We start from the raw sequence: 55,954 nt of genomic DNA, 5'->3' as shown, positions 1-55,954 counted from the left end.
GGCGAAGGAGGAGGGCAAAGGGACGCTCACGGTGGTGTCTCCGATGGGTGCGAGGGGTGGACGCGACGGGTTGCGCGACGGGTGTGCGGGATCGGCCGGCCGCCTCGCGGCCCCCGGCCTGTCTCGGTCTGTCCATGCCTGGATACCGGAACCCGGCGGCGCCTGTCGTCAGGGACACGGTCGCGGCCGTCGTCGCGGGTTGTCCCTGACCTCTTCCCCGCCCGATCCCCGGACCTCGGACCCGTGAAAGTAGTTGTTTCGTGCTATAAAACGGCGCACGACGGGCCGCTGTTCGCGGGCCGGTGCCCACTTCGGAAGGCAGGGGATGAAGGCGATCGTTTACCGGCGCTACGGCGGGCCGGAGGTCCTGGGGATGGAGGATGTTCCCGAGCCGAAGCTCGGCCCGGAGTCCGTTCTCATCGACGTGAGGGCGGTGTCGGTCAACCCGGTCGACTGGCAGACGGCCTCCGGGGACCTGGACGGCCGTTTCGACGTCCACTTTCCCGTCATCCCCGGCTGGGACGTCGCCGGGGTGGTCGCGGAGGTCGGCCCGACGGTCACCGGCTTCGCGGTGGGGGACGAGGTGATCGGGTACGTGCGCGAGGACTCCATCGGGAGGGGAACCTACGCCGAGAGGGTGGCCGCGCCGGTGCGCACCATCGCCCGCAAGCCGGTCAACCTGAGCTGGGAGCAGGCGGCCACCGTCCCGATCGCCGGTCTCACCGCCTACCAGTCACTCGTCCACGCGCTGCGGGTGGAGGCCGGTGACACCGTGCTGGTGCAGGCCGCGGCGGGCGGCGTCGGATCGTTCGCCGTGCGGATCGCCGTCGCCCTGGGAGCGCGCGTCATCGGCACCGCCTCGGCCCGCAACCACGACTACCTGCGAAGCCTCGGCGCCGAGCCCGTCACCTACGGCCCCGGGCTCGCCGAGCGGGTGCGCCCGCTCGCGCCGGCCGGGGTCACCGCGGTCATGGACATGTACGGCGGCGAGGAGCTGGTGTCGTCCCTCGGCCTGCTGCGCGAGGACGCGCGGGGACGGGTCGTCTCGCTCACCAACGACGGCGTGCTGGAGCACGGAGGCACCTTCGTGTTCGCCCGGCCGAGCACGGAGGACCTCGACGAGCTGCGACGGATGATCGAGAGCGGCCTGGCCGTCCCCGAGATCACGACCGTCCTGGACCTGTCCGAGGCGGCCGAGGCCTTCCGGCTGAGCCGGACCGGCCACGTACGAGGAAAGATCGTCCTCAGGGTCTCGGCGGGCTGAGCGGGGCGCCGCCGCACCGGGGACGACACCGCGTGGCGCTCCCCGGGGTGCTCACGCGGTCCACTCCGCCGGGGCGTCGCCCATCGGGGTGCGCGTGCGGAGCACCGGCCTCCCGTGGACTCGGGCTCGCCTCCTCTCGGCCGGTTCCCGGATGCGCGCCGTCCCAGGCGCGTGCACCCCTCGCGGTAGGCGGCTACCGCCACGGGTGGATGTCCCGATCCACCGGGCGGATTACTGTGTGGGGGTGAGCAGGTTCGCGCTGGTGGCCGCCATGGCCGTGGTCGTCGGGTCCTCCTCGGTGATGGCCTACGGCAACCAGCCCAACGCCCGGCCGCTCGACGCCCTCGGCTACGCGCTGCTGGCCCTGACCGTGCTCGGCCTGGCCTGGATGGGCGAGCGGCCCGAGCTCAGCCTGGCCGTCTGCGCGGCCGCGGCGGCGGCCGTCTTCGCTTTCGGCTACGCCTACGCGCTGTGGCCGATTCCCGCGCTGATCGCGGTGTTCGCGACGATCTCCTCGGGACGCCGGGCACTGGGCTGGGCGGGTACGGGTTTCCTCGTGGCGGTCCCCTCGGGCGCCGTGCTCGTCGACAGGAGCCTCGACAACCTCACCGGCCTGCTGCTGTGGACGCTCATCGCGGTGGTGGTCGGCCAGCTCGCCGAGGTCTCCAGGTCCCGCCGCGCGCACGCCGCCGAGGTGGAGCGGCGGATGGTCGAGGCCGAGCGGACCCGCGAGGAGATGGCGCGCGGGCGGGGGCGGGAGGAGCGGCTCAAGGTCGCCAGGGAACTGCACGACGTCACCTCCCACACCGTGTCGCTGATCGCGCTGCAGGCCGCCGTGGCCGCGGAGGCGATCGACCGCTCCGGCGGCCCCGAGGAGGCAAGGGAGGCGCTGTCGGTGATCCGTACGGCCAGCCGTGAGGCCCTCGCCGAGATGAAGGGCGTCCTCGGAGTCCTGCGCGAGGACGGCCCCGAGGGAAGGCGGCCGATGCCGGGTGCCGGGCAGCTGGAGGAGCTGGTCGTGGCCGCGGGCCTGCCGGTGGAGTTCGAGGTCGTGGGGGAGCGCCGGGCACTGGCCCCCGCCGTGGACCTGACCGCGTACCGGATCGTGCAGGAGGCTCTCACCAACACCATGCGTCACGCGAAGGCGAGCAGGGCGCGGGTCCGGTTGAGTTTCGAGACCGGCGGCGTGACCATCCAGGTGGACGACGACGGCCAGGGCAGCGGCACGCCCCCGCGGGGCGGCCCGCGCGCGACGGGCGCGGGGCCTGCGGGCGGCGACGGGAGCCGCGCCCGGTACGAGGCCGGGCACGGGCCTGCCTGCGGCGACGGGAGCCGGGCCGGGTACGAGCCGGTCGGCGATGACGGGATCGGCGGGGGGCACGGGCTGACGGGGATGGCGGAGCGGGTGGCCGCGGTCGGCGGGCGGCTCGTCGTCGGCGACCGGCCGGAGGGCGGGTTCCAGGTCGCCGCGTGGCTCCCGGCATGATCACCGTCCTGCTGGCCGACGACCAGCCCCTGGTCCGCGCGGGCCTGCGCGCCCTGCTCGACGCGGCGGAGGATCTTACCGTGCTCGGTGAGGCCGCCAACGGCCGCGAAGCCGTGCGGCTGGCCGCCGAACTCCGCCCCGACGTCGTGCTGATGGACATCCGCATGCCGGAGATCGACGGCCTGGAGGCCACCCGCAGGATCGTGGCGGCGGGCGGCGCCAAGGTGGTCGTGGTCACCACCTTCGACCTCGACGAGTACGTCTACGAGGCGCTCCGCTCGGGGGCCAGCGGCTTCCTGGTCAAGGACGCGGAACCGGCCGAGCTGCGCCACGCCGTACGCGTCGCCGCAAGGGGAGACGCGCTGCTGTCGCCGGGCGTCACCCGGCGGCTCATCGAGGAGTTCTCCGCCAGGCCCGATCCCGCGCCCGGCCGGGCCAGGCTGGCGCCACTGACCGATCGCGAGCGCGAGGTGCTGGCCAGGGTCGCCGAGGGGCTGAGCAACCTCCAGATCGCCGAGCGCCTGCACATGAGTCCCGCCACGGTGAAGACGCACGTCAACCGCATGATGGCGAAGCTGGCCGTGCACGACAGGGCGCAGCTCGTCGTCCTGGGCTACGAGAGCGGGCTGGTCCGTCCCGGCCTACCGCCGGCGAGGTAGGGCATCGCCCGCGCGGGGTGGACGACCGCGGGCGGTGCCCGTTCCTAGCGTCGGGATCCATGACACTCCTCAACTCCCCGGCCCGTTTCTGTGCCCGCCACGGATGGCCGGTGCTGCTCGCCTGGCTGGCCCTGGCCGCCGCCCTCGTCGTGGGCGCCACCCACGCGCCCGGCGCCACGACCGACGACTTCACGCTGCCCGGCTCGGAGAGCCGGCGGGCCGCGGACCTGCTCGGCGACCGCCCCGCCGAGCCCCAGGGCAGGCTCGTGCTGTCCGCGCCGTCGGGCGTGCGCGCCCCCGAGGTACGGCGGGCGGTGACCGCCCTGATCGCCCGCATGAACACCGTCCCCGGCGTGACGGTCGCCGTTCGGGCGCCGGCCGAGGGCTCGCGATCCCAGCCGACGGCCCCCTACGAGCAGGTGTCCGCGGACGGTACCGTCGCCACCGTCTCGATCCGACACACCGGCCAGGAGAGCGCCGCGAAACTCAAGGAGATGCGCGACGCCTTCCGTGCCCCCGAGGACCCCGAGGCCCCCACGGCCCCCGCCGCTTCCGGCGCCCCCGGCCCTCCCATCCTCATGGCCGAGCTGTCCGGTGACGACTTCGCCGACTCCACCCCCGGCGGCCTCACCGAGGGCATCGGGCTGCTGGCCGCCGCGGTGATCCTTCTCGTCGCGTTCAGGTCGCTGATCGCGACGGTGCTGCCGCTGCTGATGGGCGTGACCGGGGTGGTCTGCGCCGTCTCCCTGCTCTCGCTGCTGGGGAACGTCGTCCCGACGCCGGGATTCGCCGTGTACGTGACCATCATGCTCGGCCTCGGTGTGGGCATCGACTACGCGCTGCTCGTCGTCACCCGCTTCCGCGTCTCGCTGGGGGAGGGCCGTACCGTCGAGGACACCGTGGTGCGGGCGATGACCACCGCGGGCAGGTCGGTGCTGTTCGCCGGTATCACGGTGATCATCACCGGTGCGGGCATCCTGTTCCTCGGTCCCTCGCTGGGCGGCGGCATCGCGCTGGCCGCCGGGTGCGGCGTGCTCATGGTGATGCTCACCGCCCTCACCCTGCTGCCCGCGCTGCTGGGTCTCCTCGGCACCCGCGTCGACCGCCTTTCCCTGCCGCACCGCGGCGGGCCGACCGGCACGCTGGCCCGCCGGTGGAGCAGGGCCGTGCAGCGCCGTCCCCTGGTGGCCGGCGTTCTCGCGCTCGGGCTGCTCCTCGGGCTCGCGCTGCCCGCGGCGAGCCTGCGCTTCGGCTGGTCGGACGCGGGCAACCGGCCCGTCTCCGACACCACCCGCCGTGCCCACGAGCTGCTCGCCGACAGCTTCGGCCCCGGCGCGGCGGGCCCGCTCGTACTGGTCTCCGCCGAGCCCCTGGGCCGGGCGATCGCCCAGGCCGCGAGCACGCCGGGCGTGGCCGGGGTGACCGCGCTGAACGAGCGGACCGCCCTGGTCGTGCCGGAGACGGGCCCGCAGGAGGAGGCCACCACCGGCCTGGTCCACGCGCTGCGCGCCGGGTTGCCCGCCCCCGTCCTGGTCACCGGTGGGACGGCGGCGGGCATCGACTTCGCCGAGCACTCCTTCGACCGGCTGCCCTGGATGGTCGGCGCGGTACTGCTCGCCTCGTTCGCGCTGCTCGTGCCGGTCTTCCGCAGCCTGGTCGTGCCGCTGAAGGCCATCGCGGTGAACCTGCTGTCGATCGGCGCCTCCTACGGCGCGATCGTCGCGATCTTCCAGTGGGACGTGCTCGGCCTCGGCACCGGCGGGCCGGTCGACGCGTGGGTGCCGATGATGCTGTTCGTGGTGACGTACGGGCTGACCATGGACTACGAGGTGTTCCTGCTCTCCAGGATCCAGGAGGAGTACGCCCGCACCCGTGACAACAGCCGCGCGGTCACCGAGGGCCTGGCGGCGACGGCACGCGTGATCACCGCGGCCGCCGCGATCATGTTCTGCGTGTTCGCCGCGTTCGGCACGTTCGACGACAGGCCGCTCCAGATCCTGGGCGTCGGCCTGGCGGCCGGCGTTCTCATCGACGCCACCCTGGTCCGCCTGGTCCTGGTGCCGTCGGCGATGGAGTTGCTCGGCGACCGCAACTGGTGGTTCCCGGGGACCGGTGGCCGGCGTGCCGACGAGCCGGGCGGAAGGGCGGCGGCGGCCACCGGTGAGCCGGTCGGGTGAGCGAGGGCCGGGGGACCGGTGAGCCGGTCGGGGGAGCGAGCGGTGGGCTGCCGGCGAGCCGGTCTGGTGAACGAGCCGGCGGGGGGGGCTACCAGTGAGCCGGGCGGATGAGTGACGGCGGCAGCGTGGTCCGGGCGTCACCTTTCGCCGCGTCCAGCTGGGACTGGATCAGGAAGATGCTCCCGGTGAGATCGGCGCCCGACAGGTCGGCACCCCTGAGGTCGGCCCCGATGAGGTCGGCCGTCCTCAGGTCGGCGCCCCTGAGATCGGCCCCGATGAGATAGGCCCCCCTCAGGTTGGCGCCCCTCAGGTCCGCGCCCTTGAGCTTGGCCCCGATGAGGTCGGCGCCCCTGCGGTCCTTCTTCCCGCGCCCGGCCCCGGCGCGCACGAGCTCGCTCGCGCGCAGCAGCAGGGCGTTGACCTCCCGCCGGTGCGCCGCCACGTCCAGCCGTACGAGAGCGTCGGGGGTGTCGCGGGTGAGGCGGTCGGTCTCCTCCAGGGCGAGGGCGAGCTCACCGCGGATGGGGAGGGCGGGCGGCAGGGTGAGCGCCTCGGTCAGGTACCAGAGCAGCTCGTGGAGGTCCCGCATGACCGGGAACACCTCGAACATCTGCTTCGCGGTCCGTGGCGCCCGCCGCCAGTCCTGCCCGCCGAAGGTGACCTGGGAGACCTTCTGCCCGGCACCGAAGCAGTCATAGACGGTGCAGCCCCGAAAACCCTTGTCCCTGAGGCGCGTGTGGATGCCGCAGCGGAAGTCCGCCCGCAGGTTGGGGCAGGCCTGCCCGGCCTTCTTGTCGATCGCGAAGTCCGACGAGGCCGAGAACGCGGGCACGACACAGCACAGCGCGAAGCAGCTCTCGCAGTCGGCTCGCAGACCGGCGCGATCTCCCTCGGAGGGGAGGGCTGCGTGTTCGCGGCTCTCGGACAATGTGCGGGATCTCCTGTACAGGGGGTGGCCGTGCCGTTCACAGCCATCGGAACATGGCTGTGAACAGCATTTTCACCAATGAACCCTACCCGACCCCGCCCATGTCGTCATCGCGGGCGGGACCGCGCGGCGGATGGAGGGCGGGCATGGTCCCGACGACGACGGTGGCGTCCAGCTCCTCGGAACCGACCACCCGCGGGATCAGCCCGCTGCGGGCGAAGACCTCGGCGGTCCGCGGGGCCTGGCGCTCGCTCGTCTCGATCAGCAGGTGGCCGCCCGGCGCCAGCCACAGTGCCGCCGCCGCGGTCACCCGCCGCTGGATCTCGAGCCCGTCCGCGCCACCGTCGAGCGCCACCCGCGGTTCGTGCACGCGGGCCTCAGGGGGCAGCAGCCCGATCGCCCCCGTCGGCACGTAGGGCGCGTTGGCGGTCAGGATGTCGACGCGGCCCCGCAGCGTGGCGGGCAGCGGCTCGTAGAGATCGCCCTCGTACACCCGGCCGTCGGCGGCGGCGACGTTGCGCCGGGCGCAGCGCACCGCGGCGGGGTCGATGTCGACGGAGTGCAGCTCGACCCGGTCCAGGGCCGCGACCAGCGCGGCGCCCACCGCGCCGGAACCGCAGCACAGATCGACGACGATCCGTGGCCGGTCAGGGGTCCGGCCGGTGGGGACGGTGATTTCTCCAAAAGGACCGGAAGGGCCGGAAGGACCAGCGAGAACGGCGGCCGTGCGGGGGAGAGGGGCGGGCCGGTCGACGGGCCCGGCGGCCCGGCGGGCGAGGGCGACGGCCTGGTGGACGAGGAACTCGGTGCGGCGGCGGGGAACGAAGACCCCGGTGTCCACGGCGATCCGCAGCCCGCAGAACTCCGCCCAGCCGAGAACGTGTTCGAGGGGAAGCCCGGCGATCCGCCGGTCCACCATGGCGGCGAGGCCCGAGGGCGTCCGCGCCGTGGAGATGAGCAACCGCGCCTCGTCCTCGGCGAAGACACAACCGGCGGCCCGAAGCCTGGTGACGATGACGGATTGGGGGAGAAATGACGGTAAAGCCGACATTGGAACCTTTCGGGATGCCGATGGGGCTCCCTCGGTCACCTACGTCGGAAGGACCGCGCGGCCGTGAGATGGGAGCACCCGACCTGACACAGCGGTAATGGGTCTCACCTCCTCGATCACGTCAATTGCTGGAGGGCAACACTACCCGAGCCGCCCCCCGGGACAAACACATTATGGCGAGGTGGGTTTCCGGGGACTTGCCGAAGCGGAAGGGCGGGGCGAGCCCCTCCTTCATGAAGCCGGGGAGACTTCACGGAGCCATGGAGACGAACTTCACGGAGCCGCGGAGACGAGGCGAAGGCGTCCGCCCTGGTCCGTGACGACCAGCGCGGACCCCTTCGCGACGCGTGAAAGCCGACGACGCGTTCAGGCACCGCACGCGCGGCTCCGGGAGGATCGGCGAGGCCGCCGCCCGCGGGCGGGCGGCGCTCGACCTGGCTGGCGTGACTTTCGCCGCGGCTCCTGCCCGCCGCCGCACCGCGAGCTTCCGGTCAGGAGGGAGACCCGGGGCGCTTCGCGCGGGGAACCCGCCTCAGCAGGTAGGTGTCCATGATCCAGCCCTTGCGCTCCCGGGCTTCGGCGCGGACGTCGCGAATCCGGCCGGCGACCTCCGCCACCGGCCCCGCCACCAGGATCTCGTCGGGGGTGCCGAGGTAGGCACCCCAGTAGATCTCGAAGTCGGCGGTGTCGGGCAGGGAGGCGAAGGCGTGGCGGGCGTCGAGCATGACGACGATGTCGTCGGATTCGCCGGGCCCCTCCTCGGACAGGCGGCGGCCCGTGGTGATGTGCAGGGGCCGCGCGACCTGGGTCAGGCTGGTGCGGTGCCGGGCGGCCAGCGCGGACACACTGCTGATGCCGGGGACGACGTCGTACTCGAACCGGACCGTGCCCCGGTCGAGGACCTCCTCGACGATGGCCAGCGTGCTGTCGTAGAGGGAGGGGTCGCCCCAGACGAGGAACGCGCCGGTCTCGTCGTCGCCGAGCTCGTCGCGGACGAGCCGCTCGTAGATGTCGGCCCGGCGCGATCGCCAGTCCTCCACCGCGCCTGCGTACGCGGGGGTGGTCCGGTCCCGGTCGGGGTCGCGGGCCTCGACCAGCCGGTGCGGGGTGCGGGCGTGCGCGTCGACGATGTCCTGCCGGAGCTGGACGAGGTCGTGCTTGGCCTCTCCCTTGTCGAGGATGAAGAACACGTCGGCCGCCGCGATGGCTTTGACCGCCTGGAGGGTGAGGTGGTCGGGGTTTCCCGCGCCGATGCCGATGATGAGGATTCGCTTCACGCGGGAAAGTCTGCCCTCCACGCGAAGCGGACGCCGCGCCGGGCGGCGCCTGACGCCCATCCCCGGCAGGCCGGTGTGACGCCTACCCCGGCAGGGCGGCGCCTTGCCACCCATTCCCGGCAGGCGGGTGTGACGCCTACCCCCGGCAAGGTGGGCCTTGACGCCTACTTCCGGCAGGCCGGCGTGACGCCCATCCCGGCCGGGCGGTGGAGACGCGGGTCGCCGTCTCGCCCGGTCCGGTCTCATGGCGGATTCCCGGCCAGGGGGAGAACGTGGGCCAATACCTCGTTCTGGTCTAATCTCGCGATCGTGACGATCAGGAACTCGCACTGCTCCTTCTGCGGCGGAGCCTTCGCCCCCGGCCAGGCGTGGCCGCGCACCTGCTCCGGCTGCGGGAACACCTCCTACCTCAACCCGCTGCCGGTCGCGGTGATGGTACTGCCGGTGGACGACGGTCTGCTGGTGGTCCGTCGTGACGTCGAACCGCACCGGGGCGGGCTCGCCCTGCCCGGCGGCTTCGTCGACATGGGCGAGTCCTGGCAGCAGGCGGCGGTCCGGGAGCTTCGTGAGGAGACGGGCGTCGTCGTCGACGCGGACGGCGTGCGGCTCCTCGACGTGCTCAGCGCTCCCGACGGCACCGTGCTGGTCTTCGCCCTGGGCCCGCGGACCGGCGCGGCGGATCTGCCGCCGGTCGTGCCGACGGCCGAGACGACGGAGTGGCTGCTGATCGACGGGCCGCGAGAGCTGGCGTTCCCACTGCACACCCGGATCGTGGCGGAGTACTTCGCCGCCAAATGATTACGGCGATCGTCCGCGGCCGTGGATTCGGTCTTCGACCTCGGCGGGGAGGACGGCGTGACCGCCGGGGGCCTCCCCGGGACGGCTCCGGATCGCCCACGGCCCGTTTAGCGCGGGCGCGGCGGGTAGAAGGCGGTTGTCCTACCTACGCTGATGAGGAGAAACGCCATGACGGAGAACGTGTGGAGTTACCGCCCCGAGGCCTACAGCGGCGAGCAGACGCTGGACCTGGTGGGGTTCGACGTGGAGGCCACCGACGGCAAGATCGGTTCGGTGGACGAGGAGAGCAACGCGGTGGGTGACAGCTACATCGTCGTCGACACCGGTTTCTGGATTTTCGGCAAGAAGGTGGTGCTGCCGGCCGGCACCGTGCACCAGATCGACCCGCAGGAGCGCAAGATCTACGTCTCGCGCACCAAGCAGGAGATCAAGGATGCGCCGGAGTACGACGAGGCGACCTACAAGGAGCCCGACTACCGCGAGAAGCTGGGCGGCTACTACGGTCCCGGCACGCTGTAATCGTTGATCGTCGACGAGCCCCTCCCCGCCTAGGGAGGGGCTCGTTTTCCGTGTCCGCCTATTTCGTACCCCCGGCGGGGGCAGGTGGTCAGGCGCGCCCCCGCCTCGCGGACGGGTCTCGCCGGGAGCCGCGACCGGCCGCCGCGAGACGGCCCCGGCCCGCGGTCCCCCTCAGGCGGGCACCGGACCCGGCGCCGGTCCCTCCGCTCCCTGACCGCCGCCAGCAGGACGGCGAGGACGCCCAGCAGGGCGACGGTCGCGTTCGCGGTGGTGAGGAGAACGGCCTCGCCGGTCGTCGTCCCTTCGAGGTGGTGGAGGTGGTAGAGGAAGTGGGGGATCGAGAACATGCTGTACGCCAGCGCGGCGGGGATCACGAACACGGCGCGCGGCATCACGAGCGCTATGCCGAGGAGGAGGGCGATCCCGAGCGTCGCGCCCCCGAAATCCCGCGCGTAGTGCTCGCTGAACGGCGGTGTGAGATCAACCGTGGGAAAGTCGGTGTAGAAGCTCTCGGGGAAGAACTGGTTCCAGAATCCGACGACGAGTTCGTCGACGAAGAGGACGGCCAGGATGACACGGATCGAGACGCTCACCTCGCCTCCCCGTCCCGAGCATCCCGAGTGTCACAAGTGTCCCGCACGTCACGTGTGACGGTCTTTCTTGACGGGCGGAGCCGGGCGGAGACCGGAGCGCTGCGCACCCCGCGACGGCGGTGTTCTTCCTGATGACGTGTGACGCGTGAGGGTGCGCCGGTCCTGCCGCGCTGTATGTGTCGTAACGGACATGGTCATCCTTTCTGGTTCGCTACCCGTTATGACCGGGCAGCCATCCCGAACGTGACAACCGGTCCGGACACCGCGTCGGGCGATCCGGGACCTCCGGTCAGCTCTGGCCGAGCCAGAGATCGGGGCCGAACACCTCGTAGTGGATGTCGGAGGCGGGCACTCCGCGCCGGAGCAGTTCGGTGCGCACCCCGCGCATGAACGGCAGCGGCCCGCAGAGGTAGGCGACCAGGGGGTCGGGGAGGTCGATCCGGGTCAGGTCGACCTGGCCGACGTTCGGCGCCGGGCGGCAGGAGCAGTCGCCCACCTCCTCGTACCACCGGTGCAGGGTGGCGCCCGGCAGGGCGGCGACCAGTTGCCCGAGCTCGTCCCGGTGGGCGTGGTCGGCGGGGCTGCGGTCGGCGTGGACGACGGTGACCCGGCGGGTGGAACCGGTCGCCGCGAGGTGCTCGACCATCGACAGGATGGGGGTGGCGCCGATTCCGGCCGAGGCCAGGAGCAGCGGGGGGCCGTCGGCGGGCAGGGTCAGGTCGCCGAACGGCGCGGAGACCGTCAGCTCGTCCCCGGCCTGGACGTCGGCGTGCAGCCAGTTGGAGACCTCCCCCTCCGGGGTGTCGCCGCCGCGCACCCGTTTGACGGTGATCCGCCAGTCGTCTCGCCCGGGGGCGCACGACAGGCTGTACTGCCGGATCTGCCGCGCGCCGTCGGGCAGGGTGACCGCGACGCTGACGTACTGGCCGGGCTTGAAGGACAGGGGGATCTGTGGCCGCAGGGTGAAGGAGACCACGTCCGGGGTCTCGCGCCGCCGTTCGAGCACCGTGGCCCGCAGCCAGCCCTCGACGGGGGAGTCGCGGTGGAGATCCGCCTCCAGGGTGATGAGCGCGTTCGCCATCAGCCAGTAGACCTCGTCCCAGGCCGCCGCCACCTCGGGGGTGACACCGTCGCCGAGCACCTCGGCGATGGCGGCGAAGAGGTATTTGTGGACCACCTCGTACTGGTCGGGGGTGATGCCGAGGGAGGCGTGCTTGTTGGCGATCCTGGAGAGCATCGCGTCCGGCCGTTCGTCGGGACGCTGCACCAGGATGGTGGCGAAGGCGGCGATCGACCCGGCGAGCGCGCTGCGCTGTTCGCCGTTGGCCTGGTTGCCGCGGTTGAACAGGTCGCGCAGCAGGTCGGGATGGTCGGCGAACATCATCTCGTAGAAGCGCGCGGAGATGTCCTGGATGGAGCCGCCGACCACCGGCAGGGTGGCACGGACGATCGCGGCCGAATCTGGGGAAAGCACAGGTCCTCCAACTACTAGATGATCTTCATGCTTGAGTGGAGACGCACGTCAAGCTCCTGGTCAGGCATGGTTTTCTCTCTGCCCTCTATTTATACAAGTACTTTTTGTATAAACTCAAATCGTGGCCTACGGGATCGAGCGGGATCGGGTGTTCGCGAAGGAGTGTCCGGGCCGTCGCGTCTACGATGGCGGCCGGAGCCTTCGGGGCCATCTGGACGAGTGCGTCGCGGCGCTGCCGCAGGGGAGGTGAGCCGGCCATGGCCGAGCCGAGGAAACCGCGTGGGACCGGTGGAGACCCGGGCGGTGTGACGTCCGCACGGGCCGCCGAACACCTCTCGACGCCGCCGACCGGCCGCCGGCGGCTCATCCTGACGATGCTCCGCGAGTCCGGGGTGCCACTCGGCGTGGTCGACATCGCCGAGCGGCTCGACGTCCATCCCAACACGGTGCGGTTCCATCTCGACGCCCTGGCCGACGCCGGTCAGATCGAACGGGTTCACGCGGCGCCGACCGGTCCCGGCCGGCCGCCGCTGGTGTTCCGGGCACGGCCTGGAATGGATCTCGCCGGGCCGCGCAACTATCGCCTGCTGGCCGAGATCCTGGCCGGAAACCTGGCCGGCGGCCCGGAGCCCGTCGCCAGGGCGACCGAGGCCGGGCGGGCGTGGGGGGGCCTTTTGGCCGACCGGACGGCTTCACCGGCCGCTCCCACACGGGAGCAGGCGGTGGGCGAGCTGGTACGCCTGCTCGACGATCTCGGGTTCGCCCCCGAGGAGCGAGCGGGGGAACGCTCAGGGGAACGGGCGGCGGGCGACGGAGGGCAGATCGGGTTGCGGCACTGCCCGTTCCTCGAACTCGTCAGCACCCAGGCCAAGGTGATCTGCCCGCTGCACCTCGGACTCATGCAGGGGGCGATGGCGGCACTCGGCTCCCCGGTGACCGTGGACCGGCTCGAACCGTTCGCCGAGCCCGACCTGTGCCTCGCGCACCTCGCGGCGGCCCGTGACACACCGTGAGCGGCCAGGTCGTGCGGCCCTTTCACCGTGAGCGGCCAGGTCACGCGGTTCTTTGGCTGTGAGCGGCCAGGTCGCGCGGTCCTTTCACCGTGAGCGGCCGGATCGCGCGGTTCTTTGGCTGTGAGTGACCGGGCCGCGTGGTTCTTTCACCGTGAGCAGCCGGGAGGCGGGCGCCCCGCCGTCTCTACGGGAGCGCCCGCCTCCTGACCCGGAGCGGCTCTCATCCATGACCGCCCCGGCTGATCTCCCGGCCGTCCCTACGCCGCCGCGAGGTTCTCCCGGCCGTCCTTACGCCGTCGCGCGGCCCCCCGCGCGAAGCCCGGGAGCGGATCGGTGGAATCCGCCCTCCCGAACCCCGCGGAGGGTTTCCGGCCGCGGGCCGGACACCGCGTTCCAGGACCTCGAAGCGGTCCTGGAACGCGGCGGGAGATTCGATCAGGGGTAGTTGATCAGGTTGGCCACGTTGGTGCTGGAGTTGGACGGGCCGCCCGTCGTGTTGATGATGTTGCGGATCGTGCCGACGCCACCGAGCGAGACCGTCACCATGTTGTGGAAGCGGACCCCCGGAGTGTTCGGCACTTCGAACGCGCGGGCCGCGACGACGCCCGGGTTGACGTTGAAGTAGCAGTAGCTGCCCAGGCCCCACGCCTCGTGCGTGGTGACCGAGTTGGCCACCTTGTACGCGGTGTAGCCCTGCGTGCTCCCGTTCATCCAGGCGGCCTGGTTGGGCGGGTCGTAGGGCATCTCGTTCTGGTAGAAGTACGTCCGGCCGCCGTTGCCGTTCCAGACGGTCTGGTGCTGCTGGTAGTGCTCGACGAACAGGCCGTACATCGTGACGTCGTCACCGTTGACGGTCAGCCCGTTGGCGGCGGTGTTGGTGTTCCAGCCGATGCCGCTGCCGTGGTCGCCGCGCCAGATCCACAGGTGGTCGCCGATCACGTTGTCGCTGTTGACGACCAGGCTCTGGGTGGCCTTGCCGACGGCCGCGCCGCCGACCCGGAAGTACACGTCGTGCAGCGACGTCGGGTTGGCGGCGTGGCTCGCCGACGATCCCGTGGGGCCGACCTGCATCAGCATGGCCGAGTTGGTCGTGCCCGCGTCGATCAGCACCCCGGCGACCTTGACGCCGTCCACGTCGGCGACGGTCATGGCGGTCACGCCGTTGTCGGGGATCAGCGTGGCCAGGCCCAGGCCGAGCACCACGGTGTTGGCCCGGGTCACCCTGATCGTGTCGTTGAGGTGGTAGACGGCGGGGGTGAACAGCAGGTTCAGCCCCTGCGCGAGTGCCGCGTTGATGTCCGCCGCGGTGTGGCCGGGCTTGACGATGAAGAACTGGTTGATCGGGATCGAGGTGCCCGCAGGGTTGCCGCCGGCCCACGTGGTGCCGGTGGAGTTCGTCCGCAGCGCCGGCACGAACACCTGGTAGGCGCCGGCCTGGTCGACGTACAGGAACGGCTTCTCGCGCACGACCGGTGTGGTCGCCACCCTGGTGTACGGCGGGTTCGGGAAGTTGCCCGCGGGCGGGTTGTTGACGCCCACGAACACCATGTTCCAGTTGGAGCCCGTCCAACTGCCCCACTCGGCGTTGCGCGACAGCCACTGCTGCTGCGAGCCCGACCTGACCTGGCCGTCGATCTTCGAGTCGGCGATGAAGCCGCCGCTCGACCAGCCGCCGTCGTCGAGCTGCAGGTTGCCGCGCAGGTGCATCCGCCGGTACGAGGCGGCCTGCGAGACCGCCCAGCGGTCGGTGCCCGACGGCGGGGTGACCGACAGGTTCTCGGCGCCGCGCCAGAAGTTGTGGGTCGCGTTGCCCTGGAACCAGTCGGCCTCGGCGTGCACGGTGCCGTTGATGGTGACGTTGTCCGGCGACAGGCCAAGACCGGCGATCTGCGTGTAGAAGCCGATGTTGGCGTCCACCGAGTACGAGCCGGGCTTGAACAGCAGGGCGAAGCGGTTGCCGCCGAACTGGTTGGTCTGCTGCTGGCCGAAGACCGTGTTGAGCCTGGCCTGGATGGTCGCCGTGGGCGTCGACGGGTCGAAGATGCTCACGTTCGGGCCGAGGTCGGGGTTGTTCCCGGTCGGCGGCGGGTTGCCCAGGCTGAAGGACTGGGCGGTCGTGCCGTTGCACGTGTACTGCTGGAACTGCACGCTGTCCCCGATCGAGGCACCCGGCATGTCGAGGCACTTGCCGCTGTGCCGGTTGACGAAGTGGTAGAAGCCGCCGGGTTCCTCCACGGCCTGCCACTGCTGGTTGTTGCCGCCGGAGTAGGACCAGAGCTGGACCAGGGCGCTGTCGGCGGTGGAGACGTTCACGACGTCCCACGCCTGGGCGCCGTTGTTGCCGTTGTTGACCCGGTAGAACCCGCCGCTGGTCGGCTGGAACTGCCAGAGCTGGGCGGTGGAACCGTTGCACGCGTACTGCTGGACGACGGTGCCGTTGGCGGTCGCGGCGGCCCGCGCGTCCACGCACTTGCCGCTGTTGCGGTTGATCACGGTGGTGAGCCCGGCCGGCGGGGCGGCCTGCGCCGTGCCGGGCAGCGCGACGAGGAACGCCGCGACCACGGTGAGCGCCATGAGGATGTGCCTCATCCGAGCCTCCTTGAATCCTGCCGTGACACGGGTGAGGTGGGCGCCGGACCGGCCGATGCCTCGGTCGGCCCGGTGGTGGCGGGGGCCGTGCTCGGGAGCGGCGGTGGGGGGTGCTGCGGGGTCACGGTGGCTCTTCTCTCCGGTGGTCTCTTCGGGTGCCGCGGTGCGTGCTCCTGACGCGGCGGACCGCTGGTTCGTACGGCGAGGTGACGGTCCCGGAGAGCCGTTCCATCCATTCGGGGGAGCGTCCCGGTAACTTCACCTCTTAAAATTAACTCGGATCAAACACGCGGCCGGAAGGCTTGTCAATAGGAAAGTTTACAAATAGTAGTTACGCCGACGCCGCGGTGCGGGCTCGCACCGCCGGCCTCCGGCGATGTGAGCCCGGCGGGGGATCCCGGTCTCCGCGGTCACTCCACGCTCACTTCGCGGCGTCGACCCTGTTCGGTGCCGGTGCCGGTGCCGGGGCTTAAGCCTGGGCCTGTGTCGTCCCGTCTCGATCCCGCCACGCGGCCCGTTGCAGGCGGGCGGTCAGCGTCCGGAGGTGCTCCACCAGCTCGGGCGGCTCCTGGACCTCGAACTCGAAGCCGAACGCGGCCACCCAGACCGCGAGATGGTCGAGGCTGTCGGAGCCGATGCGCAGGACACAGGTGTCCTCGTCGACGGGTTCCACCACGCCGATGGTGGGGGGAACCTCCTCGGCCACCGCGTCGGCCGGGCCGTACATGGTGAGCACCGCCCGGTAGCGGTGGCGGTCCGTGGTCATGCTCAGGGCGAAGTATCCGGCCAGGTCGTCGGAGGGAAGCGGCCGGGGGACGAACCGGGGTCCGGTGGGAACGCGCGGGGACAGCCTGTCGGCGCGGAACCTCCGCCAGTCCGACCTCCCGGTGTCCCAGGCGAAGAGGTACCACCGCCGGTCGGCGACGACCAGCCGGTAGGGCTCCACGTCCCGAACGCTCTCCGAGCCGTCGTGCGAGACGTAGTCGAACCGCAGCCGCTGGTGGTCGCGGACCGCCGAGGCGATCGCGGTCAGCGTCGCGGGATCGACCGTGGGACCGGGCATCGGCATGGTCACCAGCGCCGAGCCGAGCGTGTCGATCTGGTGGCGCAGCCGCGAGGGCAGCACCTGGTCCAGCTTGGCCAGCGCTCGCACGGAGGTCTCGGCGATGCCGGTGACGGCGCCCGCGGTCGCCGTCCGCAGCCCGACCGCCACCGCGACCGCCTCCTCGTCGTCGAGCAGCAGCGGGGGCAGTGAGGCGCCCGCGGCCAGTTGGTAGCCACCGCCGACACCGCCGGTCGCGTTGATCGGATACCCCAGGAGCCGCAGCTTGTCGACGTCGCGGCGCACGGTTCGCGGGCTCACCCTCAGCCGTCCGGCCAGCTCCGTACCCGACCAGTCGCGATGAGCCTGCAGCAACGCCAGCAGGCGGAGCAGCCGGGCCGAGGTTTCCAACATAAGACGATTTTTCCATCTATCGCGGACAGAAGCTGACCGCGAATACTTCTAGCGTCTGCGTCATGACAACAGAAAACCCCACGACGGTTCTCGTGTCCGGTGCCACCGGCAACGTCGGCCGGCCCCTCGTCGAGCAGCTGCTGGCCGCGGGACACCGGGTCCGCGCCCTCACCCGGAACCCGCTCAGGGCGAACCTCCCCGCGGGCGCCGAGGTGGTGGCGGGCAACCTGGCCGAGACCGCGAGCCTGTCCGCGGCCTTCTCCGGCGTCGACGCCGCACACCTGATCAGCTTCGGCGGGGATGACTTCGCACCGCTGACCAATGGCGCGGAGATCGTGGACCTGGCGAGAAAGGCCGGCGTCCGCAAGGTGACGGTGCTCAAGGGAGACGTGACGAAGAGCCCGCTGGAGGAGGCCGTCGAGGCCGGTGGCCTGGAGTGGACCCACCTGGCGCCGGTGGAGTTCATGTCCAACACCCTGGAGTGGGCGGAGTCCGTGCGGAACGAGGGCGTCGTCCGCGAGGCGTTCGCCGACGCCAGGAGCGCCATGATCCACGAGGCGGACATCGCCGCGGTCGCCGCGACCGCGCTGACCACCGACGGCCACGCCGGTCAGGAGTACTGGCTGACCGGGCCGCAGGCGCTGACCCCGCCGGAGAAGGTACGCACGATCGGCACCGTCCTCGGCCGCGATGTGCGCTACATCGAACTCACCAGGGACGAGGTCGTCGCGGGGTGGCGCCAGAGCGGTTACTCCGACGAGGACATCGAGTTCTTCCTGACCATGCGGACCAACCCGCCCGAGGCGGGCTACACCGTACTCCCCACCGTGGAGAAGGTGACCGGAAAACCGGCCAGGACCTTCGCGGAGTGGGTACGGGAGAACGCCGCCGCCTTCGGCGCCTGACGGCGGCCCGGATCGCCTGACGGCGGCACCGGGCCGGTTGAAAATGGCGCCGGGCCGGAGAACCGGGGGCCGGATGGCGGTGCCGGGCTGAATGACCGAGGTGAAACCGGGGCGGACGTCGTGTGCGTCGCCAGGACGCGCACGACGGCCGGCCGGCCCGGCCGCGCCCGTGGGCACGGCCCGCCCGTCGGCGTCCGCGCCGTGCCCGCGGGCGCCGGCGGGCACCCCGTGAACGGCCGATCGTGAGCAGGTGGAAGGACAGCGTGGAAACCCTCACCCGACGAGACCTCAACCGGGCGACCCTGGAGCGGCAACTGCTGCTGCGCCGGACGGACGTGCCCGCGCTCACCGTGATCGAGCGCCTCGTCGGCCTGCAGGCCCAGGATCCCGACCCGCCGTACATCGGGCTGTGGAACCGGATCGACGCCTTCCGGCTGGAGGATCTGACCCGGCTGCTGTACCGGCGGGAGGTGGTGCGCGCGACGCTGTTCCGGGGAACCCAGCATCTGGTCGCCGCCGAGGACTACCTGTGGCTCAGGCCGCTGTTGCAGCCGATGCTGGACCGCTGGCAGAAGGGCGGGTTCGGCAGGTTCACCGCCGGGCTGGACCTCGCGGAGCTGGCCGCCGCCGCGCGGACGATCCTCGGCGAGGGCACGCTGACCAGGCCCGAACTCGGCAGGGCGCTGGCCGAACGGTGGCCGGGACGCGCCCCCGTCGCGCTGGCCAGGTCGGTGCAGGGCCTGTTGCCGGTGGTGCACCCGCCGCCCGACGGCACCTGGGGACGGCGAGGCGCGACTCCCTTCACGCTCGCCGAGCCCTCGGCCCGGGAACTGATCATGCGATACCTCGCCGCCTTCGGCCCGGCCACCGTCAAGGACATCCAGGCGTGGAGCGGCATGACCCGGATGGGCGAGGTGATCGAACCGCTCAGGCCCCGGTTGCGCGTGTTCGGGAACGAGGACGGGCGGGAACTGTTCGACCTCCCCGAGGCGCCGCGCCCGGACCCCGACGTCCCGGCTCCCGTCCGCTTCCTCGCCGCACTCGACAACGTGGTGCTCGCCCACGCCGATCGGACCCGCGTGGTCTCCGACGACCGGCGCGGGCACGTCATCGTCGAGGCGGCGGTGACCGTCGACGGTTTCGTCCACGGCCTCTGGAGCGTCAAACGGGACAGGGGCACGGCGACGCTGGTGGTCAGGCTCTTCGAACCCCTGTCGGGAGAGGACGAGGCCGCCGTGACCGAGGAGGGCGCCCGCCTGCTGCGCTTCGCGGCCCCGGACGCCGACGGCCACGACATCCGGTTCCACCTCGTCGACGACATTCCCGGACACGGCCGGGGAACGTGAGACCCGCACGCCGGCCGGTGCCCGGCACGCCTCGTACGGCTGGATGCGCGCCGGATCCGTACGGCCGGATTCGTGCGGCCGTACGGGATGGCCGGGCGGATGCTCGCCACCTCAGAGTGTTCTGAAGGTGGCCAGATAGGCCAAGACCAGGATGACGAGGACCACGAGCAGGACGCTCGTGCCGCTGATCATGAGAACGATGTGCGTCCGCCGGGCCGTCCAGCGAATCGCGGCGAACACCAGCGTGATCGTGGCCGCAAGGATGAGAAGTGTCAGATTTCCGCTGTCGACGGAACTCGGCATTGCCGCGGTGAGGTGGGCGGGCAGGGTTGTCATCGAATACCTCCAGCGTGGAGGCCCCGGACTTCAGGCCGGGGAGGAAACGCGGCACAGTGCAGCGCGAGCCTGGAGTCGAACTGGCGTTCGTACTTAACTGATCTTGCGGTAGTAAGTGAGCCGTGGCGCAGATCGTGAAGCGGGCGTTCAGGTTCCGCTTCCACCCGACCCCCGAGCAGGCCGAAGAGCTTGCCCGGACGTTCGGCTGCGCCCGCCTCGTGTGCAACAAAGCCCTCGAAGAGCGGACCCGTGCCTACACGCTGGAGGGTCGCAAGGTCTCCTACGTGCAGTCGTCGGCCGCGCTGACCGAGTGGAAGAAGACCGACGACCTCGCGTTCCTGAACGAGGTGTCGTCGGTCCCGCTTCAGCAGGCGCTGCGCCACCTTCAGACGGCGTTCACGAACTTCTTCACCAAGCGGGCCAAGTACCCGACGTTCAAATCCCGCAAGAAGTCGCGGCACAGCGCCGAGTACACGCGGTCGGCGTTCCGCTGGCGAGACGGTCAGCTCACCCTGGCGAAGATGGACGGCCCGCTGAACATCGTCTGGTCGCGTCCCCTTCCCGAGGATGCGGAGCCGTCCACGGTAACCGTGTCGAAGGACGCGGCGGGCCGCTGGTTCGTGTCCATCCTGTGCGAGGACAGCATCCGCCCCCTCAACCCGACGACCAGCACGGTTGGGGTGGACGCGGGTATCACGGCATTGGCGACGCTCTCCACCGGAGAGAAGATCGTCAACCCCAGGCATGAGCGGGCCGACCGCCGCAAACTCGCCAAGGCTCAGCGAAACCTCGCCCGCAAGGAGAAGGGGGCCGCGAACCGAGCCAAGGCGAAACTCGCGGTCGCCCGGGTGCATGCCCGCATCACCGACCGCCGCCGCGACTTCCTGCATAAGCTCACCACTCGTCTCGTCCGTGAGAACCAAACGGTCGTGATCGAGGACCTCACCGTGCGCAACCTGGTGAAGAACCACAGCCTGGCCCGCGCCATCTCCGACGCCTCCTGGCGCCAGATGCGCACCATGCTGGAGTACAAAGCGGCCTGGTACGGGCGGGAACTGCTGGTCGTAGACCGCTGGTTCCCATCGTCGAAGCTGTGCTCGGCATGCGGCACCCTCGCTCAGTCCATGCCGTTGAACGTCCGCGACTGGGTGTGCGCCTGCGGCGCATCCCATGACCGGGACGTCAACGCCGCGAAGAACATCCTCGCCGCCGGGCTGGCGGAGAGGTAAAACGCCTGTGGAGCCGGTGTAAGACCTCAAGGAGAGTCCTCTCCGGCGGGCAACCGGCGACGAAGCAGGAACCCTCACGGGCGACCGTGGGGATCCCCTCATTTACGAGGGGGAGGAAGTCAAGGGAGTCCGTTCACACCCCCGGATCCCGCCCCTGCCCAGGATCGAGGGATACGCGGCGTTCTTCGCGACCAGGCGGTCGGTCTCAGAGGGAGCGGCCCGCGTGCTCCCGCTGTCAGACCTGACCGTGGAGGAGTTTGACCGGCGCGCCGTGCTGCTGGACGAACTGACCCGCCTGCGCAACGAGGCACTTCGGTCGCAGGTCACCGTCACACCCGCCGGGGAGAGGGCCGCGCAGGCGGACGCCTTTCGCGAGGGCCCCTGGCACTTCGCGGACGGCCGGCGAGAAGGGGCCCTACTTCGAGGTCGACGAGGGCGGCGACACGCGCAGGCACCACCCCCTCATTCGGGTCAGGATCCAGGGCCAGGTCGTCGTCACGCCGGACTGGAACCTCGACACGGTCAGGCTGCACGAGTGGGCGAAGCCCGCCGATGGAGGCTGAGACGAAACGGGTCGCGACGGAGCACCATCACGGCTCCCACCGGCACCTGGTCGACGAGCCCGAGGCGACGCCCTCCCCCGGAGCCCCCGGAACCGGAGCGCTCGGAACGGTCGACGCCATCGTGGTCTCCGCGATCCGGCATCCCCGCTGGCTGGAGCACGCGATCCGTCTGGCGGGCACGCTGCGCTGCCCCTGGTCTCCCTGCACAGCGGCAGGTGAAGCAGCGCGAGGCTCGCGGCCACCATCATGCCGGTCAACGCGGAGTTCGTCGCGATCGACATCGACGACGTGGGCCGGCTGAACCTGCCCGACCTCATGACGACGGCCCTGCTCCGGGGCACGCTGTTCGAACGGCCGACCGATCTCAGCGCGAAGCGGAACGCGGGGCTTCTCCTCGCTCGCCTGATGGGCTGGAAACGCATCGTCTTCCTGGACGACGACATCGAGGTCGGGGGGCACGAGGAGGTCGTCTACCACCCCGGCGGCGAGCGTGAACTCCGCCCGGAGATCTGCCGGATCATGGTCAGGCAACTCGACCCGTGATCACGAGGGCCCCGGCGATCGACGACATCCTGCGCATGACCTCGGGCATCAGCGCCGTCGAGTACGTCGACGACGCCCATCGCGAACGGGTCTTCAGGTCGGCTCTCGCCGGACCGCGGGCCGTGTGATCGCGGACAGGGCCCGCGGCTCGGGGGCGTCCGCGGTCCGCCGCGCGGGCCCGCCGGTCCGTGGGGGCCGAGATGGTGGTCCATCATGGAACAGGTACAAATCATGCCTGTTCATATTCTCCTTAACAGGTGACCAGGACGATCATCTGCCCGGTACGGCGACGGGCCCCTTCCACGGATCCGCTGGAGCGTGAAGATGACCTTCGAGGACCTCGATCCCCGCACGCCGGTGCTCGTGGGCGTCGGGCAGTCGTCCGAGCGGATCGGCGAGCCCGGCTACCGGCGCCTGTCGCCCGTCGAGCTCGCGGCGGACGCGGCCCGCGAGGCCCTCGCCGACACGGGCGCGGACCCCGTGCGGGTCGCCGCCGCCGTCGACACCGTGGCGGGAGTGCGCCAGTTCGAGATCTCCGCGCCCGGCGTTCCCGCGCCGCTGGGCAGGTCCACCAACTACCCCCGCTCCGTCGCGAACCGGGTCGGTGCGAACCCCGGCCGGGCGATCCTGGAGGTGGCCGGCGGGCAGGCTCCCCAGCACCTGGTCAACGAGCTCGCCGCGACGATCGCGGCAGGAGACTCGCAGGTGGCCCTCGTGTTCGGATCCGAGGCCATCTCGACGGTACGGCACCTGGCCGGGGCCGAGGACAGGCCTGACTTCAGCGAGACCGTCGAAGGTGACCTGGAGGACCGCGGCTACGGACTCGAGGGCCTGGTGTCCCGGTTCCTGGCCGCGCACGGGCTGGCGGGCGCGCCGAGCCAGTACGCGCTGTTCGACAACGCGCGCCGGGCCCGCCTCGGGCAGACGAGGCAGGAGTACGCGGCCGGGATGGGGGCGCTGTTCGCCCCGTTCACCAGGGTCGCCGCCGCCAACCCGCACGCCGCCGCCCCCATCGGGCGCGACGCCGGGGAGCTGGTCACCCCGACCGACGGTAACCGGCTCATCGCCGAGCCCTACACCCGCTACCTCGTCGCGCGCGAGAAGGTCAACCAGGGGGCGGCCGTCCTGCTGATGTCCGTGGCCGCCGCCAGGCGCCTCGGCGTCCCCGAGGAGAAGTGGGTCTTCCTGCACGGCCACGCCGACCTGCGCGAGCGCGACCTGCTGGACCGGGCCGACCTCGGCAGGGGGCCGGCCTCGGTCATGGCCGTCGAACACGCCCTGGACCTGGCGGGCATCGGGGTGGAGGACCTGCACGCCATCGACCTGTACAGCTGCTTCCCGATCGCCGTCTTCAACATCTGCGACGGCCTCGGCCTGGCAGCCGACGACCCGCGCGGGCTGACGGTCACCGGCGGCCTGCCCTTCTTCGGCGGCGCGGGCAACAACTACTCGACGCACGCGATAGCCGAGATCGTCCAGCGGCTCCGCGCACGGCCCGGCTCGTACGGGCTGGTGGGGGCCAACGGCGGGATGCTGAGCAAGTACTCGGCCGGCGTCTACTCGACCACCCCCGCCGGGTGGCGCCAGGACCGCAGCGCCGCGCTGCAGGCCGAGATCGACGCCTGGCCCGCCGTCCCGCAGACCGCCCAGGCCGAAGGGTGGGGCACGATCGAGACCTACACCGTCAGGCATCGGCGTGACGGTACCCGCGTCGGCATCGTGATCGGGCGGCTGGAGGCCGACGGCCGCCGCTTCCTGGCGAGGACCGCCGACGGAGACGAGGGGACGCTCGCCCTGCTCGGTGACGCCGAGCCCGTCGGCCGGCGCGTCCACGTCCGCTCCTTCGACGTCGGCAACCGGGTGAGCACGGACGACGCCAGGCTGGGCGAGCTCATGACCGGCGGGGACTCCACCGAGGACGTCACGGCTTCCCGCGCGGGCGCGGGCCTCGGTGGCGCGGCCGCCGAACGGACGTAAAAAGCGCGGCACCGCCGGACAGAGGGTTCGCCAAGCGCGGTGTGCCGATGCGGGCAGACGGTCATACCCTCCGTCAAGGAAGCCCGGCAGAGTCTCCCGAGCCTTCGCCGCCCATCGGGAGGGACCATGGCCCAGCCGGTACGCAACGGGATCGAGACCGTACCGCACCAGGTCAACCGCCTGTCGGTGCCGGTCGGTGCTCCGTTCGACGACTTCCGCGCCCGCTACGAACGCGCCGTTCCCCGCTTCGAGGCCGAACGCTTCGAGCGGCTGATCAAGGGCGGCGTCGACTGGGACACCATCCTCCGGGCGACGGCCGAGAACGCTCCGCACGGCTTCATCATCTACTGGACCGGGGACTTCAACGCGCTCCTGCGGCTGGCGGGGGAGCGGTTGCGCTCCGTCGAGTACCTGATGGGAAACCACACGATCGCCCAGCGGATGTACCACCACAATCCCGCCGTCCTGCTGTACGCCCCGCTCCGCACGGCGATCTACGAGGACGCCGGGGGCGAGACCTGGTTCACGGTGGAGCAGCCCACCACGCAGTTCTCCAGCTTCGGCGATCCCGAGATCACCGACGTCAGCAGGGAACTCGACCGGCAGCTCGCCGCCCTGCTCGCGTACCTCGACGCGCCGGTGCCCGACGTGCTCACCGCGGCCGGCGGGTGAGCCTTCCGCTCGGGGCCTCGCGTGCGCGGGCTTTGGAAAGCGGTCGTACGGATGATCGTGAAGCGGTCGCGCTAGGCTGAGGGGTGAGGATTCCGCCGATACCGGGGTCCCGCGGCGGTGGGGCCCGCCGCACCCAACCGCGGCACCCGCTGCCGCCAACGGTCCCTACCCGTGACAGGTCGTGCCCGCGCAGCCATGCCGGGCACCCACCACGTGTAGGGAGAGGCGTGCGTTCGGACCAGGCGAGGTTCACGGTGGCGACCGAGCCCATCGACCCCGGCGTCGACCCCGATGTCGATCTCGGCGCGGATCCATCCGATCCACCCGCCGCGGGTGATGCGCGTGGGCGCGGTGAGTCGCGTCGCTCGCATCGCGTTGCCCTGGCGGTGATCGCCGCCGGTGGCGCGATCGGTGCGGGTGCCCGCTACGGCGCCGCCCTGCTGTGGCCGACCGCGGCCGGTGCCTTCCCGTGGACCACGCTGGGGGTCAACGCGGCCGGCTGCCTGCTGATCGGTGTTCTCATGGTCGCGCTCACCGAGGCGTGGACGGCACCGGCCTGGGTGCGGCCGTTCCTGGCCACCGGGGTGCTGGGCGGCTTCACCACCTTCTCCACGTACTGCCTGGACATCGAACGCCTGGTCTCCGGTGGCCGGATCGGCCCGGCGCTCGGCTACCTGGCGGCGACGGTCGTGGCGGCCCTGGCCGCGGTGGTGGCCGGTACGTGGACCACCCGCCGGCTCGTGGCGAAAAGGGGGAGAGGGGCGAGAACGGCAAGGACGGCGAGAACGACGAGGGCGAGGAGGAGATCGCGATGATTCCAGCCGGACGGGCGCTGAGGTTGACGATCTTCGTCGACGACACCGACACCTGGCGCCACCGACCCCTGTACAGCGAGATCGTGCACCGTGCCCACGCCGCCGGGCTGGCCGGTGCGTCCGTCTTCCGCGGCGTCGAGGGCTTCGGCGCCACCTCGATGGTGCACACCACCCGGTTGCTGTCGATGAGTGACCATCTGCCGGTGGTCGTCACGATCATCGACACCGAGGAGCGGATCCGGGCCTTCCTGCCCCGGCTGGACGACCTCCTCACCGAAGGGCTGACCATCTTGGACGAGGTCGAGGTCGTCCGCCACCGGGGCGGGCGGGCGGCGTGAACGGGCCGCAGAACTGGCTTCTGGTCTTGCTCGGCGGTGCCGTCGGAGCGCCGCTGCGCTATCTGACCGACCGGGCCGTGCAGGCCCGCCACGACACGGTCTTCCCCTGGGGGACCTTCACCGTCAACGTGGCCGGCTCGCTGATCCTGGGCGTCCTGACAGGGGCGGCATTGTCCGGCGCGGTGGGCACCGGCGTGCAACTGCTGCTCGGCACCGGGTTCTGCGGGGCGCTGACCACGTACTCGACGTTCTCCTACGAGACGCTGCGGCTGGTCGAGACCGGCGCGATCCTCTTCGCGGTGACCAACGTCGTCGCCTCGATCGTCGCCGGTCTGGGGGCGGTGTTCCTCGGTCTCGCCCTCGCCCAGGCGATCTTCATGTGACCTCGTTTTCCGGAGGTCCGGGAGACGCCCGGTCCCGGGAAGGCGAGGAAAACCGGTCCCGGGGAGGCGGGGGAGGACCGGTGCGACGTCACCCAGGGCCCGCCGCGCCCGGGACCACGCGTGCGGACGCTGTCACTTACGTCCCCGGAGGTCTGTTCTGCGACCGTCGCGCAGCACCTTGACGCCGCGCGGCACCTCCACCCTGAAGCGGGCGTCACAGAGCGCGATCCCGGTGCAGCCCGCCTCCAGATCGAGGACGTCGCCCTTGAGATCCCACCGGAGCGTTTTCGAGCTGCCGGCCTTGGCGTCGAACCAGCGGGTGACCTTGATGTCCTCACGGTCGCCGGCGACCAGGTCGGTCGGGATCTCGTGCGACTTCACGTTCAGTGTCTTGCCGCTGAAGGCGAAGGTCTTCTCCTCGGGGGGTGCGTTCCTGGCGTTCACCGAACAGGCGGTCAGGCCGCCGATCAGCGTGGTGATCGCACAGCACACCAGAAGGCGCGTCGTCGCGGGCGATGTCAACGGATTCTCCAGGGGATGAGCCAGGGGTGTGAGCGCGCCGTCCGGCGCGCTTCCTGAGGATTTCCCGGTGGTGGAACCCGGCGTATCGGCCGTTTGGTGGATATCAGCCGCGATCAAGTGGCTGAATTGCCACGATCAGCCGAATTCCTACGATCGTCCGCGTCGCCTGCGTCTGTATTGCCCGCATCAGCCGCATCAGCCGCATCAGCCGCATCGGTCGTGCCTGCCGTGTCGCCGCGTCAGCCGTCCTGTCGCGTGGGCGGGTCGGCGTCGAAGGGCCGGGCCATCTCGTCGAGAACGTCGTCCATGATCTCGCCCAGGGAGCGGGACTCGTGCTCGTCGGTCCACATGTGCGTGGCGACGCGCAACGCGACCAGGAAGGCCGCGGCCATCACCCGGGGGCGCGTGGCGGAGCCGCCGTCGCCGCGTTCGGCGATGACCTGGGCGAGGTCGCGTTCGAGGTTGGCGTGGTTGGCCAGTTGCCTGGCCAGAAGCGAGGGGTGCCTCTTGGCGAGCCTGGCGCGGATCGCCCACTCCTTGTCCAGCCCGCCCACCTCGCGGTAGGAATCCCGGACGGCCCCGTGCAGCGCCTGCCAGGCCGACTCCTCGGCGGGGCGGGTGCCGATCCGCTCGACCAGGAGGCGGATGCGCTGCTCGTCGCCGTAGAGAAGAGCGTCTTCCTTGCTGGCGAAGTAGTTGGAGAAGGTCCGCCGCGAGATGTTGGCGGCGTCGGCGATGGCCTCGACGGTGACGTGCTCCAGGCCGTGCTCGGCGGTCAGCCGTAGGGCGGCCTCGTGGACCGCCTGCCGCGTCTCGGCCTTCTTACGCTCGCGCAACCCCGCTGTGATCTTCATGACGTGACCAGCCTACTGCTCGGTTAAGTATGCCCAGTGCGCAAACTTGCTCAATGGGCATGTATGTTGTCACGGTCTGTCCTGATTATTGGTATTTGGAGGTTGTGCGTGAGCACCCAAGCGGTCGCGCCACCCGGCGCGGAACCGATGAGCCATAGAGAGATTCTCGAAGCACTGAGCGGTCTGCTTCTCGCCCTGTTCGTGGCGATGATCAGTGCCACGATCGTGTCGGTGGCGCTGCCGCAGATCATCGGCGCGCTCGACGGCACCCAGTCCCAGTACACGTGGGTGGTCACCGCGTCGCTACTCGCCGCGACCGCGTCCACCCCGGTCTGGGGCAAGCTGGCCGACCTGTTCAGCAAGAAACTGCTCATCCAGATCTCCATCGTCATTTTCATGCTGAGCTCGCTGGCCTGCGGGTTCGCGCAGAACACCGGTCAGCTCATCGCCTTCCGCGCCATCCAGGGCCTCGGTATGGGTGCCCTGCAGGTCCTGGTCCAGGTCGTCATCGCCGCGATGATCAGCCCCAGGGAACGGGGACGCTACAACGGCTATCTCGGCGCCGTGATGGCCGTGGCCACCGTGGCGGGCCCCCTCCTCGGCGGCCTGATCGCCGACACCTCGTGGCTGGGCTGGCGCTGGTGCTTCTTCATCGCCGTGCCGTTCACGGCCGTCGCCTTCCTCCTGCTGCACAAGACGCTCCACGTTGTCACGATCCGGCGGCCGGACACCAAGGTGGACTACGCGGGCGCCACACTGATCGCCGCGGGCGTGAGCGTCCTGCTCATCTGGATCACCTTCGTCGGCAACTCCTTCGACTGGATCTCCTGGCAGACCGCGGCCATGGTCGGTGGCGGGATCGTGGTCCTGGCCGGCGCCGTGTGGGTGGAGTCGCGGGTCAAGGAGCCGATCGTTCCGCTGCACATCGTCCGCATGCGTGACCCCGCGCTCGCCATCCTGGCCAGCCTCGCGGTGGGCATGGCCATGTTCGGCGGATCGGTCTTCCTGGGCCAGTACTTTCAGATCGGCCGGGGCTACAGCCCGACCGAGGCCGGCCTGCTGACCATCCCGCTGATGCTCGGCGTGCTGCTGTCCTCGGCGGTCTCCGGGGCGCTCGTGTCCAGGAGCGGCAGCGTCAAGCCGTACATCGTGGCGGGTTCCGTCGTGCTGACCGTCGGCTTCCTCGGCCTGTCCGTGATCGACCACGAGACCTCGCTGGTGCTCGTGTCGGCCGCGATGCTGCTGGTCGGCATCGGCGTCGGCATGTCCATGCAGAACCTGGTGCTGGTCATCCAGAACGTCGTCCCGCTGCGGGAACTGGGCGCCGCCAGCGGTGCCATCACCTTCTTCCGCTCGCTGGGCGGCACGATCGGGGTCTCGGTCCTGGGAGCGATCCTGGCCAACAGGGTGGCCACCGGCATCGCCGAGGGCTTCCAGAAGGCGGGCATCCGGCCGTCCGGCTCGGAGGGCAGCACCCTCAACATCCAGGCGCTGCCCGAGGCCGCGAGGACCGTCGTGCGCGTGGCGTACGGCGACGCCACGGGACACATCTTCCTGGTCTCCGCGGCGATCGCGGCAGTGGGTGTCGTCGCCGCGCTCTTCCTCAAGCCGACCAAGCTCCGTGACAGCCTGGACCTGCCGGACACGCGGGGAATCGACGCCATGGCCGACTGACCCCGGCACGGGAGAACGTCTCGATCCGGGGTCGGTCGGCCATTCTCAGGTGCTCGAGAGCACCCGGTCGAGCTCGGCGGCGAACCCCCGGGCTCGGAGCCGAAGCCCCCGCGGTCGCCCGGGAACGCCATGGGCCGCGTGTCCAGCAGGCCGGCCACGGCGCAGGCGGCCCGGTATGGCGGCTCGCCCTCCGACTCCTCGCCCACAGCGGACACGATGCCCTCCTTCCTCGGCGAAGGCGTCCTTCACGTCCTGGGCGACGGCATCGGCTCGCCGCAGGCGGCCCCCCGCGCCATCGCACGGAACCCGGTGCGGCGGGTTCGGTCGTTCAGCCGTTCAGGCGCCGGACCTTGAGGGCGTTGTCCGTGCGGGTGGTGGGCTGCCCGTCGGGGGCGTTCTGGATCCGCTCGTGCTCCTCGCACAGCAGCACCTCCCACTCCCCGTCCGGGAGCTCAAGGGCTTCGAGGACCTCTTCCGGCGTGGGGAGGTGCACGCCGGGATGGGGATTCTGCTCCCAGGAGGGAGGGCCCGCGTGCCCGACGACGAGGAGTATCCCGCCGGGCGCGACCGCCGAGGCGGCGGTCCGCAGGATCTTCTCTCGCGGCATGTCGCCGAGGGAGTGCAGGAAATGGGCGGAAACGAGATCGAAGACGCCGTCGGGGAAGGACGCTCCCAGGTCGTGCCGCTGCCAGTCGACGCGGTCGGCGACGTCCGCGGCCGCCGCGTGCCGGGCCGCGCGGTCGAGGGCGACGCCGGAGATGTCGGTGGCGGTGACGCGCCATCCCCGCCGCGCGAGCCAGATCGCGTCGGCTCCCTCGCCGCATCCCAGGTCCAGGGCGCGGCCCGGCTCCAGATCGGTGATCTCGCGGACCAGGATGGTGTTGGGGTTCCCGCTCCAGATCTGGTCGCTCTCACCGTAACGGCGGTCCCAGAACTCCTCGTCCGAGACGGCGCCGTCCGCCGGGGTGTCCTCCCGCACGGCTCCGTGCGCGTGGTCGTGCCGGTCGGGGGTGTGGTGGGAGGGGACGCGGTGGGGGGAGGCGGCGTCGCGGCGGGCGGCGACGGCCCGGCGGGTCTCCTCGGCGACCAGGTCGGCGTTGATCATGGCGGCGGCACGCCCGCCCGCGGCCGCGGCGCCGATGACCTGCTCGGTCAGGGAGGTGACGTTTCCCGCCACCCACACTCCGGGCAGCGCCGTCGCCCCGGACGGGTCGGCGGCGATGTAGCTGCCGACCACGTGCCCGCCCATCTCCAGGTCGGTCGTCTCAAGGCCCAGGCCGGTGAGGACACCGGAGCGGGCGGTGAAGCGCGGGGCCACCACGAGGGCCTGCCGGGAGATCACCCGGCCGTCGGCCAGGCGTACCCCGGTGAGCCGGTCGTCCGCCACCTCCAGCGCCGTCACCCGCCCGTCCACCACGGCGATGTCGCGGGCGGCCAGCTGCTCGCGCTCCTCCTCGCCGAACTCGGGCGCGGTGTGCGAGAAGAGGGTCACGTCCTTGCTCCACTGCCGCCACAGCAGGGCCTGGTGGATCGCCAGCGGCCCGGTGGCCAGGATGCCGATCGCCTGGTCACGCACCTCCCAGCCGTGGCAGTACGGGCAGTGCAGGACCTCCCGTCCCCAGCGTTCCGCCAGACCCGGCACCTGGGGCAGCTCGTCGATCAGGCCGGTGGTCACCAGCAGCCGGTCCGCCACGACCGAGGACCCACCTTCGAGGACGACGCGGAAGCCCCCGGCGTCCAGGCGCTCGGCCGCCACGACCTCGCCCTCCACGATCTCGCCGCCGTAGCCGGTCACCTCCGCGCGCCCCGCGGCCGCCAGCTCCGAGGGGGGTACGCCGTCGCGCGCCAGGTAGGAGTGGACGTGGGACGCCGGAGCGTTGCGCGGCCGGCCGGCGTCGATCACCAGCACCGAGCGCCGCGCCCGGGCCAGGGTCAGCGCCCCGCTCAACCCGGCGGCGCCACCGCCGACGACCACGACGTCGTAGCGCCGTTCCTCACCCGCGGGGGTGGTGGTCACGATCTGTTCCGCTTGTACGGTCATTTGTGATACCTCCGTTCACCGGAGATAGTGCGCCCGCACCCTGAAAGTTGGCAAAGTTACTTGCCAACTCAGCAAGCAGGGGGGTGGTGGGCGCCCCCCTGCACCCCGCGCCCCGCACGCGTGGCCCGGCGCCGGCCCGGCCCGTGTCGGCACGGAACTCGCACGGAGCCGACACGGAGCCGGTCGGGTTCCCCGGCCTGCTCGGGCCGCGGGGGGCGCGTGCCGCTTCCTCCGGCGGATGACTCGCGTACGCGGGTGACGGTGGCCGTCACCGGTCGTACGCGGGCGACGGGGTCCTACGCGTCGAGGATCGGGATCAGCTGCTCCTCCTCGTAGGTCAGGTGTCTTTCGAGCTCGTCCGTCAGCCGCTCGACCTCGGGGAGCACCAGCAGGGGATCCGTGCCCTCGGTGGAGATGATCTCCCGCAGTTCCTCGATGAGGGCCGCGATCTTCTCGTGTTCCCGGCTCAGCCGCTCCAGGGTCGGGGCGAGTTCGGGATGGCGTCCGGCGAGGAAGGGGAACATCGCTATGTCCTCACCGGTGTGGTGGTTGTGCAGCCCCTGGCAGAGGGTCAGGCAGTTCACCCGCAGCTGGGCGCCCAGTCCGGGACCCGACTCGGTGACCTCCTTGCGGATCAGGGAGAGCTCCCGCCGGAACATGTCGTGGACCAGTTTGAGGGCCGCGCCCGCCGACGACGCTTTCGGCGGCCCGCCGTCGACCGCCTGGAGGGCGACCACGGGGATGACGCGCGTCGTCTTGGCCTGGTAGTCGGCCCATCCGGGATCGGCCTCGGCCGCGCGGGCGAAGACGCGGTCGCGTTCGGCGCCCTCCAGGACGACGGCCCGCGCCTCATAGGTGAAGATACCGTCCTCGACCGTGACGAGAGGGTTGGCCACCAGGTTGTGGAACCAGGCCGGGTGGTTCGGCGCGCCACCGGCCGAGGCGATGACCAGGACCCGCTCGCCGCCGTCGGGAAGGTAGCCGAGCGGGGTCGTGCGCCGGGCGCCGGACCGCGCCCCGACGGTCGTCAGCAGGAGCAGTCGGGCCCCCTCGAAGGGGCCGCCGACCCGCCCGCCGCTGGCTCGGAATTCCTCGATGACCTGCTGGTTGAATTCGATCGGCATTCTCTGTTTTCTTCTCCGGAATTGATGGGCCCGCGGTTGTTCGCGGGCATGACGAAGGACCGTCCGATGGGCAGGACGAAATCACCACGGGGCGACCGCGGTGCGGGAAAGGGGAAAGGCTCGCCGGAGTAACCGGCCGGGGTGGCGATTCACCGCCGGGGCCGGTTCATAGGTGGCGCGAAATCAGCGGTGACCGGCGACGACCGGCACCGCGAGAGCACGTGGACATCACACGGAACGTGAAGGCCACGCGGAACGTGGAAACAGAACGCGGAAGCCACCTGAAACGTGGGAATCGCGAAAGGGAGACCACGGAGAAATGTCGCGCTGAACGCGCGGAGGGAAAGGAAAGGGGGGCCTCTGGCCCGCCCGGGGCTCACGCCTCGGCCGGGTGCCCTACTCGCTGTTGGCCCAAGGCCGACCCGGCAGTCACAAATACCACCGTAGTGCTACAAGCGCGCTAAGGCAACGTCGCTTTTCCCGGCCGCTATACAAAGAATCCCGTGTCCCCGGAGGTGGGGAGGGGGCGCCGCCCCGGCGCGAGTGCCGCCGGACGGGCGCGGAGCGGGGCCTGCCGGTCCGGGTGCCGTCGATCGCCCCACCGAGCACGTCCACGGGAGAAGGCTCGCGAGACTTTCACGTATAAATCGAGGACATTCGCGCATTGGTCATCTCGGCATGTCCTTCTACGGTTGGCCGTCAGTGAGATCTTCGATGGAGAGGGGCACCCGATGGCGGCACGGATTCTGGTCACCGGAGCGACCGGTACGGTGGGCCGGCAGGTCACGGCCCAGCTGCTGGAGGCCGGGGCGGAGGTCCGCGCGCTGGCCCGCGAACCGGCCGGCCTTCCCGCCGGGGTCGAGGGTCTGCGCGGCGACCTGTCGGTTCCCGGCTCCCCGGACGCGGTCTTCGGCGGCGTCGAGGCGGTGTTCCTGCTCTGGCCGTTCGCCTCGGCCGACGGCCTGGAGGGCGTGCTCGAGGCGGCGGCCGGGCACGCCCGCCGCGTGGTCTACCTGTCGTCGGCGGTCGTGCGTGACCACGAGCGGCGGGCCGAGCGGCTGATCGAGCGGTCCGGGCTGGACTGGACGGTCCTGCGGCCGCACGCCTTCGCCGCCAACACGCTGCGCTGGGCCGGGCGGATCCGCGCCGAGGGCGTGGTGCGCGAGCCGTACGGCCGGGCCGCCATGGCCTTGGTGCACGAGCGGGACATCGCCGCGGTCGCGGTGCGTGCCCTCACCGAAGACGGGCACCACGGGGCCGTCTACGAGCTGACCGGGCCGCGGTCGCTGACCCAGGACGAGCAGGCACGCGTCATCGGCGAGGTGATCGGCCGGCCGGTGCGCTGGGAGGAGGCCACCCCGGACGGCGCGCGGCGGCGGATGCTGGCCCGCGGCTGGCCCCCGGAGGCCGTGGACGACGTTTTGCGGGCCCAGGCCGCGATGACCGCCGGTCCGGCGGCGGTCACCGCGACCGTGCGGGAGGTCACCGGGGACGAGGCGCGCACCTTCCGTGACTGGGTGACCGAGCATGCGCACGCCTTCCGCACGACGACGCGTCCCGGCGAATCGTGATCAGGCGCCGGGTGATCGATCGCCAACTATTCACTTGGTGTATATATCGAATGTATAGTCATGATCATGTCTACCGGACACGTCGTGCTCGGACTGCTCGCGGAGCGGCCCAAGCACGGGTACGAGCTCAAACGCGAGCATGACCAGCGCCTGCCGGGCGCCAGGCCGCTCGCGTACGGACAGGTCTACGCGACATTGCAGCGCCTGCAGCGGGACGGGTTCGCCGAGGTGACGGAGACCGTGCGGGAGAGCGGCCCCGAGCGCACGGTGTACGCGATCACCGAGGAGGGGCTGGCCGAGCTGGCCCGGTGGCTGGAACAGGTGGAGGCGCCCGCGCCGCACGTGTCCAGCACGCTCGTCTCGCGCGTGGTGGTGGCGATCGTGGCCGGTGGCGTCGCCGACGGTTACCTGGCCCGACAGCGAGCCGCCCATCTGGCACGGATGCGCGAGCTCACCGAGGAGAGGGCCTCGGGGTCACCCGCCGAGGCGCTCGCCGCCGACTACGCGCTCCAGCACCTCGACGCCGACCTGCGCTGGATCGAGACGGCCATGGAACGTCTCGCGGATCTCAAGGAGGAGATCGATGCTTGAGGCGCGTGCGCTGCGCAAGACCTTCGCCCGGACCGTCGCGCTGGACGGAGTGTCCGCGGAGATCGCCGACGGGGAGATCATCGCGATCACCGGGCCGAGCGGTTCCGGAAAATCCACCTTGCTGCACTGCCTGGCCGGGATCATCCGTCCCGAGTCGGGCGAGGTCCGCCTCGACGGGCGGCGCGTCGACACCCTCGACGACGCCGGCCGTACGAAACTGCGCAGGCAGAGTTTCGGTGTCGTCTTCCAGTCCGGCCGGCTGGTCCCCGAGCTGACCGCCGAGGAGAACGTGGCGCTGCCGCTGCTGTTCAACCGGCACGGGCGCCGGGAGTCGCTGCTGGCCGCCCGGTCCCGGCTGGAGAGACTGGACGTGGCCGACTGCGCGGACCGCCGGCCCGGCGAGCTGTCCGGCGGCCAGCTGCAGCGGGTCGCCGTGGCCCGCGCGCTGGTCACCGGCCCTCGGGTGGTCTTCGCCGACGAGCCGACCGGCGCGCTCGACTCGCTGGCCGGAGAGCGGGTGATGGACGAGCTCGTCGGCACGGCGCGCGCGGACGGCACCACGCTGGTGATCGTCACCCACGACAACCGGGTGGCCGCCTACGCCGACCGGGAGATCACGCTGCGCGACGGCAGGCAGACCGGGGTGAGCGTGTGATCGCCGTGATGCGGATGCTCGCCAGGGGCGGGTCGCGGCGTGAGCGGGTACGGGGGCGTCTGATGGCCGCGGGGGCGGCGCTCACGACCTTCCTGCTGTGCGTGGCGGCGAACCTGCTGGCGTTCGGGCTCGGTATCTCGCGCCACCCCGAGGGTTTTCTCACCCAGACGCGGATCGAGTACCTGGGCTTCTTCTCCGGCCGGGACGCGCGGCTGATCACCGCGCTGGCGCTGGCGTTGCTGGTCGTGCCCGTGATGGCCTTCGTCCACCAGGTGAGCCGCCTGGCCACCGCGACGAGGGAGCGGCGGCTGGCCGCGCTCCGGCTGGCCGGGGCCACGCCGCGCGAGGTGCGCCTGCTCGGGGCGTACGAGAGCGGGTGGCGGACGCTGCTGGGCGGGGTGTTCGGCATCGCGCTCTACCTGGCGGCCAACCTGACGCTGGCGTGGTCGCTGGAGGGCGCGGTGCCCCTGGTCCCGCCGGCGCGGATCCTGGCGATCCTCGCCGCGGTGACGCTCGCCGGGACGCTGTCCGGGCTGATGGCGGGGCGGCACGTGGTGACCTCCCCGCTGGGTGTGGTCCGGCGGACGCCCCCGGCCGGTCCCAGACCGCTCGACCTGGCGCTGGTCGCGGCGGGTGCCGGGATGCTCGTCGCCGGGCTCGCGGGCAAGGGAGGATTCCCCGGCGGGCCGTATGCCGCCGTGCTGTCCATGACGGCCGGCGTGGTCCTTCTGCTGTTCGGGCTGGTCCTCGGTGCCGCGTGGCTGATCAGGGCGACCGCCCGGTGGGTCGGCGACCGCACCGGGGCGGCGGAGACACTGCTGGCCGCCCGGATGGTCGAGGCCGATCCCCGGGGGTGGGCCCGCGCGCTGTCGGTGGTGGGGCTGACCGTGTTCTTCGGCTCCGGGGCCGGCGCCCAGCAGGGGCCCATCCTGGTCCGGTACGGACTTGACTCCTCCCTCGTCGTGGCCTACGTGCTCGTGGACCTCGCCCTGCTGGTCGCGCTGGCCACCTCGGCCGCCGCCCTCGTGGCGCACCAGGCGGAGGACCTGCTGGACCACCGGCACTCGTTCGCGGCCCTGGCCGCCTCGGGCGCGCCCGGTTCCGCGCTGGGCCGGGTTCTCACCCGGCAGGCGCTCATCGCGGCGCTGCCGGTGTGCGTCGTGGCCGCCGTCGCGGGGGTGGGGGTGGTCGTCGTGATGTTATGGGACGTCGTCTACCGCGAGGTGCCGGAGGCGCTCGCCGTCGCCGTTCCCCGGGCGGTGCTCATGGCGGGGATCGGGGTGCTGGCCGCGCTGCTGGTGGCGCGGGCCGCCCGGCCGATCCTGCGCGGGACGCTGCGGCCGGAGGGACTCCGCGACGAGCGAGGGAGTGAGCGGGTCGTGTGAGCATGGGGAATGAAGGTGATTCGCCGGAGTCTTCCCGGCTCTCCCTCTCTTCCCGAGTTGCCCGAGTGCCCCGCGCCCCCGAGAGGACCTGTCGTGGCTCTCGCGGGACACCGGCTTCTCAGCGGGGTGCCGGCTCCGGGGTCCCGGCGAGGAAACGCGGTGAGGTCCACGCGCGGCGGGTCAGGGTGGGGGCGGCCGACCTGGCCACCCAGAGCGCGACGGCGATGTAGAGGACCTGCTCAGGATCTTCCGGGTCGGGCGGTCACGCTCCTCGTGGTGTCGCGCTCCCGGTGGCGACCAGGCCCGTCTCGTAGGCGACGATCACGAGCTGGGCGCGGTCGCGCGCCCGAAGCTTGTCGAGCAGGCGTCCCACGTGCGTCTTCACCGTGCCGACGCTGAGGTGCAGAAGCTCGGCGATCTCGGTGTTGGACAGTCCGCGGGCGATCAGGGCGAGAACCTCGCGCTCGCGGCCGGTGACCCCGTCGAGCTCGCGGGCCAGGGGCCGGGCGGGAGCGGCCAGCCGCGCGAACTCGGTGATGAGCCGCCGCGTCACGCTGGGCGCCAGCAGCGACTCACCGGAGACGACCACGCGGATCGCCTCCAGGAGGTGCGCCGCGGTGGTGTCCTTGACGAGGAAGCCGCTCGCCCCCGCCCGCAGAGCCGCGTAGACGTACTCGTCCAGGTCGAACGTCGTCAGGATCAGCACGCGCACGCCGGCCGTCTCGGGCGAGCCGCAGATCAGCCGGGTGGCCTCGATGCCGTCCATCTCGGGCATCCGAACGTCCATCAGCACCACGTCCGGACGCTCCCGCCCGGCCATCCGCACGGCCTCGGCGCCGGTGGCGGCCTCGCCGACCGTGACCATTCCCTCGGTGGCGTTGACCAGGGCGCGGAAGCTGTCGCGCAGCAACACGTGATCGTCGGCGAGCAGCACCCGGATCGGCGGCGCGGAGCCGTTCGCGGCGTCCGTTCCCGCGGTTGGTGTCACGGCGTCCGTCCAGACGATTCGTACGGCAGGTGGGCTGACACCCGGAAGCCTCCCTCGGGTCGTGGGCCGGCACTGAACGTGCCGCCGTACATCGTGACACGTTCCCTCATCCCGACCAGCCCGTGCGCTCCGGCGCCGCGCGGCTCCGCGGGCCTGCGGCCCCGGCCGTCGTCGACCACCTCGATCCGCACCGTTCCTCCGCCGGTCTCGACGCGGACCTCGCAGCGGGCCGGGGCGGCGTGCTTGACGACGTTGGTCAGCGCCTCCTGCACGATGCGGTACACCGACAGGCCCACCGCCTCCGGCAGCTCGCCGGTGCCGCGTATCTCAAGGTCGACGGGAACGCCCGCGGCCCGGGTGTGCTCGGCGAGCAGGTGCAGCTGGGCGGGCCCCGGTGGCGGCGCCAGGTCGGCGGGGGAGCCGTCGTCGGAGCGGAGCACTCCCAGCAGGCGGCGGATGTCGGTGAGCGCGGCCCTGCTGGTGTGCTCGATGACGGCCAGCGCCGACAGGGCCTCCTGCGGATTGGTCGCGGCGATGTGGTTGGCGACGGTGGCCTTGACCGCGATCAGGCTCATGCTGTGCCCGACGATGTCGTGCAGCTCGCGGGCGATGTGCAGCCGTTCGTCGGCCAGGGCCTGCCGGGAGAGCCGGACGGCGGTGGCCCGCCGCCGGTGGAGCGCGACCCCGGCCGCCCAGGCTCCGCACATGATCGCCCAGATCACGCCGGCCTCCACCGGCCAGGCGGGGAGCATCTCGCCGGGCACCGCCCCCGGCCGCGGGACGGGCCGCATGGTCGAGTACAGATACGCCACGGCGGCACCCGAGGCGAGCAGGCAGGCCACCAGGGCGGTCACGGACCGGCGGGGCCGCGCGGTCAGCGCGACGAGGTAGAGCGCCAGGGCGGCGGGAACGTAGGCCACCCAGATCGCCCCGGCGCCGACCGTGCCGAGCAGCGTCGCCACCACCGCGCCCACGCCCGTCACGGCGAGCACCGGCAGCGGCCGGCGCCGCCGCACCGCCACGGGCAGCGCGGTGACCACGGCCAGCGCCCACGCCACCCAGAGCGGGCCGGTGAACACCCGGACGGGGGGATCGAGGGTCGCGTACGCGATCAGAAGCGTCAGCGCCGGCGCCGCCACGATGTCGAGGGGGATCAGGTAGGCGCGCCCAGGGGAGCTGTTCACGCGACGACGCTATCGCCGCAGGCCAGGCGACGCATCCACCCGTGGTCGGACCTCCCGGGGGGCATAGGCCGGTGGACATCGGCCGGTGGGTACGGAGCCGCCGGTGTCGGTTCGCGGGTGTGGGGCCGGGGAATGGGCCCGGGGACATAGGCCCGTGGGCACAGGTCGCGGGCGCCGGTGCGATCCCGGTCGTACCGGTGACTTCCGACCGGGGCCGGATGTGCGGGAGACCGCGGTCCGCGACCGTTGGATCATGACAAACGACACTTACCCGCAGATCACCGAGCGGGCCCACCGGATCGAGCGCTTCTGGTTCCCCGGGCCGTGGGTGGGTGGGATCGCGATGATTCTGGGCCCCCTGCTGATGTCCGCCGGGGTGCTCGTGCGCATCAGGTACCACTTCTTCTTTCCCCAGCAGCTGGAGGCCTACGACGCGGAACCGGCACTGATGGTCGCCGCCTACAGCCTCTTCGTCGCGGGCAACGTGCTCATGTGGCCCGCCGTCGCGACGCTCGCCCGGCTGATCGGCGCCACCAGGCCCGGCTGGGCGGTCTGGGGCGGCACCCTCGTGACGCTCGGGCTGTTCACCCGCACCTTCCACGGAGGCATCGACCATCTCGCCTTCCAGCTCGTCGACGTGCAGGGACTGGAGGTCGCGACCAGGGCGGTCTCCGACTCCTACACGGCGTGGCACCTGTTCCGCCTCCCGGCCCTCGCCATCGTCGTCGGCTGGGTCGTGCTCGCGATCGGCGCCTACCGGTCCGGCGTGCTGGGACCGGTCCGCTCCATCGCGCTGGGCTGCGTGTGGGTTCTCGCCCTCGGCACGCTCAAGGGCACCGAGCCGCAGTCACTGCTGGCCGTCACCGGTCTGTGCGTCGCGTTCGTACCGCTGGGCGTGCGGGTGCTGCGCGACGGTCCGAGGCCGGCCGGGAGGACCTGGGCGTGGATCGCGCCGGCCGTCGTGTCGGTCGTTCTTCTCGCCGTCTTCGGCCTTGACGGATGACGGCCGCCCGCCGTCGAGCTCGCCCGGCTCCCCGCCGGTGAGTGGCAGGAAGATCCTCGGTGTCGGGGTAGGCGCGGACACCGCGGGGAACATCTGCGGGCACCATCAAGCAGTTCGAGAAGCAGGAGGAGCCCTCCCATGCCCGACCGCATCGCCACGACACGATGGACCGGTGACCTGACCACCGGATCGGGAACGGTCACGCTCGTCTCCTCGGGAGCGGGCGGGTTCACCTTCTCGCTGCCCAGCCGGGCCGGCGAGGCGAACGGCCAGACCAGCCCGGAGGAACTGGTCGCCGCGGCTCACTCCGCCTGTTACAGCATGCAGCTGTCGGCGCTGCTCACCGCGGCCGGTACGCCCCCGGAACGGATCGACACCACGGTGACGGTCTCCCAGAACCTGCGGGACGGGGCCTACCTGATCACCGAGATCCGGGTGGTCGTGCTGGCCGCCGTCCCGGGCGCCGACGAGGAGGGTTTCCGCCTGGCGGCGGAGAAGGCCAAGGAGATCTGTCCCGTCTCCGTGGCACTCAGCGGCACGATGATCACTTTGGACGCCGAGCTGGAGCGGGCGTCCGCCTAGGAGATCGCGGCTCCATGTGCCCGAAGCGGGCCCGAGGCGGGCCGGAGAAGGAGGGTCCTTGTGCTCTCACTTCGTCCGTAGTCTGATTGGGAAGACTTATTCATCGGGCCGAGCATCCGCGTGTCCCGGGTGGTTTTCGCGGTGCGGGCGAGTGCGCGGTCCGGCAGAGCGTCTCTGAACAGGAAGGGAGCCGACGCTGATGACGGTAACCCTGGAAAAGAGCGTCGAGGACTTCATCACCACCCCCCACAAATTGTTCATCGACGGGCAGTGGGTGGACGCGGCGTCGGGTAAGACCTTCGCGACCCCCAACCCCGCTACCGGGCAGACCCTGGCGCACGTCGCCGAGGCCGACGCCGAGGACATCGACCGCGCGGTGCGCGCGGCCCGCAGGGCCTTCGAGCAGGGGCCCTGGTCACGGATGACCGCCTCGGAACGAGGACGGATCATCTGGAGGATCGGTGACCTGATCCTGGAGCACGCCGAGGAGCTGGCCCAGCTCGAATCGCTGGACAACGGCAAGCCGGTGGCCGTGGCACGGGCCGCGGACGTTCCGCTGGCGGCGGACCTGTTCCACTACATGGCGGGCTGGGCGACCAAGATCGAGGGCAACACGATCTCGCTGTCGGTGCCGTACATGCCGGGCGCCGCGTTCCACGCCTACACCCTGCGCGAGCCGGTCGGCGTGGTCGGCCAGATCATCCCGTGGAACTTCCCGTTGCTGATGGCGGCCTGGAAACTCGGGCCCGCGCTGGCGACCGGGAACGTCGTGATCCTCAAGCCCGCCGAGCAGACCCCGCTGTCCGCCCTGCGGCTGGCGGAGCTGATCGCCGAGGCCGGGATGCCCGACGGCGTGGTCAACGTCCTGCCCGGATACGGCGAGACCGCCGGTGCGGCGCTGGCCGCGCACGACGGCGTGGACAAGGTCGCCTTCACCGGCTCCACCGAGGTCGGCAAGCTGATCGTGCACGCCGCGGCGGGCAACCTGAAGAAGGTCACCCTGGAGCTCGGCGGCAAGAGCCCCAACATCGTCTTCGACGACGCCGACCCCGACATCGCCATCCAGGGCGCGGCGAACGCGATCTTCTTCAACCACGGCCAGTGCTGCGTGGCCGGATCCCGGCTGTTCGTCCAGCGGGACCGGTTCGACGAGGTGGTGGAAGGGGTCGCCAACATCGCCCGGGGCATCAGGCTCGGTCCGGGCATGGAACCCGACACGCAGATGGGCCCCCTGGTCTCCGACGAGCAGCTGCGCCGGGTGACCGGCTATCTGGACTCGGGCCGCGCGGAGGGCGTCCAGACACTGGCCGGTGGCAACCGGCACGGAGAGCGGGGCTACTTCGTCCAGCCCACCGTGCTCACCGACGTACGCCCGGAGATGAAGGTCGTCCGCGAGGAGATCTTCGGGCCGGTGGTGGTCGCCTCACCGTTCTCCGACCTGGACGAGATCGCCGCGGAGGCCAACGCCACCGACTACGGGCTGGGGGCCGGCATCTGGACCCGCGACATCTCCAAGGCACACGCCCTCGCCGGCAAGATCCGCGCGGGCACCGTCTGGATCAACTGCTACAACGTCTTCGACGCCGCCCTGCCCTTCGGCGGCTACAAGCAGTCGGGCTGGGGCCGCGAGATGGGTCACCAGGCCCTCGACGCCTACACCGAGGTGAAATCCGTCTGCACCCAGCTGCAGACCTGATCACACGCCGGGCACGTGTCCGTACGGCATCGTGCGGCGGGTGACCGGGCACGGGTTCGGGTTCGGCCGTTCCGCCGGGGGCACCGGCTTCACGCCCCCGGCGGGGTCGCGGTCCTTTCCGGTGCGGTCCTTTCCGGCGCGGCGCGCGGCCGGCTCCCGTGAACGCGACCCAAGCTGTCCCCGGCCGCCGTCGGCCCTGACATCGATCCCGCCGTCGACTCCGACGTTGATTCCCCGTCGGTCCCGCTGTCGGTCCCGCTGTCTTGGGCCGCCGTCGGTCCCGGCGGCCGAGGCTTCACGAGCGGGTGACGGACGCGGACTCCAGCAGGGACCAGCTCCGGTCGTCTCCCCAGATCGAGAACGAATCCACATACGGCCGCAGCAGGGCGGTGAGCTCCGCGTCGCCCCGGCCGTTGAGCTCCTCCGACGCTATCTTCCTCGCCGTTCCGGCAAGGAGGTCGGCGACCTGGACCCGGGCGTCCGAGCGTGCGACGACGAACCTCAGGTCGGCCAACCGGTTCCTCGGCGAGCAGGGGGGAGCGTCGGGCCGCGGCTCGCCGAACATCTCCCTGAGTCGCGCGACGCGCTCCTCCGTCAGCGCGGTCTGCCGGTCGTGGACGATCGAGACGGGCCTCGTGCCCTCACCCCAGTAGTTGACGGCCCGGACGATGGCCGGGATCAGGGGGTCCAGCGCCGGAATCACCTGCGGGTCGTCGAGAAGCCGCGTCAGGAGGGATTCCACCCGAGGCCTGGCTCGCCGGAGCAGCTCCATGATCTCCCCGACCTCACCCCCCGGGTCGTCGAGGCGCAGGGCGTCGACCATGCCGAAGAACGTGTCGGGGGACGTCGCAGGGCCCCGGCCGTTCCCGGCGCGCATCAGGGTGTTGAACGACTCCAGGAAGGCCTCCCAGCGTTCGCGCCCGAACGTGCGGCGGCCCTCGCGGTACAGGGTGACGGCCACGGCGCTGACCTGCCGATCCCGGTGCCGGCCCGCATCCGGCGCGTGAGCGGCCTCCTCGCCGGCCTCCTCGGCGAGCAGGCCGGCGAGTTTCCCGACGACGAGGAACGTCTTGTCGGTCAGGTATACGTGGGCGTTCCCGCGGATCGGCCCCGACGGCCCGAGCAGCCACACGAGGGCCGGCCTGTTCTTCTCGCGGAGCAGAAGGTTCGCCTTGTATTCCAGCGCGGGAGAGGGCGCTATGTTCCGTATTTCCTGAATGCAGTCGGCCGCCGATTCGATGTCCAGGCGCACGCTGGCATGTGTGAAAACGTCGGTGTTTCCACCGATGAGTTTCTCCCCCTCGGAACCGGACTCGTCGCAGGCGATCTCCAGAGGTTGGTCGGCCAACATGGATTCTGCCCCCACAATGTCCCCGCGATATCGGTCACTGTCCGGTTCCATTATGAATGGACGATTCTTTAGGATACGTCACCACGATGCACGCGCAATGGGTTTTGTCCCCCGTGCCGGTGGCGGCACGACGCGCCGTGCCGGTGGCCTCCATCCCGGAGGGGACCGGCACGGCCGGACCGGCGGCCGCTAGCATGGTGTGATCTTTGCCGTTTCCGGTGTTCAAGATCACCGGAGGGGAACGCCGTGCTGTTGGGCGGCGTGGAACATCCGACCATCGAGCCCGGAAGGCCCTGAGTCCGAACATGGCCACCGTCACCGTCGTGATCCCGACGTTCAACGAGGTGGAGAACCTTCCGCCGATCGCGGAGGCTCTGCTCGCGTTGCCGCTTGACGGCCTGCGGATCCTGGTCGTCGACGACGACTCCCCTGACGGGACGGGGAAGGTGGCCGACGGGCTGGCCGCCGCGTATCCCGGCCGGGTCGACGTGGTGCACCGGCGGGTCAGGGAGGGGCTCGGGCGCGCCTACGTCGACGGCATGGAGACCGCCCTCTCGGCCGGGGCGGAGTTCGTGGTGCAGATGGACGCCGACTTCTCACACCCCGTCGACGCCGTTCCTCGCCTGCTCGGGACCGCGCTGGCGACGGAGGCGGCGTGCGTGATCGGCAGCCGGTACGTGCCGGGCGGGACACTGGCCGCCGAGTGGAGCCTGTGGCGACGGGCCCTGTCGAGGTGGGCGAACTTCTACGTCCGCACCATCCTGCGCGTCAGGTTGCGGGACGTGACCGCCGGGTTCAAGATCTGGCGGGCGGAAAGTCTCGCCGCTCTGGAACTCGGCACGATCTCCTCGGGGGGTTACAGCTTTCAGGTGGAGATGCACTACCGGGCGACCAGGGCGGGGATGACGATCGTCGAGATCCCCATCCACTTCTCCGACCGCCGGGCGGGCAGCTCGAAGATGAGCCTTCGGGTGCAGCTGGAGTCGGCCCTGATGCCGTGGCGGCTGATCTTCAGGCGCTGAGGAGATCGGCGCGGCGCACCCCCTGCCCGGGGACGCGGAGAGGATGCCGGTAGGCGGTGTGCCGGGCGGGGAAGGCGTTGGACGCCGCCTTTATTCATTGTCGTCCTGCTCCATCTGGTGAGCTGTTATTGGTAATTGATGAATTTGCTCCGCTGGTATCTATGGGTATGTCATGTGACGAGTACTGTGCTGCCGATCAGTAATGTCGGAAGGTGTGGCGCATCATCCCAATGCGTCTGGACGGCACAGTACTAAAAGAAAAGAACAATATTATGATATATGCCAATCGATCTCGTGTGACGGCACGGAACGCGGTGCGTTCAGGGGTCGTCGGGATCCTCGCGACCCTGGCCGTGATGGGCGCCGCCGTCTCCGGCGCCGCGAGCGCGGCGGCGGAGACGCCGGTGCCGGTGCCGGTGTCCCCGGCCACCACCGGGGGCCCCGTCCGCCTCGACGGCGACGCGGTCGCCTCGCCCACACCCACACCCACACCCACACCCACGCCCTCGGCTCCGGCCTCGGCCTCGGCGTGCGGAATGGCCACCACCGAGAGCGGACTGAGCTCGACGTGCGCCGCGGGGAGCGACAGCAGCCCGATCACCTTCACCGCGACGGTGACGGCGTCGGACGGGAGCGTCCCCACGGGCAGGGTCCTCTTCGCCACCGACGGAGCGATCCTGGGAAGGGCCCAGCTCGTTGACGGTGTCGCCACTCTGACGATGTCGAGCCTCCCCGCGGGCGTGTACCGCGTCGTCGCCTACTACCCGGGTACGGCCCAGCTCGATCCGAGCCACACGCCTCTGCTGATCCAGCGCGTCGGCCTCGGCTGCCCGTGCACGCCGGGGCGCCAGACGGGCCTGATCAGGGTGCGGGTCAATGGGGCGACCAGGGATCCGGCCCCCGGGCAGAGAGTCCGCACCCAGATCGTGTTCGGCAGGAAGGCGTAGCCGGGCGAGCGGCACTCCCGCCCCGGTCACGGGCCGAGGCCTCCGCCCGGCCGGTCCCCGCGGAGGATGACCGGCGAGGCCGGTCCTGGTGGGAGGTGATCGGCGACGTACCGTTCGGCGTCCTCGGCCCGGTGGAAGTGCGGTCCGCCGCGGGAGACCCGGTCTCCGTCGGCGGGCCGAGGCCGCGTGCGCCGCTCGCCCTGGACGAGTGTCGCCGGATGTCGGCGGAGCCGCTGAGCGAGGGGCGCCGGCGGCTGCTCGGCGGCGAGCCGCCGAGGCGGGTGCGCCGCGTGATCACACCTGGGAATCGCCGTGCTCGCGCCCTCGCGCCGCGTGGAGGTGGCGGACGAGGCCGATCTCGGAGACGTTCTTGGTCAGCTCGACGGTGACCCAGCCCGCTATGTCCACCAGCCTTTGTTCCTGCCCCCACGGCAGCCCGGCGGTCCTGTCGGTGGAGTCGAGGTCGGCGTCGGTGAGCGGCAGCAACCCCGCCCGCCAGTCGTCCTTCAGCCCGCGCAGCCAGTCGGCCGCGGTCGCGGCGGTGCCCGGCCAGGTGATCTCCTCGCGCGCGGGCGCCCCCGATCCGAAGCAGTGCCCGAGCGTGGTCGTCCACCAGAAGCCGATGTGCCAGGTCAGCCACCCGATCGAGACGAGCGGCGCGGGATCGGGCTCCGGCACCTCCCAGTCGGCCACCCAGCGGCCCCGGCCGTCCGGCCGGACGGTCCAGCAGCCGGGGGCGGGCTCCCAGAGGCAGGCCGGATCGTCGAGGTCCTTCAGGTGATACTCGAACAGCGCCCATGCGATGTCGAGCTGCCGGATCAGTAGATCAACGCGGGGTACGGTCACGCGTGAACCCTGGCACCGCTCCCGGCTGCTCCGCCACCGCTTTTCACCGGCGCGGAGGCCGGGATGACGAGGACGACCGTGACCCGGCGGCACCCCTCACCGGGTGGGGGCGGTCACGGTCACCGCGCCGGCCCGCTTGTGCTCGCACCGGTCGGGGCCCGCGGCGGCCGGGCCGCCGAGCGGAGCACGGTCAGGGGCGGCGCTCCGCGAGCCGCCCGGTGACGACCCGGTACTCCCGCGGTGCGGGAGACTGGGAAGGTGACCACCGAGAACAACCGCTCCGGTCCGCCCGTGACCAGCGTCTCCATCGTGCTGCTCACGCTGGCGCGCCGGATCGAGACCGAACTCAACGCCGCCCTCGCGTCACTCGATCTCACTGTCAGCAGGCTCGGGCTGCTCGGTCACATCGCCGGCGTGCCCGGGGTGTCGTTCAGCGACCTGGCGCGGATGTCGGGTACGACGGTCCAGAGCGTCCACACCGCGGTGAAGGTGCTCGCCGGCGCCGGACTGGTGCGCGACAACACCGCCCGCGCGGGCTCCGCGTCGGCCATCGAGATCACACCCGAGGGCGCGCGCCTCCTCGACGCGGCGAGGGAGGCGATAGCCGAGGTCGACGACCTACTGTTCGGCCCCGCCGCGGACCCGATCCAGCAGCAGGTCGCCGGTGCCGTACGCGCCGCGTTCGGGGGTCTCTCCACGCCCTGACCCGCCCGCAGGGCCGCGCTCCACGCCTCATTCCTTCAGCTTCAGTCAGACTGAAGCTTTCGTGTTAGGCTTCAGGCTGCCTGAAGGTTGCGACGAAGGGGGAATCCGTGGAAGCCGTTCTGCTGTCGGTCCATGTGCTCGCCGGCATCGTGTTCGTTGGAGGCTCGGCCGTCGCGACGAGCCTGTTTCCCCGCTACGCGCCGGTCGCCACCGGCGTTCTCGCGGGGCCGGCCGTTAGCGGCGATCCGGCCGGTTCGCCGCCGGAGGCTTCGGGAGCCTCGGAGATCTCCGGGGCCTCCGGGGAGCGGAACCGGGCCGTGGCCGTCGCGCTGCACCGCATCACCCGGGTCTACGGCATCTTCGGCGTCCTTGTGCCCGTCGTCGGGATCGCCCTGGCCCTCGTCCAGGGTCGGATGGGCGAGGTGTGGATACTCATCTCCATGATCCTCACCGCGGTCGCGGGCGGCCTGCTGGCCCTGCGGATCCATCCCGGCCAGCGTGACGCGCTCGCCGACCCCGACGACGGCAGGCGCCTGCGCTCGCTCTCCATGCTCGCCGGGATCTACAACCTGCTGTGGGCGATCGTCGTCGTCCTGATGATCGCCCGGCCGGGCGCCTACCCGTGAGCACATCCCCGGACGGAAGGCCGGCGAGGCTCCTCGCCGGCCTTCCGGCATGCCGTCGCGGGTCTCCCCGCCCCACTCGCCCCCGAAAAGCGCCTCCTGAAGGGCGGGACGGGCCCCGGGCGGATTCCCGTCAGCTCGACGTCACCCCGCGGTAGGCGCTGAGCACCTGCAGGGCCCGCAGGGTCTCCACCCCCCGGTACTCCAGGGCGGAGGCCGCGCCGGGAGGCTCCCAGGTGATGGCCCATCCTCCGTCCGGCTGCTGGTCGGCCGCCAGCCGGTCCAGGTGGCCCTCGATCACGTCGTCGGCGAACAGCCGGCGCCAGCGGCTGTCAGGGCGGGGAGCGAGGTGCAACGGGGTGACCCCGTACTCCGGGTCCGCCGGGTCGCTCCGGTACCACTTCAGCTGGGGAAGCCACTCGCCCACCCGCTCGGCGAGGGGTTCGGCCCGATCCCGGTCCGGGACGTGTTCGAGGAACACGAGCGTCTCGGACATGGCGTGCGCGTCGTCGGGGAAGCCCTTCTCCAGTGCCGACCAGCACCAGTCGGTGGCCCGGGTGAGCCACGGGTGCTCCACGCCCATCCGGTGCAGCAGCCCGGCCAGCCCGGCGGTGGGGTTCAGCCCCGGCTTGTAGGTCCACTCCGACCAGTGCGCGGCCCTCGGATAGGCCTCCATGACCGGCAGGGACAGGGGCACCGCTCCGTCGGGCGCGGCGACCGTCGCCAGCCAGTCGCACGCCTGCGGCACCATCGGGCCGGTCGCGGGCACCCCCGCCGTCAGCAACGTCTGGAACGCGACCTCCACGTCGATGGGCAGGCTGTCGGGGCAGCGCTTGTCGGGTTCGAGGCCGTGGCCGAAGCCGCCGTCCGCGTTCCGGTAGGCGCGCAGGGCGTCCACCGCCCCGGTGGCGGGCGCCCCCTCGAAAAGGGTGGCGAACAGGCGGCGTTCGAGCAGGCGCCCCTCGCGCAGGATGAAGGTCCGAGCGGTGTCGAGAATGCTGTCACTCATGGTGTCCCATGCTGACGGGTGATCGGTCCGATCGTCTTGTACGAATCGGACGTCGCCGCGATCGGTCTTCCCGGTGCTCATCGGGCCCGGTCCGGCTGCCAGAGGGGTTCGCCGGACTCCTGGACCTCCCCGTCGGCGCCGAAGATCAGGAACCGGTCGAAGTCGGCGGCGAACCACCGGTCGTGGGTGACGGCGAGCACGGTGCCCGAGAAGGAGGCGAGGCCGTCCTGGAGCGCCTCCGCGCTGGCCAGGTCGAGGTTGTCGGTCGGCTCGTCGAGCAGCAGCAGGGTGGCCCCCGACAGTTCGAGCAGCAGGATCTGCAGGCGTGCCTGCTGCCCGCCGGAGAGGGTCTCGAAGAGCTGCCGGCCCGCGGGGGCGAGCTCGTAGCGGGCGAGGGAGGCCATGGCGTCGTTGAGCGTCAGCGACCCGGCGGCGGTGACGATGTCGGCGGGAGTCCGTCCGGCCAGGTCGGGCCGGGTGTGCGTCTGGACGAAGTGGCCGGGCACGACCCTGGCCCCGAGTTCCACGGTGCCCCGGTGGAGTACCGGCGCGGACGCCGGGGCGGGCGACGCCGAGGGGAACGCGCCGCTCCCCGACTCGGCCAGCAGCCGCAGGAAGTGGGACTTTCCCGAGCCGTTCGGGCCGAGGATCGCCACCCGCTCCCCGTAGCGGACCTCGACGTCGAACGGCTCCGTCAGGCCGGTCAGCTCCAGGCGGGTGCAGGTGAGCGCGCGCTTGCCGGTACGGCCGCCTCTCAGGCGCATCCGGACGTTCTGCTCCCTGGGCGCGCTCTCGGGCGGGCCTGCCTCCTCGAACCTGCCCAGCCGGGTCTGGGCGGCCCGGTAGGCGGAGGCGACGGAGTCGTTGTTGGTCGCCTTCTGGCGCAGGGTGTGGACCAGCTTCCTGAGGCGGGCGTGCTCCTCGTCCCAGCGGCGGCGGCGCTCGTGCAGGCGCTCGTTGCGGTCGAGGCGGGCCTGGGCGTAGGTGGCGAAACTCCCGCCGTGGGTCCACACCCCGCGTGACTCCACGGTGATGACGCGGGTGGCCGCGTTGGCGATCAGCTGGCGGTCGTGGGAGACGAGCAGGACGGTTTTCCCGGTGGCCCCCAGCTGTTCCTCCAGCCACTGCTTGCCGGAGACGTCCAGGTAGTTGTCGGGTTCGTCGAGCAGCAGGACCTGGTCGGGGCCGCGCAGCAGCGCCTCCAGCGCGAGCCTTTTCTGCTCCCCGCCCGACAGCGTGCCGATGTCGCGGCCGGCCACGTGCTCGTAGCTCGCGCCCATGGCCAAGGTGGTGCAGGCGCTCCAGGTGACCTCGAGGTCGTAGCCGCCGGCGTCGGCGTAGTCGCCGAGGGCGCGGGCGTAGGCGAGCTGGGTCTCCTCCAGGTCGCGCTCGCCCATCGCGCGCTCGGCCCGCTCCAGCTCGGCGGTCGCGGCGCGCACGCGGTCGGGGGCCACCGACAGCAGCAGCTCGCGTACCGTCTGGCCCCCGTGGATGCCCCCGATGAACTGGCGCATCACGCCGAGCCCGCCGGACGCGGTGACCCGCCCGGCGGAGGGGTGGAGGTCGCCGGCGACCAGCCGTATCAGGGTCGTCTTTCCGGCCCCGTTGGGGCCCACCAGCGCCGCGGTGACGCCGTCGCCGACGCGGAAGGACACCTCGTTGAGCAGCAGCCGTCCGTCCGGCAGCACGTAGGTCAGCGCGTCGGCCTCGACATGTCCCACGGTGGCGTCTCCTCGAAGGTGGCGGTCCCCATCGCGTCGGAGAGAAACCGCAGCCAGAACATTGGTCATACACTATGAACATTGATCGGGCGGCTTCTCAAGCCATTAAGCCCCCGCAAGGGGAAAGGCGGGGATCGGAGGATCGTGAGCGCTACGCCGGGCAGGAGAACGCGGCGCCAGAGCGGTGAGACGGCGCCGGGGGTGTGGCTGCGTCCCCCGCGCGAGGGCCGGGCCGAGCCGGCCGTCACCCTCGGGCGGATCGTGGGGGCGGCCGTGGAGCTGCTGGACGAGGAGGGAGCCGGCCGGCTGACCATGCGCCGCCTCGCCGAGCGGCTGGAGACCGCCGCCACCACGCTCTACCTGCACGTCGAGACCAAGGACGACGTGCTGGACCTCGCGCTCGACGCCGTGTTCGGCGAGGTGCCCGTCCCGCCGGGGCCTGGGGGCGCGTGGCGCGACGACATCACCGCTCTGATCACCGAGTGGCGCGCCACCATGCTGCGCCACCCGTGGTCGGTGACGGTGCTGGACCGCCCCCTGCTGGGCCCCAACGTCCTGGCCCGCACCGAATACCTGTACGCCGCGCTGGCGAGGGCGGGTTTCACCGGGCCGGACCTGACCGCCGCCGCCTACGCCCTGGCCAACCACGTCATCGGTTCGGCGACGATGCAGGTCGCCGGGGCCGGGTACGGCGAGTCCGAGTGGAGCTGGGCCGGTGACCTGCACGTACGGGCCCGCCGCGAGCTGTATCCGACTCTCGCCGCGCAGGGGGCCCCGATGGGCGACGACTGGGACCCGATGTTCACCGCCGGGCTGAACTACCTCCTGGACGGCATCGGGTCGCGGATCCGGTGAGCCGGGCCGCGCGCCGCGCACGACGAGTGGGCGCCGAGGTCGGCGGTCCTCGCCGGAGGCCCCGCGCGGATTCCCGTTCACCTGGTGATCGGCCCGGAGCGCGCGGTCGGTACGCTCGCGGCCGGGAAGGGAGGCGGGATGCTTTTCGCCGTCGCGGTCGTGTTCGGGCTCACCTGGTGGCTCGGGTGTTACGTGATCGCCCGGGATCCCCGGGAGCGCGGGCCGAGGCGGGCGGGCCTGGGGCTGCTCGCCTACGGCGTCGCGCTGGCGATCGCCCAGGTGCTCACCGCCGTACCGGATCCCGCGGCGGAGGTGCTGGGCACGGTCGAGACCGCGCTGGTCCACCTCCCCGCGCTGCTCTGGACGGGCGCCGTGCTGACCCTCGTTCCCGGTGGCGGGCGGCTGGACCGGGTCTGGTCCAGGGGGCTCGTCCCGCTCACGCTCGTGGCTTTCGCGTGGCTGCTGGTGTCCGGTCTGGGCGAGGGGGTGAGCCTCGCGGCACGAGTGGTGACCGGGGTGTTGCTGCTGTTACCACTGGCCGGGGTGCTGGTGCTGCTCGTGCGGGCCAGGCCGCCGCGGGCCGGATGGCTGGCGGCGGTCGCCACGCTGTTCTTCGGGCAGGGGACCGCGCTGCTCATGTTCCCGCTGTTCGGGCCGCCCGGCCTGCTCTCCATCATCGCCATCGACGTGGACATGGTCCTGCTGGGCGTGGCCATCGCGATGTCCAGCGCGTTCCAGGCGGGCGAGGCGCTCTGGCGCGACATGCTGCGGTCCCTGCTGGGGGCGGCGGTCGTGGCCGTGGTGTCGGGCGGCCAGGTCGTCCTGGTCATCGCGCTGGGCGAGCCCACGCCCGCACTCTCCGCGCTGCTGTTCGGCGTGATCGCGGTGGCCGTCGCCGTGCAGACGCTGGCCGGTCCGGTGCACCGGGCGCTGGACCGGATCGCCTTTCCCGGTGACCCGGAGATCCGCCGCGAGCGGGCCGAGCTGCGCGCGACGTCCGAGGCGCTGCCGCGCCGCGAGCAGGGCCCGCCGCCGCCGGACGAGGCCGAGTTCGTACGGCTGACGCGGCGCGCCCTGGCCAACTACGGCGATCTGGGCAAGCTCGCCAGCAGCCCGCTCGCGAACCTGCCGGTGATCGACGCGCGGATCACCGGCGACATCCCCCTGGAGCGGGCGGCCGAGCTGAAGCACCTGCTGCTGGAGAGCGTCCAGCGGCTCAAGCCCCGCGACGGCGAATTCGGCACCAGCGAGGAGTGGCGGTTCTACAACGTCCTGTACTTCCCGTACGTCCGGGGGCTGCGTCCCTACCGGCGCGGGGCCGACCGCGCCGGGCTCGCCACCGCCGAGCGGCAGGCGTTCGACTGGTTCGTCCGCGAAGTTCCCGAACGTACGCTCTACAACTGGCAGAACGCGGCGGCCAAACTCGTCGCCGACGATCTTCGCCGGGAGAACTGGCAGTGAATGGCAGTGCCATGTCTGCAGATGGCACCGGGTGAGGCGGTGTGCTGAGTGCGTCGGAAGCGACATCCTCAGCGAAGGAGACATCGATGACCACGACCACCCCCACCGCCCGCCGCACCCCCCTGCTGACCCGCGTGCTGTGGACGGACGCCTTCCTCACCGGAGGGTTCGCGCTTCTCCTGGCCGCCGCCGCGACCCCGCTCGCCGGCCTGCTCGCCCTTCCCGAGCCGCTGCTCCGCTGGAGCGGGATCGGGTTGCTGCCGGTCACCGCGTTCATCGTCTACCTGGCCGGGCGCCCGGTCCCGCCCAGGGGAGGCGTCTGGGCGCTGATCGTCCTCAACGCGCTGTGGACCGTGGACAGCGTCTTCCTGCTGTTCACCGGCTGGGTGGATCCCAACCCGCTGGGCATCGCCTTCATCGTCGCCCAGGCTCTCCTGGTCGGAGTTTTCGCCGAACTCCAGTACGTCGGTCTGCGCCGCGCCTGATCGCGGGTCGTCGAAGGTCCCATCGCCCCGCCCCCGGGCCGTGAAGGTCCCGCCGCCCCGCCCCGGGCCGTGAAGGTCCCGCCGCACCCGGCACGGGCGGCGGGACCCTTCACGCCGAGGCCGACGCCGGGCCGTCGCCGCGATCCACTCGCGGCTCGCCGCCGGCGCGGCCCCCAGCGGGCACCTCACCGGGACGGCACACGTGAGAGCCGCCCTCCAGGCCGTCCGGGAACACCGCTCACACGATTTCGATGACGTGTTTGCCGCGCACGCCGCCGGCCTCCAGCGCCCGGTGGGCCTCGGCGATGTCGGCGAGAGGGTGAACCGTGTCGACGACCGGCCGCAGTGCCCCGCTCTCCGCCAGCCGGGCCAGGTCGGCGAGGAGCCGGTGGGTGGGGTTGCCGCTGAAGAACCGTACGCGCCGCGGGCCGAACACGGTGGAGGCGAGGATGTACGCCAGCGACGACAGCATGTGCTCGGAGTCGAAGGTGATCGAGACCATGCGTCCTCCCGGTGCCAGGAGCCGGCGGTAGGCGCTGAGCTCGGTGCCGATCGCGGTGTCGAGAACGACGTCGAAGGGGCCGAGGTCGGCCGGGCCGGTGGTCGCGTAGTCGAAGACCTCGTCGGCGCCGAGGTCGCGGACGAAGTCGAGGTTCCGGGCCCCGGCGAGCGCGGTGACATGCGCGCCGTACGCCCGTCCGAGCTGGACGGCGACGCTGCCGACCCCGCCGCTCGCACCCCGCACGAGCAGCCGCTCACCCGCCTTGAGACGGGCCTTGTCCCGCAGGGCGGTGATCGACGTCGTGCCCCCGGCGAGCAGGGCCACGGCCTGGGCCGGGTCGAGCCCCGCCGGGGCGAGGGCCAGGTGCCGGGGGCGGACGGCCACGAACTCGGCGGCGCTTCCGAACCTCCGAGGCAGCAGCCCCCACACCCGGTCGCCCACCGAGAGGCCGGGCACGGGGGAGTTCAGGGCGGCGACCTCGCCGGCGAAGTCGATCCCGGTGCCCTTCGGGAAGCTCCGTCCCGTGATCAGGCGCATCTTCCCCGCCCGGCCCAGAAGCTCACCCCCGTTCACGCTGGCGGCGTGCACGCGCACCAGGACCTCACCCGGCCTCGCGACCGGTTTCGGCAACGTGCCCTCGTACAGCACCTCCGGCGGTCCGTACCTGTCGTACCGGGCCGCACGCATCTCGCTCACTTCTGCTCTCCCCGTCTGTCCGGCCGTCTGCCGGGCTTCCGCATGGTCGTGACGTCGGCCGGGCCTCCGGCGGCGCGGCGCGAGGGCACCCGGGCAGGCGTCATCGCGCCCCGGCACCTCGCCGATCGGACGAGGGTGCGGGCCGTGCCCACCGTCGTGTTCCCGCGGCCGCGCCGGTCACCATCGACCCGGAACGAACTCCGTACGCCCGGAAAATCGGGCGCCGATCTCCACGTATGCCCAGGTTAACTCTGTAAACGGATAGGGTGTTCCACTTGAGATAATGTGAGAAACATGTCCACCCATTCCTCTCGGATACCGCGTCCCGCCGATGTCGCGCCCGCCGACACGGCCGGGCTGCGCGCGGACGCGCTGCACAACCGCAACCGCATCCTCGCCGCCGCCCGCGAGGCGTTCGCCACGCTCGGGCTCGGCGTGCCGATGGCCGCGATCGCCCGCCGCGCCGGGGTCGGGATGGCCACCCTCTACCGGCGCTTTCCCACGCGGGAGGCGCTGATCACCGAAGTGTTCGCCGACCAGCTGACAACGTGCGTGTCGGTCGTCGACGACGCCCTCGCCGACCCCGACCCGTGGCACGGATTCCGTACGGTCATCGAGAAGGTGTGCGCCATGCAGGCCGTCGACCGGGGATTCACCGCGGCGTTCCTGACGGCCTTTCCCGACGCGGTCGACTACGAAAGGGAACGCGTCCGCGCCGAGCACGGCTTCGCCGAGCTGACCCGGCGGGCCAAGGACACCGGACGCCTGCGCGCCGACTTCGACCACGCGGACCTCACGCTGTTGCTCATGGCCAACAGCGGCATCGTCGCCGAATCCACCGAGGCCGCGCTCGCGGCGTCCCGCAGGCTTGTCGCCTACCTGCTCCAGTCCTTCCAGGCCGATCACGCCGCCCCCCTGCCACCGGCACCCCCGCTCGGCCTGCGTCACATGTACTGCCCCTCGCCGGCGCGCTCCACCGGGTAGTCCCCGCGCTCCCCGGTGTCCGGCGCGGGCCGTGAAGTGAGGGAGGCCCCGGCCGGGCGACGGTTCGCCCTCGCCGCCGGCGTGCGCCTCGTCACCCTCGTCCGGGTTTCGCGGGAGTGCCTCACCGAACGGACCGGCCGCCCCTCACACCGGCCGGCCGAGCGTCCTCCGGCCCGCGCGAAGACCCGGATTCCGCACGGGCGGAACGGCGAGTCCAGCTGCCGAAACACCTGTTGACACCGTGGTTCGGGAAGATCAGCCTTGTGGCGTGAATTCTGACGGTGTGACCTTTCTGCAAACCGATCTCGAGCAGCCCCATGCCGGGATCGACGATCCGGGCCCGGTGTCACGGGTGCCCCCGGCGGCCGGTGAGGTGCCGGGGGGTGGGGTCGTGGTGGAGTTCGCCGGTGCGCGGGGTGGGGTGGCGCCGTTGACGTGGGGGCAGGCGTCGATCTGGCGGTTGACCACGTGGCGGGCGGCGGGGGA

The 55,954-nt window shown here is 71.5% G+C and carries 54 protein-coding genes (1 of these 54 cut by a window edge); 34 read left to right on the top strand and 20 right to left on the bottom strand.

The genetic code is table 11. The annotated features are described in order from the left end of the window. Nucleotides 1-30, bottom strand: the start of a protein-coding gene (locus ACSDR0_RS32850; protein WP_435292805.1) for an alpha/beta fold hydrolase. It extends 879 nt beyond the left edge of the window; 30 of the gene's 909 nt are visible here — the first part of the coding sequence; the start codon lies at nucleotides 28-30; its stop codon lies off the left edge, out of view. Nucleotides 31-325: 295 nt separating this feature from the next. Here ACSDR0_RS32850 and ACSDR0_RS32845 point away from each other — a divergent pair, with 295 nt between their 5' ends. The 4 genes from ACSDR0_RS32845 (at nucleotide 326) to ACSDR0_RS32830 (ending at nucleotide 5,586) form a co-directional block, all read left to right on the top strand. Beyond that, entirely contained in the window at nucleotides 326-1,264 is a 939-nt protein-coding gene (locus ACSDR0_RS32845) for an NADP-dependent oxidoreductase (protein WP_435292804.1), read from the top strand. A 244-nt stretch (nucleotides 1,265-1,508) separates the two neighbouring features. After that, entirely contained in the window at nucleotides 1,509-2,750 is a 1,242-nt protein-coding gene (locus ACSDR0_RS32840) for a sensor histidine kinase (protein WP_435292803.1), read from the top strand. Beyond that, nucleotides 2,747-3,409 (top strand): response regulator, encoded by a 663-nt coding sequence (locus ACSDR0_RS32835; RefSeq protein ID WP_435292834.1) that lies wholly within the window; start codon nucleotides 2,747-2,749, stop codon nucleotides 3,407-3,409. The genes ACSDR0_RS32840 and ACSDR0_RS32835 overlap by 4 nt, the downstream gene beginning before the upstream one ends. Before the next feature lie 59 nt (nucleotides 3,410-3,468). Then, a complete protein-coding gene (locus tag ACSDR0_RS32830; RefSeq protein WP_435292802.1) occupies nucleotides 3,469-5,586 on the top strand; it encodes an MMPL family transporter in 2,118 nt (705 codons plus the stop codon). Between the two features lie 88 nt (nucleotides 5,587-5,674). Here the strand turns inward: ACSDR0_RS32830 and ACSDR0_RS32825 are convergent, their stop codons facing one another. The 3 genes from ACSDR0_RS32825 to cobF form a co-directional block, all read right to left on the bottom strand. After that, nucleotides 5,675-6,514 (bottom strand): pentapeptide repeat-containing protein, encoded by an 840-nt coding sequence (locus ACSDR0_RS32825; RefSeq protein ID WP_435292801.1) that lies wholly within the window; start codon nucleotides 6,512-6,514, stop codon nucleotides 5,675-5,677. 85 nt (nucleotides 6,515-6,599) lie between these two features. Then, entirely contained in the window at nucleotides 6,600-7,565 is a 966-nt protein-coding gene (locus ACSDR0_RS32820) for a putative protein N(5)-glutamine methyltransferase (protein ID WP_435292800.1), read from the bottom strand. Nucleotides 7,566-8,056: 491 nt separating this feature from the next. Further along, nucleotides 8,057-8,842, bottom strand: coding sequence for a precorrin-6A synthase (deacetylating) (gene cobF, locus ACSDR0_RS32815; protein WP_435292799.1), 786 nt, complete (start codon nucleotides 8,840-8,842; stop codon nucleotides 8,057-8,059). Between the two features lie 309 nt (nucleotides 8,843-9,151). On the opposite strand from cobF, the gene ACSDR0_RS32810 reads away from it, so the two are divergent. Together ACSDR0_RS32810 and ACSDR0_RS32805 are read left to right on the top strand one after the other, a co-directional pair. Continuing rightward, entirely contained in the window at nucleotides 9,152-9,640 is a 489-nt protein-coding gene (locus ACSDR0_RS32810; protein WP_435292798.1) for an NUDIX domain-containing protein, read from the top strand. 168 nt (nucleotides 9,641-9,808) lie between these two features. Continuing rightward, entirely contained in the window at nucleotides 9,809-10,159 is a 351-nt protein-coding gene (locus ACSDR0_RS32805; RefSeq protein WP_435292797.1) for a PRC-barrel domain-containing protein, read from the top strand. A gap of 29 nt (nucleotides 10,160-10,188) precedes the next feature. On the opposite strand, the gene ACSDR0_RS32800 is transcribed toward ACSDR0_RS32805, so the two are convergent. Next, entirely contained in the window at nucleotides 10,189-10,752 is a 564-nt protein-coding gene (locus tag ACSDR0_RS32800; protein ID WP_435292796.1) for a hypothetical protein, read from the bottom strand. 289 nt (nucleotides 10,753-11,041) lie between these two features. Beyond that, nucleotides 11,042-12,226 carry a globin domain-containing protein gene (locus ACSDR0_RS32795; protein ID WP_435292795.1) on the bottom strand — a complete coding sequence of 395 codons (1,185 nt, stop codon included), beginning with the start codon at nucleotides 12,224-12,226 and terminating at the stop codon, nucleotides 11,042-11,044. A gap of 305 nt (nucleotides 12,227-12,531) precedes the next feature. On the opposite strand from ACSDR0_RS32795, the gene ACSDR0_RS32790 reads away from it, so the two are divergent. Then, nucleotides 12,532-13,239 (top strand): helix-turn-helix transcriptional regulator, encoded by a 708-nt coding sequence (locus ACSDR0_RS32790; RefSeq protein WP_435292794.1) that lies wholly within the window; start codon nucleotides 12,532-12,534, stop codon nucleotides 13,237-13,239. 435 nt (nucleotides 13,240-13,674) lie between these two features. Here ACSDR0_RS32790 and ACSDR0_RS32785 read toward each other — a convergent pair whose 3' ends face one another. Together ACSDR0_RS32785 and ACSDR0_RS32780 are read right to left on the bottom strand one after the other, a co-directional pair. Beyond that, a complete protein-coding gene (locus ACSDR0_RS32785) occupies nucleotides 13,675-15,828 on the bottom strand; it encodes an RICIN domain-containing protein (RefSeq protein ID WP_435292793.1) in 2,154 nt (717 codons plus the stop codon). 469 nt (nucleotides 15,829-16,297) lie between these two features. Further along, entirely contained in the window at nucleotides 16,298-17,284 is a 987-nt protein-coding gene (locus ACSDR0_RS32780) for a helix-turn-helix transcriptional regulator (protein ID WP_435292792.1), read from the bottom strand. A gap of 62 nt (nucleotides 17,285-17,346) precedes the next feature. On the opposite strand from ACSDR0_RS32780, the gene ACSDR0_RS32775 reads away from it, so the two are divergent. Together ACSDR0_RS32775 and ACSDR0_RS32770 are read left to right on the top strand one after the other, a co-directional pair. Continuing rightward, the gene (locus ACSDR0_RS32775) at nucleotides 17,347-18,189 is read left to right on the top strand and encodes an SDR family oxidoreductase (protein WP_435292791.1); all 843 of its coding nucleotides are present in this window, start codon (nucleotides 17,347-17,349) and stop codon (nucleotides 18,187-18,189) included. 263 nt (nucleotides 18,190-18,452) lie between these two features. Further along, on the top strand, nucleotides 18,453-19,535 hold the full coding sequence (locus ACSDR0_RS32770) for a winged helix DNA-binding domain-containing protein (protein WP_435292790.1): 1,083 nt from the start codon (nucleotides 18,453-18,455) through the stop codon (nucleotides 19,533-19,535). Nucleotides 19,536-19,646: 111 nt separating this feature from the next. Here the strand turns inward: ACSDR0_RS32770 and ACSDR0_RS32765 are convergent, their stop codons facing one another. Further along, nucleotides 19,647-19,871: a hypothetical protein gene (locus ACSDR0_RS32765; protein ID WP_435292789.1), complete on the bottom strand. Its 225-nt coding sequence runs from the start codon at nucleotides 19,869-19,871 to the stop codon at nucleotides 19,647-19,649. A 122-nt stretch (nucleotides 19,872-19,993) separates the two neighbouring features. Here ACSDR0_RS32765 and ACSDR0_RS32760 point away from each other — a divergent pair, with 122 nt between their 5' ends. The 8 genes from ACSDR0_RS32760 (at nucleotide 19,994) to crcB (ending at nucleotide 26,391) form a co-directional block, all read left to right on the top strand. After that, on the top strand, nucleotides 19,994-21,100 hold the full coding sequence (locus tag ACSDR0_RS32760) for an RNA-guided endonuclease InsQ/TnpB family protein (RefSeq protein WP_435292788.1): 1,107 nt from the start codon (nucleotides 19,994-19,996) through the stop codon (nucleotides 21,098-21,100). 809 nt (nucleotides 21,101-21,909) lie between these two features. Next, on the top strand, nucleotides 21,910-22,206 hold the full coding sequence (locus tag ACSDR0_RS32755; protein WP_435292787.1) for a hypothetical protein: 297 nt from the start codon (nucleotides 21,910-21,912) through the stop codon (nucleotides 22,204-22,206). Further along, complete coding sequence (locus ACSDR0_RS32750) at nucleotides 22,203-22,334, top strand: hypothetical protein (protein ID WP_435292786.1); 132 nt, start codon at nucleotides 22,203-22,205, stop codon at nucleotides 22,332-22,334. The genes ACSDR0_RS32755 and ACSDR0_RS32750 overlap by 4 nt, the downstream gene beginning before the upstream one ends. A gap of 196 nt (nucleotides 22,335-22,530) precedes the next feature. Beyond that, on the top strand, nucleotides 22,531-24,183 hold the full coding sequence (locus ACSDR0_RS32745) for an acetyl-CoA acetyltransferase (RefSeq protein ID WP_435292785.1): 1,653 nt from the start codon (nucleotides 22,531-22,533) through the stop codon (nucleotides 24,181-24,183). Nucleotides 24,184-24,309: 126 nt separating this feature from the next. Further along, nucleotides 24,310-24,855, top strand: coding sequence for a DUF302 domain-containing protein (locus ACSDR0_RS32740; RefSeq protein ID WP_435292784.1), 546 nt, complete (start codon nucleotides 24,310-24,312; stop codon nucleotides 24,853-24,855). A gap of 227 nt (nucleotides 24,856-25,082) precedes the next feature. Beyond that, a complete protein-coding gene (locus ACSDR0_RS32735; protein ID WP_435292783.1) occupies nucleotides 25,083-25,670 on the top strand; it encodes a fluoride efflux transporter FluC in 588 nt (195 codons plus the stop codon). Further along, nucleotides 25,667-26,008, top strand: a complete 342-nt coding sequence (locus tag ACSDR0_RS32730) for a DUF190 domain-containing protein (RefSeq protein ID WP_435292782.1) — start codon at nucleotides 25,667-25,669, stop codon at nucleotides 26,006-26,008. The genes ACSDR0_RS32735 and ACSDR0_RS32730 overlap by 4 nt, the downstream gene beginning before the upstream one ends. Further along, nucleotides 26,005-26,391 carry a fluoride efflux transporter CrcB gene (gene crcB / locus ACSDR0_RS32725; RefSeq protein ID WP_435292781.1) on the top strand — a complete coding sequence of 129 codons (387 nt, stop codon included), beginning with the start codon at nucleotides 26,005-26,007 and terminating at the stop codon, nucleotides 26,389-26,391. The genes ACSDR0_RS32730 and crcB overlap by 4 nt, the downstream gene beginning before the upstream one ends. 132 nt (nucleotides 26,392-26,523) lie before the next feature. Here the strand turns inward: crcB and ACSDR0_RS32720 are convergent, their stop codons facing one another. Beyond that, nucleotides 26,524-27,030, bottom strand: a complete 507-nt coding sequence (locus ACSDR0_RS32720) for a hypothetical protein (protein WP_435292780.1) — start codon at nucleotides 27,028-27,030, stop codon at nucleotides 26,524-26,526. 122 nt (nucleotides 27,031-27,152) lie between these two features. Further along, nucleotides 27,153-27,767 carry a TetR/AcrR family transcriptional regulator gene (locus ACSDR0_RS32715; protein ID WP_435292779.1) on the bottom strand — a complete coding sequence of 205 codons (615 nt, stop codon included), beginning with the start codon at nucleotides 27,765-27,767 and terminating at the stop codon, nucleotides 27,153-27,155. A gap of 147 nt (nucleotides 27,768-27,914) precedes the next feature. Here ACSDR0_RS32715 and ACSDR0_RS32710 point away from each other — a divergent pair, with 147 nt between their 5' ends. Further along, nucleotides 27,915-29,441 carry an MDR family MFS transporter gene (locus ACSDR0_RS32710; protein WP_435292833.1) on the top strand — a complete coding sequence of 509 codons (1,527 nt, stop codon included), beginning with the start codon at nucleotides 27,915-27,917 and terminating at the stop codon, nucleotides 29,439-29,441. Nucleotides 29,442-29,769: 328 nt separating this feature from the next. Here ACSDR0_RS32710 and ACSDR0_RS32705 read toward each other — a convergent pair whose 3' ends face one another. Both ACSDR0_RS32705 and ACSDR0_RS32700 read right to left on the bottom strand, forming a co-directional pair. After that, a complete protein-coding gene (locus ACSDR0_RS32705) occupies nucleotides 29,770-31,482 on the bottom strand; it encodes an FAD-dependent oxidoreductase (RefSeq protein WP_435292778.1) in 1,713 nt (570 codons plus the stop codon). A 296-nt stretch (nucleotides 31,483-31,778) separates the two neighbouring features. Then, nucleotides 31,779-32,606: a nitroreductase/quinone reductase family protein gene (locus ACSDR0_RS32700; protein ID WP_435292777.1), complete on the bottom strand. Its 828-nt coding sequence runs from the start codon at nucleotides 32,604-32,606 to the stop codon at nucleotides 31,779-31,781. 731 nt (nucleotides 32,607-33,337) lie between these two features. On the opposite strand from ACSDR0_RS32700, the gene ACSDR0_RS32695 reads away from it, so the two are divergent. The 4 genes from ACSDR0_RS32695 (at nucleotide 33,338) to ACSDR0_RS32680 (ending at nucleotide 36,808) form a co-directional block, all read left to right on the top strand. Then, entirely contained in the window at nucleotides 33,338-34,177 is an 840-nt protein-coding gene (locus tag ACSDR0_RS32695; protein WP_435292776.1) for an NAD(P)H-binding protein, read from the top strand. A gap of 66 nt (nucleotides 34,178-34,243) precedes the next feature. Then, entirely contained in the window at nucleotides 34,244-34,768 is a 525-nt protein-coding gene (locus tag ACSDR0_RS32690) for a PadR family transcriptional regulator (RefSeq protein ID WP_435292775.1), read from the top strand. Then, nucleotides 34,761-35,423, top strand: coding sequence for an ABC transporter ATP-binding protein (locus ACSDR0_RS32685; RefSeq protein ID WP_435292774.1), 663 nt, complete (start codon nucleotides 34,761-34,763; stop codon nucleotides 35,421-35,423). The genes ACSDR0_RS32690 and ACSDR0_RS32685 overlap by 8 nt, the downstream gene beginning before the upstream one ends. Beyond that, complete coding sequence (locus tag ACSDR0_RS32680) at nucleotides 35,420-36,808, top strand: FtsX-like permease family protein (RefSeq protein WP_435292773.1); 1,389 nt, start codon at nucleotides 35,420-35,422, stop codon at nucleotides 36,806-36,808. Before ACSDR0_RS32685 ends, ACSDR0_RS32680 begins: the two co-directional genes overlap by 4 nt. 262 nt (nucleotides 36,809-37,070) lie before the next feature. On the opposite strand, the gene ACSDR0_RS32675 is transcribed toward ACSDR0_RS32680, so the two are convergent. Further along, nucleotides 37,071-37,796 carry a response regulator gene (locus ACSDR0_RS32675; protein WP_435292772.1) on the bottom strand — a complete coding sequence of 242 codons (726 nt, stop codon included), beginning with the start codon at nucleotides 37,794-37,796 and terminating at the stop codon, nucleotides 37,071-37,073. Next, on the bottom strand, nucleotides 37,793-38,980 hold the full coding sequence (locus ACSDR0_RS32670; protein WP_435292771.1) for a sensor histidine kinase: 1,188 nt from the start codon (nucleotides 38,978-38,980) through the stop codon (nucleotides 37,793-37,795). The genes ACSDR0_RS32675 and ACSDR0_RS32670 overlap by 4 nt, the downstream gene beginning before the upstream one ends. A 253-nt stretch (nucleotides 38,981-39,233) precedes the next feature. Between ACSDR0_RS32670 and ACSDR0_RS32665 the strand changes: the two genes are divergently transcribed. The 3 genes from ACSDR0_RS32665 (at nucleotide 39,234) to ACSDR0_RS32655 (ending at nucleotide 42,261) form a co-directional block, all read left to right on the top strand. Beyond that, nucleotides 39,234-39,983, top strand: coding sequence for a hypothetical protein (locus tag ACSDR0_RS32665; protein WP_435292770.1), 750 nt, complete (start codon nucleotides 39,234-39,236; stop codon nucleotides 39,981-39,983). Between the two features lie 138 nt (nucleotides 39,984-40,121). Beyond that, nucleotides 40,122-40,565, top strand: coding sequence for an OsmC family peroxiredoxin (locus ACSDR0_RS32660; protein WP_435292769.1), 444 nt, complete (start codon nucleotides 40,122-40,124; stop codon nucleotides 40,563-40,565). A gap of 199 nt (nucleotides 40,566-40,764) precedes the next feature. After that, nucleotides 40,765-42,261 (top strand): aldehyde dehydrogenase family protein, encoded by a 1,497-nt coding sequence (locus ACSDR0_RS32655; RefSeq protein WP_435292768.1) that lies wholly within the window; start codon nucleotides 40,765-40,767, stop codon nucleotides 42,259-42,261. A 295-nt stretch (nucleotides 42,262-42,556) separates the two neighbouring features. Here the strand turns inward: ACSDR0_RS32655 and ACSDR0_RS32650 are convergent, their stop codons facing one another. Continuing rightward, nucleotides 42,557-43,612: a hypothetical protein gene (locus ACSDR0_RS32650; RefSeq protein WP_435292767.1), complete on the bottom strand. Its 1,056-nt coding sequence runs from the start codon at nucleotides 43,610-43,612 to the stop codon at nucleotides 42,557-42,559. Nucleotides 43,613-43,917: 305 nt separating this feature from the next. Between ACSDR0_RS32650 and ACSDR0_RS32645 the strand changes: the two genes are divergently transcribed. Continuing rightward, nucleotides 43,918-44,634: a polyprenol monophosphomannose synthase gene (locus tag ACSDR0_RS32645; RefSeq protein ID WP_435292766.1), complete on the top strand. Its 717-nt coding sequence runs from the start codon at nucleotides 43,918-43,920 to the stop codon at nucleotides 44,632-44,634. Nucleotides 44,635-44,930: 296 nt separating this feature from the next. After that, nucleotides 44,931-45,581 carry an Ig-like domain-containing protein gene (locus tag ACSDR0_RS32640; RefSeq protein WP_435292765.1) on the top strand — a complete coding sequence of 217 codons (651 nt, stop codon included), beginning with the start codon at nucleotides 44,931-44,933 and terminating at the stop codon, nucleotides 45,579-45,581. 294 nt (nucleotides 45,582-45,875) lie between these two features. On the opposite strand, the gene ACSDR0_RS32635 is transcribed toward ACSDR0_RS32640, so the two are convergent. Beyond that, nucleotides 45,876-46,427: a DinB family protein gene (locus ACSDR0_RS32635; RefSeq protein WP_435292764.1), complete on the bottom strand. Its 552-nt coding sequence runs from the start codon at nucleotides 46,425-46,427 to the stop codon at nucleotides 45,876-45,878. Between the two features lie 258 nt (nucleotides 46,428-46,685). On the opposite strand from ACSDR0_RS32635, the gene ACSDR0_RS32630 reads away from it, so the two are divergent. Further along, entirely contained in the window at nucleotides 46,686-47,132 is a 447-nt protein-coding gene (locus ACSDR0_RS32630; protein WP_435292763.1) for a MarR family winged helix-turn-helix transcriptional regulator, read from the top strand. 107 nt (nucleotides 47,133-47,239) lie between these two features. Further along, complete coding sequence (locus tag ACSDR0_RS32625) at nucleotides 47,240-47,758, top strand: hypothetical protein (RefSeq protein WP_435292762.1); 519 nt, start codon at nucleotides 47,240-47,242, stop codon at nucleotides 47,756-47,758. Between the two features lie 130 nt (nucleotides 47,759-47,888). Here the strand turns inward: ACSDR0_RS32625 and ACSDR0_RS32620 are convergent, their stop codons facing one another. Next, nucleotides 47,889-48,764 (bottom strand): hypothetical protein, encoded by an 876-nt coding sequence (locus tag ACSDR0_RS32620; protein WP_435292761.1) that lies wholly within the window; start codon nucleotides 48,762-48,764, stop codon nucleotides 47,889-47,891. 77 nt (nucleotides 48,765-48,841) lie between these two features. Further along, complete coding sequence (locus ACSDR0_RS32615) at nucleotides 48,842-50,485, bottom strand: ABC-F family ATP-binding cassette domain-containing protein (RefSeq protein ID WP_435292760.1); 1,644 nt, start codon at nucleotides 50,483-50,485, stop codon at nucleotides 48,842-48,844. 144 nt (nucleotides 50,486-50,629) lie between these two features. On the opposite strand from ACSDR0_RS32615, the gene ACSDR0_RS32610 reads away from it, so the two are divergent. From ACSDR0_RS32610 to ACSDR0_RS32600, 3 genes are all read left to right on the top strand, one after another. After that, on the top strand, nucleotides 50,630-51,340 hold the full coding sequence (locus ACSDR0_RS32610; RefSeq protein WP_435292759.1) for a TetR/AcrR family transcriptional regulator: 711 nt from the start codon (nucleotides 50,630-50,632) through the stop codon (nucleotides 51,338-51,340). Nucleotides 51,341-51,478: 138 nt separating this feature from the next. Further along, complete coding sequence (locus ACSDR0_RS32605) at nucleotides 51,479-52,801, top strand: hypothetical protein (protein ID WP_435292758.1); 1,323 nt, start codon at nucleotides 51,479-51,481, stop codon at nucleotides 52,799-52,801. A gap of 86 nt (nucleotides 52,802-52,887) precedes the next feature. Continuing rightward, nucleotides 52,888-53,286, top strand: coding sequence for a hypothetical protein (locus ACSDR0_RS32600; RefSeq protein ID WP_435292757.1), 399 nt, complete (start codon nucleotides 52,888-52,890; stop codon nucleotides 53,284-53,286). A 238-nt stretch (nucleotides 53,287-53,524) separates the two neighbouring features. On the opposite strand, the gene ACSDR0_RS32595 is transcribed toward ACSDR0_RS32600, so the two are convergent. Further along, the gene (locus ACSDR0_RS32595; protein ID WP_435292832.1) at nucleotides 53,525-54,475 is read right to left on the bottom strand and encodes an NAD(P)-dependent alcohol dehydrogenase; all 951 of its coding nucleotides are present in this window, start codon (nucleotides 54,473-54,475) and stop codon (nucleotides 53,525-53,527) included. A gap of 303 nt (nucleotides 54,476-54,778) precedes the next feature. Here ACSDR0_RS32595 and ACSDR0_RS32590 point away from each other — a divergent pair, with 303 nt between their 5' ends. After that, nucleotides 54,779-55,468: a TetR/AcrR family transcriptional regulator gene (locus ACSDR0_RS32590; protein WP_435292756.1), complete on the top strand. Its 690-nt coding sequence runs from the start codon at nucleotides 54,779-54,781 to the stop codon at nucleotides 55,466-55,468. Between the two features lie 283 nt (nucleotides 55,469-55,751). Then, the coding region (locus ACSDR0_RS32585) for a hypothetical protein (protein WP_435292755.1) at nucleotides 55,752-55,954 on the top strand (203 nt) is incomplete at its 3' end.

The organism is Streptosporangium sp. G11 (assembly GCF_051192615.1).
In the GTDB taxonomy this organism is placed as follows: Bacteria; Actinomycetota; Actinomycetes; order Streptosporangiales; family Streptosporangiaceae; genus Streptosporangium.
This window is presented reverse-complemented; position numbering and strand designations above follow the sequence as displayed.

What these genes read in the sequence shown, in the direction of transcription:
- ACSDR0_RS32685 (WP_435292774.1), top strand. Translation starts at nt 34,761, where the DNA reads ATGCTTGAGGCGCGTGCGCTGCGCAAGACCTTCGCCCGGACCGTCGCG.
- ACSDR0_RS32645 (WP_435292766.1), top strand. Translation starts at nt 43,918, where the DNA reads ATGGCCACCGTCACCGTCGTGATCCCGACGTTCAACGAGGTGGAGAAC.
- ACSDR0_RS32620 (WP_435292761.1), bottom strand. Translation starts at nt 48,764, where the DNA reads ATGAGTGACAGCATTCTCGACACCGCTCGGACCTTCATCCTGCGCGAG.
- ACSDR0_RS32775 (WP_435292791.1), top strand. Translation starts at nt 17,347, where the DNA reads ATGACAACAGAAAACCCCACGACGGTTCTCGTGTCCGGTGCCACCGGC.
- ACSDR0_RS32605 (WP_435292758.1), top strand. Translation starts at nt 51,479, where the DNA reads ATGCTTTTCGCCGTCGCGGTCGTGTTCGGGCTCACCTGGTGGCTCGGG.
- ACSDR0_RS32745 (WP_435292785.1), top strand. Translation starts at nt 22,531, where the DNA reads ATGACCTTCGAGGACCTCGATCCCCGCACGCCGGTGCTCGTGGGCGTC.
- ACSDR0_RS32845 (WP_435292804.1), top strand. Translation starts at nt 326, where the DNA reads ATGAAGGCGATCGTTTACCGGCGCTACGGCGGGCCGGAGGTCCTGGGG.
- ACSDR0_RS32835 (WP_435292834.1), top strand. Translation starts at nt 2,747, where the DNA reads ATGATCACCGTCCTGCTGGCCGACGACCAGCCCCTGGTCCGCGCGGGC.
- ACSDR0_RS32740 (WP_435292784.1), top strand. Translation starts at nt 24,310, where the DNA reads ATGGCCCAGCCGGTACGCAACGGGATCGAGACCGTACCGCACCAGGTC.
- ACSDR0_RS32590 (WP_435292756.1), top strand. Translation starts at nt 54,779, where the DNA reads ATGTCCACCCATTCCTCTCGGATACCGCGTCCCGCCGATGTCGCGCCC.
- ACSDR0_RS32830 (WP_435292802.1), top strand. Translation starts at nt 3,469, where the DNA reads ATGACACTCCTCAACTCCCCGGCCCGTTTCTGTGCCCGCCACGGATGG.
- ACSDR0_RS32730 (WP_435292782.1), top strand. Translation starts at nt 25,667, where the DNA reads ATGATTCCAGCCGGACGGGCGCTGAGGTTGACGATCTTCGTCGACGAC.
- ACSDR0_RS32650 (WP_435292767.1), bottom strand. Translation starts at nt 43,612, where the DNA reads ATGTTGGCCGACCAACCTCTGGAGATCGCCTGCGACGAGTCCGGTTCC.
- ACSDR0_RS32595 (WP_435292832.1), bottom strand. Translation starts at nt 54,475, where the DNA reads ATGCGTGCGGCCCGGTACGACAGGTACGGACCGCCGGAGGTGCTGTAC.
- ACSDR0_RS32700 (WP_435292777.1), bottom strand. Translation starts at nt 32,606, where the DNA reads ATGCCGATCGAATTCAACCAGCAGGTCATCGAGGAATTCCGAGCCAGC.
- ACSDR0_RS32705 (WP_435292778.1), bottom strand. Translation starts at nt 31,482, where the DNA reads ATGACCGTACAAGCGGAACAGATCGTGACCACCACCCCCGCGGGTGAG.
- ACSDR0_RS32755 (WP_435292787.1), top strand. Translation starts at nt 21,910, where the DNA reads ATGCCGGTCAACGCGGAGTTCGTCGCGATCGACATCGACGACGTGGGC.
- ACSDR0_RS32765 (WP_435292789.1), bottom strand. Translation starts at nt 19,871, where the DNA reads ATGACAACCCTGCCCGCCCACCTCACCGCGGCAATGCCGAGTTCCGTC.
- ACSDR0_RS32820 (WP_435292800.1), bottom strand. Translation starts at nt 7,565, where the DNA reads ATGTCGGCTTTACCGTCATTTCTCCCCCAATCCGTCATCGTCACCAGG.
- ACSDR0_RS32695 (WP_435292776.1), top strand. Translation starts at nt 33,338, where the DNA reads ATGGCGGCACGGATTCTGGTCACCGGAGCGACCGGTACGGTGGGCCGG.
- ACSDR0_RS32665 (WP_435292770.1), top strand. Translation starts at nt 39,234, where the DNA reads ATGACAAACGACACTTACCCGCAGATCACCGAGCGGGCCCACCGGATC.
- ACSDR0_RS32660 (WP_435292769.1), top strand. Translation starts at nt 40,122, where the DNA reads ATGCCCGACCGCATCGCCACGACACGATGGACCGGTGACCTGACCACC.
- ACSDR0_RS32785 (WP_435292793.1), bottom strand. Translation starts at nt 15,828, where the DNA reads ATGAGGCACATCCTCATGGCGCTCACCGTGGTCGCGGCGTTCCTCGTC.
- ACSDR0_RS32690 (WP_435292775.1), top strand. Translation starts at nt 34,244, where the DNA reads ATGTCTACCGGACACGTCGTGCTCGGACTGCTCGCGGAGCGGCCCAAG.
- ACSDR0_RS32655 (WP_435292768.1), top strand. Translation starts at nt 40,765, where the DNA reads ATGACGGTAACCCTGGAAAAGAGCGTCGAGGACTTCATCACCACCCCC.
- ACSDR0_RS32600 (WP_435292757.1), top strand. Translation starts at nt 52,888, where the DNA reads ATGACCACGACCACCCCCACCGCCCGCCGCACCCCCCTGCTGACCCGC.
- ACSDR0_RS32710 (WP_435292833.1), top strand. Translation starts at nt 27,915, where the DNA reads ATGAGCCATAGAGAGATTCTCGAAGCACTGAGCGGTCTGCTTCTCGCC.
- ACSDR0_RS32715 (WP_435292779.1), bottom strand. Translation starts at nt 27,767, where the DNA reads ATGAAGATCACAGCGGGGTTGCGCGAGCGTAAGAAGGCCGAGACGCGG.
- ACSDR0_RS32805 (WP_435292797.1), top strand. Translation starts at nt 9,809, where the DNA reads ATGACGGAGAACGTGTGGAGTTACCGCCCCGAGGCCTACAGCGGCGAG.
- ACSDR0_RS32780 (WP_435292792.1), bottom strand. Translation starts at nt 17,284, where the DNA reads ATGTTGGAAACCTCGGCCCGGCTGCTCCGCCTGCTGGCGTTGCTGCAG.